The 45,860-nt window shown below is 66.6% G+C and carries 41 protein-coding genes, 1 tRNA gene and 3 pseudogenes; 25 read left to right on the top strand and 20 right to left on the bottom strand.

Features of this window, described 5'->3' with window-relative positions; genetic code table 11:
* Together ACFE7K_RS12575 and ACFE7K_RS12570 are read left to right on the top strand one after the other, a co-directional pair.
* Positions 1-1,190 (top strand): hypothetical protein (locus tag ACFE7K_RS12575; protein WP_375398538.1); only part of this gene is annotated, 1,190 nt, incomplete at its 5' end.
* 78 nt (positions 1,191-1,268) lie between these two features.
* Positions 1,269-1,436 carry a hypothetical protein gene (locus tag ACFE7K_RS12570; RefSeq protein ID WP_375398537.1) on the top strand — a complete coding sequence of 56 codons (168 nt, stop codon included), beginning with the start codon at positions 1,269-1,271 and terminating at the stop codon, positions 1,434-1,436.
* A 36-nt stretch (positions 1,437-1,472) separates the two neighbouring features.
* On the opposite strand, the gene ACFE7K_RS12565 is transcribed toward ACFE7K_RS12570, so the two are convergent.
* The gene (locus tag ACFE7K_RS12565) at positions 1,473-2,312 is read right to left on the bottom strand and encodes a phosphate/phosphite/phosphonate ABC transporter substrate-binding protein (RefSeq protein WP_375398536.1); all 840 of its coding nucleotides are present in this window, start codon (positions 2,310-2,312) and stop codon (positions 1,473-1,475) included.
* The gene (locus ACFE7K_RS12560; protein ID WP_375398535.1) at positions 2,293-3,174 is read right to left on the bottom strand and encodes a fatty acid desaturase; all 882 of its coding nucleotides are present in this window, start codon (positions 3,172-3,174) and stop codon (positions 2,293-2,295) included. Before ACFE7K_RS12560 ends, ACFE7K_RS12565 begins: the two co-directional genes overlap by 20 nt.
* Before the next feature lie 284 nt (positions 3,175-3,458).
* Here ACFE7K_RS12560 and ACFE7K_RS12555 point away from each other — a divergent pair, with 284 nt between their 5' ends.
* Entirely contained in the window at positions 3,459-4,808 is a 1,350-nt protein-coding gene (locus ACFE7K_RS12555; RefSeq protein WP_375398539.1) for an FAD/NAD(P)-binding protein, read from the top strand.
* Positions 4,809-4,947: 139 nt separating this feature from the next.
* On the opposite strand, the gene ACFE7K_RS12550 is transcribed toward ACFE7K_RS12555, so the two are convergent.
* The 6 genes from ACFE7K_RS12550 to ACFE7K_RS12525 form a co-directional block, all read right to left on the bottom strand.
* A complete protein-coding gene (locus tag ACFE7K_RS12550) occupies positions 4,948-5,229 on the bottom strand; it encodes a hypothetical protein (protein ID WP_375398534.1) in 282 nt (93 codons plus the stop codon).
* Entirely contained in the window at positions 5,226-5,981 is a 756-nt protein-coding gene (locus ACFE7K_RS12545; protein WP_375398533.1) for a gamma-glutamyl-gamma-aminobutyrate hydrolase family protein, read from the bottom strand. The genes ACFE7K_RS12550 and ACFE7K_RS12545 overlap by 4 nt, the downstream gene beginning before the upstream one ends.
* Before the next feature lie 29 nt (positions 5,982-6,010).
* Positions 6,011-6,994, bottom strand: coding sequence for a serine O-acetyltransferase EpsC (gene epsC, locus ACFE7K_RS12540; protein ID WP_375398532.1), 984 nt, complete (start codon positions 6,992-6,994; stop codon positions 6,011-6,013).
* A gap of 97 nt (positions 6,995-7,091) precedes the next feature.
* Positions 7,092-7,247, bottom strand: a complete 156-nt coding sequence (locus ACFE7K_RS12535; RefSeq protein WP_375398531.1) for a hypothetical protein — start codon at positions 7,245-7,247, stop codon at positions 7,092-7,094.
* A gap of 59 nt (positions 7,248-7,306) precedes the next feature.
* Positions 7,307-9,556, bottom strand: a complete 2,250-nt coding sequence (locus ACFE7K_RS12530; RefSeq protein ID WP_375398530.1) for a TonB-dependent receptor — start codon at positions 9,554-9,556, stop codon at positions 7,307-7,309.
* Positions 9,557-9,749: 193 nt separating this feature from the next.
* A complete protein-coding gene (locus tag ACFE7K_RS12525) occupies positions 9,750-10,892 on the bottom strand; it encodes an FAD-dependent monooxygenase (protein WP_375398529.1) in 1,143 nt (380 codons plus the stop codon).
* A gap of 105 nt (positions 10,893-10,997) precedes the next feature.
* Here ACFE7K_RS12525 and ACFE7K_RS12520 point away from each other — a divergent pair, with 105 nt between their 5' ends.
* Together ACFE7K_RS12520 and ACFE7K_RS12515 are read left to right on the top strand one after the other, a co-directional pair.
* Positions 10,998-11,609: a VOC family protein gene (locus tag ACFE7K_RS12520; RefSeq protein WP_375398528.1), complete on the top strand. Its 612-nt coding sequence runs from the start codon at positions 10,998-11,000 to the stop codon at positions 11,607-11,609.
* Positions 11,606-11,875 carry a hypothetical protein gene (locus ACFE7K_RS12515; RefSeq protein WP_375398527.1) on the top strand — a complete coding sequence of 90 codons (270 nt, stop codon included), beginning with the start codon at positions 11,606-11,608 and terminating at the stop codon, positions 11,873-11,875. Before ACFE7K_RS12520 ends, ACFE7K_RS12515 begins: the two co-directional genes overlap by 4 nt.
* A gap of 1 nt (position 11,876) precedes the next feature.
* Here ACFE7K_RS12515 and ACFE7K_RS12510 read toward each other — a convergent pair whose 3' ends face one another.
* The 4 genes and pseudogenes from ACFE7K_RS12510 to ACFE7K_RS12495 all read right to left on the bottom strand — a co-directional run bounded on the left by ACFE7K_RS12510 (position 11,877) and on the right by ACFE7K_RS12495 (position 16,557).
* Positions 11,877-12,635, bottom strand: coding sequence for a TetR/AcrR family transcriptional regulator (locus tag ACFE7K_RS12510; RefSeq protein WP_375398526.1), 759 nt, complete (start codon positions 12,633-12,635; stop codon positions 11,877-11,879).
* Positions 12,636-12,745: 110 nt separating this feature from the next.
* Positions 12,746-13,447: pseudogene (locus tag ACFE7K_RS12505) on the bottom strand (SDR family oxidoreductase).
* A 168-nt stretch (positions 13,448-13,615) separates the two neighbouring features.
* Positions 13,616-14,857, bottom strand: coding sequence for a hypothetical protein (locus ACFE7K_RS12500; RefSeq protein WP_375398525.1), 1,242 nt, complete (start codon positions 14,855-14,857; stop codon positions 13,616-13,618).
* A complete protein-coding gene (locus tag ACFE7K_RS12495) occupies positions 14,854-16,557 on the bottom strand; it encodes an AMP-binding protein (protein WP_375398524.1) in 1,704 nt (567 codons plus the stop codon). Before ACFE7K_RS12495 ends, ACFE7K_RS12500 begins: the two co-directional genes overlap by 4 nt.
* A 181-nt stretch (positions 16,558-16,738) precedes the next feature.
* On the opposite strand from ACFE7K_RS12495, the gene ACFE7K_RS12490 reads away from it, so the two are divergent.
* The gene (locus ACFE7K_RS12490; protein ID WP_375398523.1) at positions 16,739-17,773 is read left to right on the top strand and encodes a 5-methyltetrahydropteroyltriglutamate--homocysteine methyltransferase; all 1,035 of its coding nucleotides are present in this window, start codon (positions 16,739-16,741) and stop codon (positions 17,771-17,773) included.
* Between the two features lie 246 nt (positions 17,774-18,019).
* On the opposite strand, the gene ACFE7K_RS12485 is transcribed toward ACFE7K_RS12490, so the two are convergent.
* The gene (locus ACFE7K_RS12485; protein ID WP_375398522.1) at positions 18,020-19,960 is read right to left on the bottom strand and encodes a PAS domain-containing protein; all 1,941 of its coding nucleotides are present in this window, start codon (positions 19,958-19,960) and stop codon (positions 18,020-18,022) included.
* Between the two features lie 381 nt (positions 19,961-20,341).
* On the opposite strand from ACFE7K_RS12485, the pseudogene ACFE7K_RS12480 reads away from it, so the two are divergent.
* Together ACFE7K_RS12480 and ACFE7K_RS12475 are read left to right on the top strand one after the other, a co-directional pair.
* Positions 20,342-21,240 (top strand): annotated as a pseudogene (locus ACFE7K_RS12480) (FAD-dependent monooxygenase).
* A gap of 102 nt (positions 21,241-21,342) precedes the next feature.
* Positions 21,343-21,915, top strand: a complete 573-nt coding sequence (locus ACFE7K_RS12475; RefSeq protein WP_375398521.1) for a superoxide dismutase family protein — start codon at positions 21,343-21,345, stop codon at positions 21,913-21,915.
* Positions 21,916-21,958: 43 nt separating this feature from the next.
* Here ACFE7K_RS12475 and thpR read toward each other — a convergent pair whose 3' ends face one another.
* Positions 21,959-22,516 (bottom strand): RNA 2',3'-cyclic phosphodiesterase, encoded by a 558-nt coding sequence (gene thpR / locus ACFE7K_RS12470; protein ID WP_375398520.1) that lies wholly within the window; start codon positions 22,514-22,516, stop codon positions 21,959-21,961.
* A 118-nt stretch (positions 22,517-22,634) separates the two neighbouring features.
* On the opposite strand from thpR, the gene ACFE7K_RS12465 reads away from it, so the two are divergent.
* From ACFE7K_RS12465 to ACFE7K_RS12455, 3 genes are all read left to right on the top strand, one after another.
* Positions 22,635-23,372: a Bax inhibitor-1 family protein gene (locus ACFE7K_RS12465; RefSeq protein WP_375398519.1), complete on the top strand. Its 738-nt coding sequence runs from the start codon at positions 22,635-22,637 to the stop codon at positions 23,370-23,372.
* A 114-nt stretch (positions 23,373-23,486) separates the two neighbouring features.
* Positions 23,487-23,729, top strand: coding sequence for a hypothetical protein (locus ACFE7K_RS12460; RefSeq protein WP_375398518.1), 243 nt, complete (start codon positions 23,487-23,489; stop codon positions 23,727-23,729).
* A 240-nt stretch (positions 23,730-23,969) separates the two neighbouring features.
* Positions 23,970-24,524, top strand: a complete 555-nt coding sequence (locus ACFE7K_RS12455) for a hypothetical protein (RefSeq protein ID WP_375398517.1) — start codon at positions 23,970-23,972, stop codon at positions 24,522-24,524.
* A 17-nt stretch (positions 24,525-24,541) separates the two neighbouring features.
* Here the strand turns inward: ACFE7K_RS12455 and ACFE7K_RS12450 are convergent.
* Positions 24,542-24,617: transfer RNA gene (locus tag ACFE7K_RS12450), tRNA-Ala, on the bottom strand.
* A gap of 72 nt (positions 24,618-24,689) precedes the next feature.
* Positions 24,690-25,583: a M15 family metallopeptidase gene (locus ACFE7K_RS12445; protein ID WP_375398516.1), complete on the bottom strand. Its 894-nt coding sequence runs from the start codon at positions 25,581-25,583 to the stop codon at positions 24,690-24,692.
* Positions 25,584-25,612: 29 nt separating this feature from the next.
* On the opposite strand from ACFE7K_RS12445, the gene ACFE7K_RS12440 reads away from it, so the two are divergent.
* The 4 genes from ACFE7K_RS12440 (at position 25,613) to ACFE7K_RS12425 (ending at position 28,211) form a co-directional block, all read left to right on the top strand.
* Entirely contained in the window at positions 25,613-26,266 is a 654-nt protein-coding gene (locus ACFE7K_RS12440) for an RluA family pseudouridine synthase (protein ID WP_375398515.1), read from the top strand.
* Complete coding sequence (gene arfB / locus ACFE7K_RS12435) at positions 26,259-26,657, top strand: alternative ribosome rescue aminoacyl-tRNA hydrolase ArfB (RefSeq protein ID WP_375398514.1); 399 nt, start codon at positions 26,259-26,261, stop codon at positions 26,655-26,657. The genes ACFE7K_RS12440 and arfB overlap by 8 nt, the downstream gene beginning before the upstream one ends.
* Positions 26,658-26,661: 4 nt before the next feature.
* Complete coding sequence (locus tag ACFE7K_RS12430) at positions 26,662-27,147, top strand: GAF domain-containing protein (RefSeq protein WP_375398513.1); 486 nt, start codon at positions 26,662-26,664, stop codon at positions 27,145-27,147.
* Positions 27,148-27,476: 329 nt separating this feature from the next.
* A complete protein-coding gene (locus ACFE7K_RS12425; RefSeq protein ID WP_375398512.1) occupies positions 27,477-28,211 on the top strand; it encodes an RcnB family protein in 735 nt (244 codons plus the stop codon).
* A gap of 47 nt (positions 28,212-28,258) precedes the next feature.
* Here ACFE7K_RS12425 and ACFE7K_RS12420 read toward each other — a convergent pair whose 3' ends face one another.
* On the bottom strand, positions 28,259-28,714 hold the full coding sequence (locus ACFE7K_RS12420) for a universal stress protein (RefSeq protein WP_375398511.1): 456 nt from the start codon (positions 28,712-28,714) through the stop codon (positions 28,259-28,261).
* Positions 28,715-28,871: 157 nt separating this feature from the next.
* Between ACFE7K_RS12420 and ACFE7K_RS12415 the strand changes: the two genes are divergently transcribed.
* The 4 genes from ACFE7K_RS12415 to lepA all read left to right on the top strand — a co-directional run bounded on the left by ACFE7K_RS12415 (position 28,872) and on the right by lepA (position 33,700).
* Positions 28,872-30,188, top strand: coding sequence for a pyruvate dehydrogenase complex dihydrolipoamide acetyltransferase (locus ACFE7K_RS12415; protein ID WP_375398510.1), 1,317 nt, complete (start codon positions 28,872-28,874; stop codon positions 30,186-30,188).
* A gap of 4 nt (positions 30,189-30,192) precedes the next feature.
* Positions 30,193-30,405: a hypothetical protein gene (locus ACFE7K_RS12410; protein ID WP_375398509.1), complete on the top strand. Its 213-nt coding sequence runs from the start codon at positions 30,193-30,195 to the stop codon at positions 30,403-30,405.
* Between the two features lie 17 nt (positions 30,406-30,422).
* Positions 30,423-31,817, top strand: a complete 1,395-nt coding sequence (gene lpdA, locus ACFE7K_RS12405) for a dihydrolipoyl dehydrogenase (RefSeq protein ID WP_375398508.1) — start codon at positions 30,423-30,425, stop codon at positions 31,815-31,817.
* 74 nt (positions 31,818-31,891) lie between these two features.
* Positions 31,892-33,700: a translation elongation factor 4 gene (gene lepA / locus ACFE7K_RS12400; RefSeq protein WP_375398507.1), complete on the top strand. Its 1,809-nt coding sequence runs from the start codon at positions 31,892-31,894 to the stop codon at positions 33,698-33,700.
* Positions 33,701-33,845: 145 nt separating this feature from the next.
* Here the strand turns inward: lepA and ACFE7K_RS12395 are convergent, their stop codons facing one another.
* Positions 33,846-34,847, bottom strand: coding sequence for a hypothetical protein (locus ACFE7K_RS12395; RefSeq protein WP_375398506.1), 1,002 nt, complete (start codon positions 34,845-34,847; stop codon positions 33,846-33,848).
* Between the two features lie 158 nt (positions 34,848-35,005).
* Here ACFE7K_RS12395 and ACFE7K_RS12390 point away from each other — a divergent pair, with 158 nt between their 5' ends.
* The 6 genes from ACFE7K_RS12390 (at position 35,006) to ACFE7K_RS12365 (ending at position 42,302) form a co-directional block, all read left to right on the top strand.
* On the top strand, positions 35,006-35,680 hold the full coding sequence (locus tag ACFE7K_RS12390; protein ID WP_375398505.1) for a spermidine synthase: 675 nt from the start codon (positions 35,006-35,008) through the stop codon (positions 35,678-35,680).
* 142 nt (positions 35,681-35,822) lie between these two features.
* Positions 35,823-36,758, top strand: a complete 936-nt coding sequence (locus tag ACFE7K_RS12385) for a hypothetical protein (protein ID WP_375398504.1) — start codon at positions 35,823-35,825, stop codon at positions 36,756-36,758.
* Between the two features lie 31 nt (positions 36,759-36,789).
* A complete protein-coding gene (locus ACFE7K_RS12380; protein WP_375398503.1) occupies positions 36,790-40,143 on the top strand; it encodes a glycosyltransferase in 3,354 nt (1,117 codons plus the stop codon).
* A 73-nt stretch (positions 40,144-40,216) separates the two neighbouring features.
* Complete coding sequence (gene modA / locus ACFE7K_RS12375; RefSeq protein WP_375398502.1) at positions 40,217-40,993, top strand: molybdate ABC transporter substrate-binding protein; 777 nt, start codon at positions 40,217-40,219, stop codon at positions 40,991-40,993.
* A 33-nt stretch (positions 40,994-41,026) separates the two neighbouring features.
* A complete protein-coding gene (gene modB, locus ACFE7K_RS12370) occupies positions 41,027-41,704 on the top strand; it encodes a molybdate ABC transporter permease subunit (RefSeq protein WP_375398501.1) in 678 nt (225 codons plus the stop codon).
* Positions 41,694-42,302, top strand: coding sequence for an ATP-binding cassette domain-containing protein (locus ACFE7K_RS12365; protein ID WP_375398500.1), 609 nt, complete (start codon positions 41,694-41,696; stop codon positions 42,300-42,302). The genes modB and ACFE7K_RS12365 overlap by 11 nt, the downstream gene beginning before the upstream one ends.
* A 24-nt stretch (positions 42,303-42,326) precedes the next feature.
* Here ACFE7K_RS12365 and ACFE7K_RS12360 read toward each other — a convergent pair whose 3' ends face one another.
* Both ACFE7K_RS12360 and ACFE7K_RS12355 read right to left on the bottom strand, forming a co-directional pair.
* Complete coding sequence (locus ACFE7K_RS12360) at positions 42,327-43,379, bottom strand: OmpA family protein (RefSeq protein ID WP_375398499.1); 1,053 nt, start codon at positions 43,377-43,379, stop codon at positions 42,327-42,329.
* Positions 43,380-43,530: 151 nt separating this feature from the next.
* Positions 43,531-45,860 (bottom strand): annotated as a pseudogene (locus ACFE7K_RS12355) (DNA-directed RNA polymerase subunit beta'); the annotation flags it as partial.

Raw genomic sequence — 45,860 nt, 5'->3', positions numbered from 1 at the left:
ACCGCAAGCTCGACGTGCTCGTCCGCAATCTGTTCCGGCCGAGCTATGGCGGCAACCGCAACTTTACGCTCATGTACACGCTCGGCGATCTCATGGTCAGCGCCGACGACGACATGCGGCCTTATGCGCTGATCGAGGACAGTCCGGAGACGTTGGGCGAGCACGAGATCAGCCGGGGAAAGCTGATCCCGCGCGGTGCCAACGGCCACACGCGCAAGTCCTACGACATCCTCCAGTCGTTCCGCGACATCCTCGGCCGGACGGTTGCGGAGGCACCGGCGAACTATGCCCGTGGCGATCTGCTTCGCGACAGCGCGATGGACTTGGAATCGAACACCTCGCTGGGTCTCGCCCGCGAGAATTCGCTGTTCATCGAGAGCGGGCGGGTCGCGCGGAGCGCGGTCGTCAAGATGGCGCAGACGTTCCGCACCGGGACGAATGACATCGACGCGGTCGACTATGTCGACATGTTCCTCGACGACGAGGAGGAACTCGACGTCGAGGCGTTGAACGAGACCTATGTGCTCGTGAACTTCCGGCCCTGCGTCACCAACAAGAACTGGCGGATGGATTGCGGTGTCGCCGGTTACGACAACAGTACCGGGCTGCCGCCCTTCTTTCCGACGCGCCTCAGGTTCGAGGATTATGTCTACCGGCTGTGGATCCAGCAGCCGAACATCGCGGCGGCGCACGTCGATTCGGCGCAGACCCACATCAAGAACAACTATATGCGCAATCCGCTGCCCTCGGAGGTATTCAACGAGGCGATCTGCGGCCTGCTGAAGCGCAAGTTCCGCGAGAGCCTGCGCAAGACCGACGAACTCTCCATCGCCTTCGACTATGACGGCGCGGTCACGCTTCAGGATACCGAGGAGATGCTCGATTCCGCCCGGGCGCTGCACGCCCGCGTGCTCGCCGCGGTGGCGGCCGCCCGGACCGCGGAACGCCGCGAGGCGCTCGGTCATTTCGCGGTCAACCTGTCGCGCACCTTCTATGATTTCGAGCCCGATTTCTTTCAGCAGAACGTAAGCCGGCTGGTCGACGACGAGGTCGGGCTGATCCGGTCGGCGCTGGAAATCTGGCCGACCCTGCTCGAGATCGTCTATTTCAAGAAGAATTGCCGACAGCTTCCGATGCGTCGGGTACGCAACAGGGACCGCGCGGCGCGCGCTACGAAGGCGGCGGCCTGATGGCGAACGTCCTTCAGCCTCTTGGCGTCGGGCGGGCGACCTGCCCGGCTGCCGGCTCGCCGTCCTGAGCCGCGGCGAATGTCCGGGGCCGGCCTGTTCCTGCTTTTCCTGGCCATCCTGCTGGTCGCGGCGCGGCTTTGCCTGCGTGGCGACCAGCGGCCGTCCATCCCGCCGGACGACGATCCCACCACCGGCTTCCGCGATCCATCGCGGCCCGCCGAGCGACCGGATAGACATGCTGATTGACGATCGCGAAGCACTCGACCCCTGCTGGGCTGAGATCTACTGGAGCAGGGGATAGCCGGCGGCGATCGCCTCGATCTCAAGTGCGCGAAGCTGTGCGAAACGTTCCGCCCCGCCCGGAATGACGTCGGCGAGAAAAAGTGCCCTACGCGCATCGGCGAGCGCGGGATCGGCAATCACCGCGGCGAGCGCGCTGCGCAGCGCCGCGACCGTCTCGACACTGGTCGATCGCGCGGTGACGAAGGGCGGCGCGGCGGAGCCGGCCGTGACGGACAGGACGCGAAGCTCCGCTATGGCGTCGGGCTCGAAGCGGTGGAGCGCGGCGTGGGTGACCGCGTCGATCGCCGCGACGTCGGCCTCGCCGCAATTGACCGCGTCGATGCTGGCACGGTGCGACCCCGTCTCGACGACCGCGTCGAAGAACCGGCCGTCCTTGGCGAGCGGGGCGACAGCGGCGCGCAACAAATTGTGGCCGGTGTTCGAATGGCGTGCGTTGATCGCCGCGCGGCGTCCGCGATACGCCGCCAGGTCCACTTCGCGATCGTCACGCCGGGTCACGATATGGCTCACATGCCGGCCATCGGCGCAGTCGGGCGCCTCATAGACGGGTATGCCGATCACCCGCAGCGCAAGCCCGGGGTCGCTCACCAGGGGATATCCGCAGGTCTGCCCGAACAGCAGATGCGGGTCGCGCCAGATCGCCTCGACGGCGCGCGACCGATCGAGTGCGGCTGGTGCAGCGATGCCATGCGCGACCAGATGGCGCGCCATTTCCGTCCATAGCCGGTCGTTCGCGGACTGCTGTGCCGGATGATCGTACATCCCGAGCGAGGCAACCCCTTTCCTCACGCCCGGCCCGTCATGCCCTGCCGCCCTCATGAGCGGGATGGACGAGAACGTGGTGGCGGCGCAAGGCAAACCGCCGGACGATCTCGCCATAGCCGCGATAGGCCCGCTCGCCATCGCCGGTCAGCCGCGCCTGATGGTCACGGTGATAGGCCGGCAAGCGATACCAGGCGAGGTCGGGCCGGTCATGGTGGGCGGCGTGCAGGTTGTTGTTTAGATAAAGCAGGCCGAGCAGGCCCCCGCGCTCGACCGTCGCCGCCCGTCCCGCCACGCAAAAGTCCGCCCGGTGTTCGGCGAACGAGCGCAGCAGGGTCAGCGCCATGCCGGGATAGACGAACAGCATAAGATAGCGGCCCAGCCCGAAATGCCTCCATTCAAGCCACCCGAAGATCAGGGCCATCGCCGCGAGATGCGGCAGCCAGTCGCGTGCCAGCGCGCGCGGCGCGCGGCCTGCCCGCCTTAGCTCGTCCACCAGGAACGACACGATCGCGATCGGCGGCCCCAGCAGCAGCCGTCCGACCAAGCTGGCCTGCGCCCGCGCGGCGACTGCGGCGATCCCGGAAGCGCGCGCGATATAGCGCGATTCGGGATCCAGCGCCGGATCGGTGACCGAAGGACTAAGATGATGCGCAAGGTGGCTTCGCCGATAGATCGCATAAGGCAGCCAGAGCGAAAGCGGCGGGAAGCCAATCACCGTGTTGAGCAACCGCGAGCGGCAAGGGTGGCCGTGGATCGTCTCGTGCTGGAGCGAGCCGTGCCAGGCGATCAGCCACGCGCCGATCACCGCCAGCAGCGGACCAGGGATCGCGGCGTGCCAGAAGGTGGCCGCAAGCCAGCCGCCATAGATCGCCGCCGCCACGAGGAGCGTCGGCATCTCTCCAGGCTTCAGCGACATTGGCCTTCTCCCGCAGCATCAATATATCTATTGAAATGATGGGAATTGAACGGCCGCAAATCTATCGAGGCGATAAGCTGGGCTTTTCCGCGATTTGCGGCAGGCCTAGGGAAGGGCGACGAGCGGCAGAAATGGCTCGCCACGGCGCCGTTGCTGGTCGGTGCGTGAGGGATCGGACGAAGGAACATGATGGCCATGGCAAGCGCCGCCGATCCCCGGGATCGCACAGCCGAACGGGACACCAGGGTTGTGCCGGCCATGCCCGTTGCCGCAAGGGGGCCTGCTTGATCGAGCATGTGGCGATCGTCGGCGCGGGGTTTTCCGGTTCGCTCGCGGCGATCAACCTCGTCCGTCATGACGGACCGCGCGCGACCCTGATCGACCGTCAAGCCGACGCTGGAACTGGGCTTGCCTATGGCGCGGCGCATCCCGCCCATCTGCTGAACGTGCGGGCGTCGAACATGAGTGCCTTTCCCGACGATCCGGATCATTTCGTGCGCTGGCTGGACGAGCAGGGAATGGGCGCGGCGGCGCAAGCCTTCGTGCCCCGGCTGATCTATGGCGACTATCTCCGCTCGCTGCTCGACCGTGCAACAGCCGACTCGCCGGGGCGTCTCACCGTGGTCAGGGGTGAAGTGGTCGATGTGGTCGAGGAAGAAGGCGTGCGTGTCCTGCTGGCGGACAATAGCCAGGTCGACGCCGATGCCGCCATCTTGGCGGTCGGCAATCTACCCCCGCACGCTCCTGACGGGGTCGATGCCGACATTCTTCCGGCGGAACGCTATGCCGGCAATTGCTGGGACCCTGGTGCGACCGATGGGCTCGGCCCGGAGGACATCGTGCTGATCCTGGGTACGGGGCTGACCATGGTGGATGTCGCGCTGCTGCTTGACGCCAAGGGGTTTGCGGGGCGGATGATCGCCCTGTCGCGGCGCGGCTTGTTGCCGCATGCGCATACCGGGCCGGGCGCGCCTTGGATTTCCATCCGGGACCGTCCGGTGACGACCCTCTCCGATCTGGTGCGGCGCCTGCGGACACGAAGCGAGGTGATCGGATGGCGCAGCGTGATCGACGAATTGCGGCCGTTCACGCAGGATATGTGGCGGGCTGCGTCCGCGCAGGAGCGCGCCCGCTTCATCCGGCATCTGCGGCCCTGGTGGGACATTCACCGCCACCGGCTCGCCCCCCAAGTGGCGGAACGGATCGCCGCGCTTCAGGCGAGCGGCCGGCTTCGGATCGTCGCCGGCAAGACCGGCGCCGCGGTGGAGCGTCCTGACGGCGTAGCGCTGGCCTGGCGTCCGCGCGGCCGTGAAAACTGGCGGACTCTCGTTGTTCAGCGGATCATCAACTGTACCGGGCCGCAGGGTGATCTGGGCCGCGCGAACGAGCTGGTTCTGCGCAGGTTGGTCGAGCGTGGGACCATCCGTCCTGACGCGGGGCGGCTCGGCATCGACGTGGATGCGCAGATGCGCACGATCGGCGCCGAAGGACGCGCCAGCGACCGGTTGTTCGCGCTCGGTCCGATGACGCGGGGGGCCTTTTGGGAAATCGTCGCCGTGCCGGACATCCGCACCCAGGCCTGGACGCTGGCGCGGCGGTTTGCCAACGCCGATTGGGTAGCGGAAGGCTTGTAGCGCGTGAGCAACCCATCGCGCGATCAGGTCCCGCGTTTCACCGCTATCGAAAAAGGGCCCGGCAGCCAGGCCGCCGAGCCGGAGTTTACGCCTGGGAGCTTACCATGCGTGTCTCGTCCCCGCCGTCGGCGGGAAAGCTTTACTGGCCGTTGTCGAGCGCGCCGGACGTGTTCTCCGGCGCAGTGTCGTTTTCGACCAGCGGTTCGGTGCCGGTGAGATTGCCGTCCAGTCCGCTCGTGTCGTTCGCCCCTATGTCGTTGGCCACGATGTCGTTCGTCGTAACGTCGCTGACCGCGACGTTGTTCGCCGCATCGTCGGTCTTCGCGCAGGCCGAGGTTATCAGCAGCGCTGCGGTCAGTGCGGGCAATGCCAGTTTGATCTTCTTCATGCGTATTCCTTCTTCATGGGTGAACCAGATCATCGCATCGCCAGGGAAGTCGACGCGCGGAGCGAACCGCCCAGCAGGGCGAAAAAGGCGCGGCTCTCGGCCGAGCGCTCGACGTCCCACTCGGGATGCCATTGCACCGCCAGCACATCGGCCCCGCAGGGATGCGCCCGGATTGCCTCGACCAGTCCGTCATCGGGAGCGACCGCCTCGATCGACAGGCCGGCGCCGAGCCGGTCGATGCCCTGAGTGTGCACCGAATTGACCGACATGCGCCGCCGCCCCGTCGCGCGGGACAGCAGCCCGCCGTCGTTCAGTTCGACATCGTGGCGATGCCCGAACAGATCATCGAAACAGCCGTCCCACGATCCGCGATGATGCCGGTCCCGGCATGCGTCGGCAGAAAGAGTACCGCCGAACAGCACGTTGATTTCCTGAAGGCCGCGACAGATGCCGAACACCGGCTTGCCCGCCTCGATCATCCGCCCGGCGAGCGCGAGCGCGACCTCGTCACGCTCCGGGTCGGTATCCTGGCCGGCGGGGAGCGGCGCCCCGCCATATCGCTGCGGCGCGACGTTGGAGCGCGATCCGGTGAGCAGCAGACCATCGAGCATTGCCGCAAGCGCGGCGATATCGACCGCATCGACGACTGCGGGAACGAGCACCACCGTCGCATCCGAAAAGCGCGACAAGGGGGCCACGAACCGCGTCGCGACCGCCTGAACCGGACGCCCCACTGCCTCGTTGCAGCACAGGACGCCGACAATGGGACGGGCAGGGGAACGCACGGGCGCGCGCTCCGGCGGGCGTACCGCATTCACGCCGAGGCCGCCCGCAGCAACACGTCGCGCAGGTTCAGGCCCGCCTCGCGATCGAGCCGCAGCGCCTCGGGCTGGACCAGGACGCTGTCCTCGGGCACGTCCGACAACAGCCAGACATTGCCGCCGATGGTCGATCGCGCGCCGATCGTGACGCGGCCGAGGATCGTCGCGCCGGCATAGATCACCACGTCGTCGCCGACGATCGGGTGGCGCGCATGGCGTTCGCGCACGTCATCGTGCGTCGCGCCGACCGGGCTGCGCGCGCCAAGCGTGACGTGCTGGTACAGCCGCACGCGCGCGCCCACGATCGCCGTTTCGCCGATCACCACCCCGGTGCCGTGGTCGATGAAGAAGCGCTCGCCGATCGTCGCGCCCGGGTGGATGTCGATACCCGTGCGCTCGTTGGCGATTTCGGAGATCAGCCGCGCGATGATCGGCGCGCCGAGATCGTGCAGTTCGTGCGCGATGCGGTGATGCAGGCTGGCGACCGCCCCCGGATAGCATACCAGGATCTCGTCAACGCTGCGTGCCGCCGGATCGCCGAGGAACGCTGCCTCGACATCGCTGTCCACCAGCCGTCTGATGTCGCTCAACGTCGTCGTGAACAGCCGTATCATGGTCGCGGCCTGATCCGGATCGAAGGGTCCGGCCTCGCGTTGCCAATAATCAAGCTCATGGCCGATCTCGCGTTCGAGGTCGGTCAGCGCGGCGAGCAGCTTGGCGGCGACAAAGCCGTCTTCCTCGGCGGGCATGCCCCGGAATTGCCCCAGCCGGCGCGGATAGAGCGCCGCGGCCAGCAAGGCGACGACCTGCTCCAGCGCGCGCCGTGATGGAAAGCTGGCCGCGTCACCCGACTGCCCCTGCCGCGTCCGCCAGTCATCGCGCGCCGTGCGCAGCTCGGCAAGCGCGTCGCTTACCGAATATGTTCCTGCGCGGACGTCCCCAGCGTCGCGGTTGATCTCCGACTGATGCGTGGTCATCTCTGCCTCCGGCCACGAGCATATCCCATCATCATGGTGTGAATTGATAGAAATGCTTCGGCCGAGCTAAGCAGCCCTTTGCGGATAATATTTCTGGTCACCACAGCACCGTGGGTTCCACCATGATGGCGATATTGCTGCCTACGGGAATCGCACCCGGTGTTTCAGCCGTGAGAGCCGCACCGCGCCCCCTTTCCGAGATAAGCCGGATGTGGAAGCGCGCGATCGAGGACGCCGGGCTGCCGGCGGCCACGATCGTCGAGAGGTGTTTTGATTAAGCAACGCCAATGAGTGGCAAGCGACGGATTCTCTTTATCGCAAGTTGATCTTTGCCGTCAGTCCGAACGTGCGGGGAGCCTGACCATAGGATGTCGGGTAGCCGATCGCCTGGCTCGATGCATTGAAGATGATGCGTTCATCGAGCAGGTTCCGTCCCCAAATCGAGATTGTGTAGCGCTTGTCCGGGGACGTCCATGCCAGCGAGCTGCTGAGAAGGCCATAATCAGGTTGCCGGAGGAAATTGTCTGCTTCGATAAAATAATCTCCATTGTAGGACCCGGTGACGTTGAGATGCAGCGTGCCGAAGCCAAATGCGCGCTCATAATCGCCGGAAAGCGATGCGACGAAGTTTTGCGCCTGGGGAATGCGCCTGCCCGATGCGTCGATCGCTATCAGCGTTGCGCCGCCGTCGGCCCGCGGAATGCTCCCGACCGCGTTCCTGTAGTTGGTGAACTGTGCGTGAAGCAGCTCGAGACCGCCCGACAGGCTGAGTTCGGATGTCAGGCGGGCGTTGAAGTCGACATCCACGCCATATAGCTCGGCCCGGGCGCCGTTCACGATGCTCTGCGTGATGCCGACGAACTGCGTGATCTGGAGGTTGCTGTAATTATAATAGAATCCGCCGACATTGAAGCGCAGACGCCGGTCGAAAAGTTCTGTTTTCAGCCCCGCTTCATAGGCGTCGAGCCGTTCCGGCAGATAGGACGGATTGGATGGATTCAAGATGTTGAATCCGCCGCTCTTGATACCGCGATTGTAGGAAATATAGCCGAGCACGTCCGGACCGAATTGATGATCGAGCGCGAAACGCCAGGTCGGCTTCTTGATGGTCAGCGCCGGTGGGGTGAACGGTGCGTTGATCACCGTTCCGTTATAGCGGGTGCTGCGGATCAAGCCGTCGCGCAACTCCCGTTTCTCGTACGTCCACCTGGCGCCCACCGTGAACTTGGTGCCCTTGAGGAATTCAATCCCAACCTGGCCGAAGGGCGCAATGGACTCCGTGGTTTCGGCGGCGAACGTATCCGTCTGGCGATTGACCGTGGGCGGCGCCACCGTCGCGCGGTAGAACGGGGCGAAGAAGTTTCGCTGAATCTGATTGGACAGACGATTATGATAATAGAATATCCCGGCGGTCCAGGTGAAGCGATCACTGTTCCGGGAGACTAGCTGGATTTCCTGCGTGAAATCCCGATTGGGCTGATTGCCCGGATCGACACGGACGTAGAATACCGGAATGCCGACCGGGGCGTCGTCGAACAGATAGCTGGACGATCCCGTGCGATACGACGTGATCGAAACGAGCTTTGCAAAGTCGAAATCGTGATCGATCTCGACGCTCGCCCCGCCGCCCTTGAACGCCGTATAGGGATCGATCGGTGAGTAGGTGTCGAACTTGCTGGGCAATGCGCCCACGGGCAGGATCAGCGTCGTGCCTCCATAGGGCACGAAGGTGAACGCGCGTTCGCGGCGGTTCATATAGTCGCCGATGATCGTGACGTTGGTGTTCGCGCCCACGTCCCACCGGAGCTTCCCGCGCACCGAGAGCGAGCGCTGGAGCTTGAACGTGTCGTTACCGGTGGTGAGGTTGGTCCCATAGCCGTCGCCCTGATGGGCGTAATCGATCGAGAAGCTGGCGGCGAGGCCGTCGGAGAGGCCTCCCGACAGGAAGGCGCCGACTCGCAGCGTCGCGTAATTGTCGATGCCGGCGCGCGCTTCGAACTCGGGCGTCGACGAGGGCGTGCGCGTCGTGATCTGGATGACGCCGCCGGTTGCGTTGCGACCGAACAATGTGCCTTGCGGCCCCTTGAGCACGGCGATCTGATCGACGTCGGGCAATTCCCGGAGGCCCTCGCGCTGCTGCGGGATATAGACGCCGTCGATATAGAGCGCGACAGGGTTCTCGACGACATTGCTCGACGTGCCGATACCCCGCAGATAAGGCTGGAAGGCCCCCGAAACGTTGCGCGAATTATAGCCCGGTGCGACCGTGGTCAGGGTCGCCAGGCTGGTAACGCCGGCGCTGGTGAGCTGGGCGCCGCTCACCGCGGTGATCACGATCGGGACTTTTTGCAGGTTTTCCGACCGGCGCTGCGCGGTCACGACAATGTCTCCGAGCCCTGCATCGGCGGACGATACTTCCGGTGCCGTCGCGGGTGGGGGAGGGGGCGGGGTCTGAACCTGCTGCTCCCTTGCACTCGGCTGCGTAGCGACGCTGTCCTGCGCAGCGGCGCGTGCGGGAAGCAGGGCAGATGTGGCTAAAGTGATTGCCGATGCGGCGGCCATAAGTCCGAATTTGCGCGAACTCATCATTGTTCCTCCCCAATATTAGATCGAGCATTGTGCTCCAACCTGACGTATGCGCGTCCTTTCTCACTCGTGTAGATCAGTGCATGACTCATACGAAATGAGGGCATTACTAACGTGATGCTGAAGCGGCGCCGTAATCCAGCGACACTGCGCTGAATTCCTGCACGGCCTAGATAGCGGCAAGCAGTTCGTGCCTCTCAGCTAGAGCGGCGAACTCAGGATCAATCCTTCTCAACCGCGCATCGCTGACGCGGCCGGTCCGCTTCATGTAATTGTACGCAAAAGCAGGCGGATCGAGGTCCATCCGCTCGTCCACCGTCTCGTACCAGAGGATGCTCTTCATCGCGGCGTCCTGGAACTCGTCCGCGCCGGAGCGCCGGTTCCGTTCGAAGGTCGCCAGCGTCAGCGGAATGTCGCCGCCGCATGCCGCCAGCGCCTCGGCCAGTGCGATCGCGTCCTGCATCCCGACCCGCGTGCCCGACCCGATCGACGGGTGCACCGTCTTCAGCGCATCGCCGATCAGCACGACGTTATCGTGGTGCCAGTGGCGGCTGGTCACGAATTCCGGGTTGAACCAGCCCGAGCGGTTGCCGACCAGCGGCGCGCCCTCCAGGAAAGGCTCGAACACACGGGCGCAAAAGGCCCGGCTGTCCTCCTCGCTCGCCGCGTCCAGCCCCGCCGACGCCCAGGTCTCGGGGCTGCATTCGATCACGAAGGTGCCAAGCTCCGGGGAGAAGCGATAGCTGTGCGCGATGAAGGTGCCGTGCGGTGTCGACTGGAAGATCAGCCCGACCGAATCGAGCCGCTTGGGCGTGGCGTACCACACCCATTTGTTGCGGCGCGGCTCCTTCACGGCCTGGAAATGCGTGTTGAGCGCGTCGCGGATCGCGCTGTTCACCCCATCGGCGCCCACGATCAGGTCATAGTCGCCGAGCGCCGCCGGATCGGTCACCCGCCGTTCGAACTGGATCGATACGCCGGCGTCGAGCGCGTTCCGCTGCATCGCCTGCAACAGCCGGACGCGGCTGATGCCCATGAAGCCGTTGCCCTTCAGCGCGATCGGCACGCCCTTGTGGACGAGCGTGATGCGGTCCTGGAACTCGGCAATGGCGCTGATCGCGGTCTTCAGCCCGGGATCGACGGCGGCGAGGATGTCGAGCGCGACGTCGGCAAGCACGACGCCGAAGCCGTAGGTGGCGTCCGACGGGTTCTGCTCGAACACGTCGATGCGATGTGCCGGGTCGGCCTGCTTTGCCAGCTTGGCGAACAGCAGCCCCGCCGGTCCGCCACCAACCACCGCGATTCGCGCCATTCCTGCTCCCCGAGCCTGCGAGTATTTCGTCACGCTAGTCGATATATTGACGCTGGCGTGGAAGTTTGGCAAGCTGGTTTTCAAGTTCGACTGGAGACCGGGACGATGCTCGACACTGGCATGACGCCCACATTGACGCTCAACGGCGTCGATCACACCGCCCGCCCGACCTGGAAGCTGCGCGAGACGGTGGAATTCTACCGCGACAAATTGGGGCTACCGCTCGTCCACGCCATCACCGCCAAAGGCTGGGGGCGCGAAAACGAGGAGCACGCCGACTTCATCCATTTCTTCTTCGATGCGGGAAATGGCAGCACGATCGCCTTCTTCCATTATATCGGCACGACCCAGCCGCCGGAGTTCGTGGTCCCGCGCGGCTACATGGCCATGGCGAACCATACCGCCTGGAGCGTCGAGACCGAGGACGAGCTGCTCGCCTGGCAAGCCAGGCTGGAGGCGGCCGGCATTCAGGTCAGCCAGTCGATCAAGCATGAGGTCCTGGAATCGGTCTATTTCCGCGACCCCAATTTCTATCCGCTGGAGATCACGCGGCCGCTGCGCGCGCTGGAGCGTATCGACGGCACCGATGCCGAGATCACCATCGCCGCCGCGCTGGAACTGGCCGATACGGGTGAGTGGACGAACATCGAACAGCTCTGGCGGATCAAGGCAGGCCACGTCGCGCAGCATCAGCGTGACGAAGCACCCCTTGCGTGAGCGGGTTCTATGTTCTCGACGTACCGGAATTCGCCCCGGTCGTCGACGCGGCGGGCGCCCTCGATCGCTGTCGGGTTCATCCGGCGCGGGCCGGCTATATCTTCGTTGAGTTCGATGGCGAGATCGAGATCGCGCGTGCGGCTACCGGGCTTGGCGCGGCGGTCTGGTTCGGCTGCCTGACCGGCGGGCTGGATGGCAAGATCGTGCGGTTCGACGCATCACATATCAGGCTCGCCCCGACCAACGAGCCCGTGCTGCCGGTCTGACCTATGCGGGGATTTCGGCCGACATCGCCTCGATCAGCGCCAGATTGTCGCGAATCTCTCCCGCCAGGCTGGCGATCGTCGCCCCGCTTTTGATCGGCCCGGCGCGATGAAGCGAGGCGCACGCATTGCCGGCGATCATCTCCGCGACCGTATCGAGCGTCGGTCCATGGCCGGGCTGGAACCACCACGCCGTCCACATCGCCATGCCGACGATCGAGAGCGCGGTGACGCGGCTGTCCACGGCGCGCGCCTCGCCCGCAAGGACCGCCGCGTCGACCAGCGCGATCAACTCGGCCAGGATCTGGCGTTTCGCCGCGGCATGGACCTTGGCGATAGCCGGCGGCAATTCGGCCTCGCTGCGATCCATCAGCCGGAAATGCGTTTGCGGGTCGGCGACCCAAAGGACCAGCCGGCGAACGACTTCGCGGATCGCCGCGGTCGGCGGCAGGCCGGTCTCCCCAACCTCGCGGAGCATGGTCGCGATCGGCAGCGTCACGCCGCGGATCAGTTCTGCCAGCAGCGCTTCCTTGTTGGGGTAATAATAATAGATTGACGATCGGCTGAGGCCGACCGCGTCCGCCACGTCCTTGAGGCTGGTCGCCGCAAACCCGCGCGCGGCGAACAGAGCGGCAGCCTTGTCGAGCACCTCCTCGGCCAGCAGCTCGCGCCGCGCGCTGGACGACGGTTCGGTCGCTGTTGCTGTCCCGGCAGCGGATGGCGCGGCCGAAGCCGGCGTCCTGCGGTGTCGCGTGCCCGTCAAACCATGTCACTCGTCACCCCGCATGAGGATCGCGTATTATGTGTCGGTGCACGCCCGGCGCAATGCGGAAAAACACCAGGCGGCGACCGCTGCCGCGCAATTGCTCGCGGTTATCCCTGCGCGGTCGGACGGATGACGATGCTCCCGACATCGACGTCTTCCGGCTGCTCGATCGCGAATGCTATGCCGCGCGCGATCGCATCCGGCGATATGGCCACGCCGTCCAGCTGCTTCTCCATCGCCGCCTTCGTCGCTTCGTCGGTCATCGAACTGGTGAAGTCGGTGGCGATCATTCCGGGCGAAATCTCGGTGACGCGCAGATCCGGGCCCGCTTCCTGGCGCAATGCCTCGGTAATGGTGCGAACCGCGTTCTTGGTGGCCGCGTGGACACCCATGGCCGGCACGATCTTGAGCCCCGCCGTGGAGACGATATTGATGACATGGCCGCTCTTCTGTCTCGCAAAGATGGGCAGCGTCGCGGCGATGCCATAGAGGACGCCCTTGATGTTGACGTCGATCATCGCTTCCCAATCTTCGACCCGCAGCGCATCGAAGCGCGAGATCGGGCCGATTCACGCATTGTTGACGAGAACGTCGACGCGGCCGTGACGCGCGCAGGCGAGTGCCACCAGCGCTTCGACATCCCCGCGCTTCGTGACGTCGGTCCGCCCATAGATCGCCCTGCCGCCGGCCGCCTCGATTTCCGCCGCGACCGACGCGATCTGCGCTTCCCGACGCCCACCCCAGCACGACGCCGGCTCCCCGCGACGCCAGCAGGCGCGCGGTCGCGCGGCCGATGCCGCTTCCCGCACCGGTAATGACGACGACCTTGTCTTCGATGCTCATGGCAATGTCCGTCGGGTCCGTTTGAAAGACATGTCAATACGCACCACCTGGAAGCAGGGGGTCGCAAACCACGGTCGCCGCGCTCATGGGCGGCCGTCACGCTCGCGCGTCGGACCGCACGTTATCGCGAGCCGCTACTTACCTACCCGCGGGAATCGCTCCCTCAGCCAGTCGCAGATCGCCTGCCCCGCCAGCGATCGGCCGGGCTCTTCCCCCTCAGCCAGCGGCTGGCCGTGATGGTCGCCGCGGAAGCGGTGACGGGTGCGGTCGCTCGCGGGGATCGCGGTGAAGATGCGCTCGACGTCCGCCGGAAAGACCACTTGGTCGCCGCTATATTCGATCAGCAGCAGCGGCTGTTCGATCGCGGCCGCCGTCTCGAACAGATTGGCGCGCGAGGTCAGCCCCGACCAGGTCGATAGCCACGCTTCGGGCGTGCAGAAGCGCGCGAAGCCGACCACGCCGAAATTAGTCGCGTAGGGGTCGCGGCTCCAGATCGAGCCGACTGCGCGGTCGGACGGGTCGAGCGACAGGTCCCAACAGCGCAGATCGGCGTCGGTGCGCCAGATCGTCATCGCATTGGTATGCGCGCCGCGGATACGATCCGCGCGGTCGCCGCCCTGCTTTCCCCGCGCGCGCGCCGCGAGCCGGTCGGCGATGAGCGCGCGGGCGGTCTCGTCGAGCCGCGCGACGCGCGCGCGCTGGGCGCCGCGGAAGCGCTCGACGAACGCGGCGGCATAGCTTGCGCCGCCGGGGGCATAGCCGTTCGCCGGATCGAGGAAGTCGAGCGCTGGGTCGATCCCGAGCGGATCCTGCTCGTCGGTCACCGAGGGGTCGATGCAGTTCAGCAGAACGACGCCCTGCCCCGGATGCGGCGACACCAGCACGATCCCGTCGGCCTGGGGCATTCCCAATTCGCGAAGGCCGGTAACACGGCCGCCCGGCGTCCGCTCGATTCTGGTCTCGGGCGCGAGCAAGGACTGCTGGTTATAGAAGCCGTAGAGGCTCGCCCCCCCCGAATTGCCGATCAGCACGATCCGGCCGAAGCGCTCGTTCAGGAACGACAGCCCAGCCGCGACGTCGAGCAAGGTGATCTCGTGTTCGAGCCGGAGGTCAGATCCCACTGCGCGCGAGGTTTGCGTGAAGACCGCATAGCCCGCGGCGAGCAGCTCGGGCACCAGGTAATGCGTCGCCAGGAACTCACGCGGGTGCATGATGCACGCAACGACGTCAGACGGTCCGGCGGTATACAGGAAACCGTTGACTGCCGCGCCGTCCGCGGTCCGCAAGGGGTGGACGGTGACCTGCGCACCATCGGGCAGCCCGCCCATCGTCCAACCTGCATTCCGGAAGCCGGCAGTTGCCTCCTGCTCCCTCATGCGTCCTGCCTCGTCTCGGCCGCGATCGCCGCCGCCACCATTTCGCGCAATCTGCCCTTGTCGGCCTTGCCGACCTTGGTCAGCGGAAACACGTCGATCGCCTCGATGCGTTCGGGCAATTTGTACTTGGCGATGCCGAGCCCGAGCAGGAAGTCGCCGAGCGACGCCACCGTCACGCAGTCGCGCCCCGCCTGCGGGATCACGTAAGCGCAGACCTTCTCGCCATAAACCGGGTCGGGCATCGCGACGACGCGGACGTCGGCGACATGGGGGTGGCGCGCTACCAGCGTCTCGATCTCCTCGGCGCCGATCTTCTCGCCGCCGCGGTTGATATTGTCCTTGATGCGCCCCTCGAACGAATAGCAGACGATGCCGTCGATATCATGCGCGCGCATCAGGTCGCCCGAGCGCAGGAAGCCGGTCGCGGTGAAGCTCGCCGCGGTCGCTTGTTCGTCGCCGACATAGCAGGTCAGCGTGCTGGGGCCCCGGAAGCACAACTCGCCGATCTCGCCGAAGGCCACCTCCGCGTCCTCGCCCGGCACCAGCAGCCTCACCTCGTCACCGGGCGAGATCGGGTAGCCGATCGTGCGGTGGCGGATCGCGGGCGGATCGTGCGGCGACGCAGCGAACACCATGCCTTCGGTCATGCCGAACATCTGCCCCACCGGCAGTCCGACATGCCGCTCCACCGCCTCGGCGCTGGTCAGCGCGAAGAATTGCCGCAGTGAGCCGATGTCGTGGCGATGGAGGTCGTCGATCTCGAGCAACCTCGCCGCGACCGGGCCGATGCTGCCGGTGAAGGTGACGCGGTGACGGGCGATCAGCGCCAGCATCTCGCGGATGTCCAGCCGGGATTGCAGCACCAGCGTCCGGCGGTCGAGCGTCACCGGCAGGACCGCGAACATCGTCCCGGCATTGTGCACCAGCGGCAGCCCCCACAGCGTGACGTCCTGGTCGGTCAGGCCGTAGCGCTGCGACAGGTGCCGCACCGCGCCGAGATACTCGCCGTGCATCCTGGGGATGATCTTGGGCAGGTTGGTCGATCCGCCGGAAAGCTGGAAAACCGCGACATCCAGCGCGTTGGGCGCGACATCTGCCGTCCGCCACCGCGCCTGCTCGATCGAATACGCCTGCGCTGCCGCGGCGAGCGACACGCAGCCGTCGCGCTCGCCCCGGATGACGACGACATGGTCGAGCGCGTCGCAGGAGGCCGCCAGATCCTGCGCGAAGCCGGCCTGGTCAAAGCTCGGGTTGCAGTCCGCCTGGACGAAGATCGCGCGCGCCCCGGTCGCTTGCGCGAAATGCTCCATTTCGACGCTGCGATATTGCGGCAGCGTGCAGACCGGGATGACGCCCGCCTTCATGCAGCCGTGGAAGGCGGTGAAATACTCCCGCGTCGTGCCCAGCTGGAAGAGTATCCGGTCGCCGGGACGCAGGCCCAGGTCGAGCAGCGCCGCCGCGACCGATTCGCTTTCCGCATCCAGCCGGGCGTAAGTGACGACACCGTCCTGGTCGATCACCGCGGCGGCGTCGGGCCGCTCGCAAGCCGCCTGGCGCAGCGTGTCGGCGATGGTCAGGTTCAGCCAGTCGCCACGCGCGATATGCGACCGCGCCTCCACGCTCGACCGATAGCGCACGCCGGCAATCGGATAATGCGGTCCGACACTATCGCTGAGCTGCGCTGACTGGGGCTGCATCATTCCTCATCGGCATCGTGTCGGATCTGCCCCCTGAACGGGCGTCCACCTGTTCGTCCAATTTTCCACTTTACCGTCGATAACGTCAAGTCGCTTGTCATTGTTCATCGACGGCAATATCGATCCATCGACACATCTGTCGAACGGCGCGAGCCATGCGCGACAGGGGATAGAGGGAAATGCCTTGAACACCATCTTGCCGACCACGCTGGTGGGGTCGTACGCGATGCCCGAATGGCTGATCGACCGGGCGCGCCTGGCCGACCGTTTTCCGCCTCGCGTCCGCGCGCAGGAACTCTGGCGGGTGCCCGCCGAGCGCCTGGAGGAGGCGCAGGACGACGCGACGTTGATGGCGATCCATGAGCAGGAGCGCGCCGGCCTCGACATCATCACCGACGGCGAGATGCGGCGCGAGAGCTATTCGAACCGTTTCGCGACCGCGCTTGAGGGGGTCGACATGGACAATCACGGCACCGCACTCGACCGCAGCGGGCATCCCAATCCGGTGCCGCGCGTCGTCGGCCGTATCCGCCGCACGCGCCCCGTCCAGGTGCGCGACATCGAGTTCCTGCGCCGCCACACTGACAAGCCGATCAAGATCACCGTGCCCGGCGCCTTCACGATGGCGCAGCAGGCGCAGAACGACTTCTACCCGACCCTTCGCGAGATGGCGCTCGACTATGCCGCCGCGGTCAACGACGAGATCCGCGACCTGTTCGCCGCCGGCGCCGACATCGTCCAGATCGACGAGCCCTATATGCAGGCCCGGCCCGAGCAGGCGCGCGAATTCGGGGTCGAGGTGGTCGACCGCGCGCTCGACGGCATCGTCGGCGAGACCGCGCTCCACATCTGCTTCGGCTATGCCGCGATCATCCATGGCGATCGGCCGAAGGGTTATGACTTCCTGCCCGAACTGGCTGCTTGCGCGGTCCACCAGGTCTCGGTCGAGACCGCCCAGCCGCATCTCGATCCCGCGGAACTCGCGCCGCTGCGCGACAAGCGGATCATGGTCGGCGTCATCGACCTCAACGATCCGACGGTCGAGACGCCCGAGGTCGTGGCCGACCGCATCCGCCGCGCGATGACGCAGGTGCCGGTCGAACGGATCGTCGTCGCCCCCGATTGCGGCCTGAAATATTTGCCGCGCGACACCGCCTTCGGCAAGATGAAGGCGATGGTCGACGGCGCGGCGATCGTCCGCGGCGAGCTCAGGGCCTGAATCGGGCGCGATGACATCCAAATTCGTATTCCGGACGAATATCCGATGAAAACGGAAGGTCGCTGCCAAACCACGCTAAATCATTTTTGATTTTGTTGGTGAACCTACGGGAAACGCGAACGCAATCTGCTCCTCGGTGTACCTCGCTTCTTCACGGCATGCTCCTTACTCACGGTGGATCACAATGCCGGAAAGCTCGCGTTCAAACTGGCTGAGAAAACAGGGAGGACGTCATCAAACACCAATCTAACGTTCAGCGGCGGGCATGAGCAACGGAACGAGAGCGCCGACGCATTTCGACAGCTCGCTTTGCTTGAAGGGCTTGCCCAGCCGGGCAAGTTCGGGGGCGACTTCCGCGACGTCGGCATAACCTGACAGCAGCAGGACGGGCAGGGTGGGTCGACGATCACGCACGATCCGCGCGAGCTCGGCACCGGACATTCCGGGCATCAGATGATCGGTGATCAGCAGAGCGAAGGTGTCGCCCCGATCGAGAATGGCGAGAGCCTGTTTCGCGGATTCGGCCTCGACGACATGGAAGCCGAGCTCCTCCAGCATATCGGCCGTGCTGCTCCGGACGATATCCTCGTCGTCCACAAGCAGGATATTGCCCCGACCGCGAACGCCGGCCGTCGCTTCAGGCTGGCCGGCGACCTCATCGGGGGCCTGCTCGCACTCCAGCAGCCAAAGGTCGATGCGCGTGCCCTTGCCGGGTGCGCTTTCGATATGCAGGCCGCCGCCGAGCTGGGCCGCAAGCCCATGTACCATCGACAGCCCGAGGCCCGTGCCCTTGCCGACGCCCTTGGTCGAATAGAAGGGCTCCACGGCACGTGTCCGGGTTTCCGTGTCCATGCCCACGCCGGTGTCCGCAATGCTGAGCCGGACATAATGCCCCGGAGCAAGCTGCGACGGGTGGCCCGGGCCCACCCGATCGGGCGCGACCGTGATGGTGAGCGTGCCGCCGTCCGGCATCGCGTCGCAGGCATTCACGCTGAGATTGAGGATTGCCATTTCGAGCTGGTGCGGATCCGCTTTTGCGCAGATCGCGGTTTCGTCGATCCGGACATCCAGCCTGATCTTGGGGCCGGAGGTCGATGCGACCAGTTCCGCCATGTTCCTGACGAGCGCGCCGACATCGACGGCGGTCGAGCGCAGCGGCTGACGCCGGGCAAACGCCAGCAACCTCTGCACGAGCGTCCGCGCGCGATCGGCGGCCAGCAGCCCGCCGCCGATCATGCGACGTTCGCGCTCGCCGCCTAGCGCGCTGCGCTGGAGCATGTCCAGCGCACCGATGATCGGGGTGAGGAGGTTGTTGAAGTCGTGCGCGACCCCGCCGGTCAATTGCCCCATCGCCTCGAGCTTCTGCGATTGCCGCAATGCCTCTTCGGCGTGGCGACGCTCGGTCGTCTCCACGGCTTCGGGCACGATTGCGATGACCTTGCCGGCTTCGTTGCGCATCGGCCGCATCGCGAAATCGAACCAGCGCCAGCCGCCGACGGGAAGATCGATCAGGATCTCCTGCCGCATCAATTCGCCCTCCGCGACCCGCCCGACCGCGTCGCGCACCATGTCGGGCATGCCGGGCGTCGCCGCGAACCAGGGGGTATCCCAGAACGGTCGACCGACGATGGCTTCCAGCGGCTGCCCGATTGCCGCCAGCGAAGTCGCGTTTGAGTCGACCAGGATACCGTTCCTGGTCAGCAGCCCCTGGAAGCTGAAGCTCGTTTCGAAGATCGTCCGCAGCCGTGCGCGCTGTTCGACGAGTTCCGTCGTCTGCTCGGCGACCCGGTGTTCGAGCGTGTCGCGCGCGGACTCGGCGCGCAGGCGCTCGCTGACGTCTACCGCCTGATGATAGGCGCCGATGATCTGACCGGCATCGTCGCGCAACGGCGTATAGGTAATCTCCCAATAGGGCTTGCCGAGCACCGGATTGCCGAAATCCTCGACGACGCTGAAGGTCTCGCCCGCCAGCGCACGCGCCATCAGCGCGCGCATCACCGGGCCCTGTTCGGGCACGAACAGGTCCGGAAACACATCGCCGATCCTGGTGTAATAGCCGTTCACGCGGAAAAATTCGTCGTTATGCGCTTGATTGAAGGCGATCAGCCGAAACTGCGTGTCAAAGACGCAGATCGCGAACTTGTTCGAGAGGCCGATCTTCCTCCAGAGTTCCTCGTCACCCGTCAACGCGTTCCTCCGATGCCGAGCCATGGCGGTTGGCTATGAGCCAAACGATTTAATGACCTGATGATCCGCCTTGCATCCGACAGACACATATTTCGGTAAAGCCGAGCGCCAAAGTCAGGTATACTACCGCGCCGGCTGCTTTGGGATCAGCAAGTTCTCTGGGCAGCTTCACTGCCGACGACGTCCTCGCAACGGGAAAAGCTCGGGTTTAAGCTGACGCTCACGCCTCAAGGGGCCCAGTGACGGCGTGGCGCTGTGCGGCTCCGCCGCGCCGGGTCAGACCTTCTCGATCAGCATTGCGGCGCCCTGGCCCACGTCTGCGATCCCGCGCAGCCGATCTCGATCATTTTCCTTGGTCCCGACCATCACCGGTTCAGCTTCATGCTCGGTGCCGATGAAGATCCCGAGATCGAGCACCAGCCGGACAGGGTCTGGAAGCGCGTCTCCAACTATCTTCAGCCCTCGCAGGCCGAGCTGATCAGGGCCGCGACCTATACCTTCCGCTCGCTGGTCGCCAGGGACTGGCGCCTGGGGCGCATCGTCCTCGCCGGTGACGCCGCGCATCAATGCCGCCGTTTCTTGGGCAGGGCATGTGTTCCGGCATTCGCGACGCGCTAAACCTGTCGTGGAAGTTCGACATGATCCTGGCGGAAAAGCGGACAGCGGACATTCTCGACACCTATCAAAGCGAACGAGAGGATCACGTGCGCGCCGTTATTGTCAAAGGTATCGAACTCGGCCGTGTTCAAACGATGCGCGATCCCGACGCGGCGGCGATACGTGATGCCGATCTCATCGCCAAACGCCTGGCGCGCACCAGGCCCGAGAAGATCCGGTTTCCGTCGCTGGGCGATGGCGAGTTCGGGAGCGGCAGCGGCGCGCAAACTCTCATGATCCAGGGGTTCGGCCGCAACCTCGGGCGACGGGATCGCTTCGATGCCCTGTTCGGCTATGGACCGATGGTCCTCGCTCGCCCCGGCGCCGCGGAGCTTATCGATCGCCAAAGGCGCGACGCTCTTGACCGGGCTGGCATCCGGCTGATTATGATCGATGCCCCTGACGGCGCCGACAGCTTCCTGGACGAAGATGGCGTGTACGAGGGGTGGTTCGTCGAACAGGGCTGCAGCGTCGCTGCGGTGCGGCCCGACTTCCATGTTTGGGGGACCGCGCCCGCCGACAGATTGGCGATAGGTAATCTGGTGCGCGATTTCATCGCGTTCGTAACGGCCGAAAGCGAAACCAGACCACAGAGAACGCAACGTCATGCGATAGGAATCTAGGGCGCCGGATCGCAGGGGAGCGACCTCCCGCTGCAAGGGCAGGGATCGCCTGAGACGAACGGCCGTTGCCCTGAATGCTCCGCGCTTGCGGAACGCGCCGCCATGGCCGATGATCGGCGCCACGCGATTGGCAGGAGCGACGGCATGCGGACGATCGGGATAGCGGTGGTGCTGGCGGTAGCGGTGGCGGGCTGTGCGCCGTCAACGCCCAGGACGGGTACGCCGATTGCGGGGGGCCGGGTGGCAAGCGCCATATTGATGACGCCGGCCGGCCGGCCGGCCGGCCGCGCGACTATCCGCGAGGTTGCCGGCGGTCTGCGCGTCACGATCGACGCGCGCGGTCTGCCCCCCGGCCTTCATGGCGCGCACCTGCACACGATCGGCCAGTGCCTGCCCCCCGACTTTGCGAGCGCCGGCGGTCATTGGAACCCGATGGGGATGAAGCACGGGTCGATGAACCCGCAGGGACCGCATGCCGGCGACCTGCCCAACCTGATGGTCGGTGCCGACGGGCGCGGCACGCTGGCGATCAACCTGGCCGGCGCCAGCTTCGATTCGCTGATCGACGCCGACGGCGCGGCGATGGTGATCCATGCCGACCCGGACGACCTGATGACCGATCCCAGCGGCAATAGCGGCCGCCGCATCGTCTGCGGCGTGCTGAAGGCGCTTTAGGATTTCGGGTACAGACCCGCTCCTACGGAATGGGTTGGCTTGATTACGGGCCTGATTTTTCCACCAATCGCCAGCGTTCAACGGGTTCGTAGCTCGCGCCCGAACGGCCCAGGTGGCTTTCGAACAGCGTGAGATGGTCGAGCGTGAACGGATCGCTCGTCAGGGCGGCGGTGTCGGCCCGCCACCGTGCGATCTCCGCAACGTCGCCGGCGCGTCGCGCGATCCGCGCCAAGGTGATGTGCGGCAGATAGGCGCGGCGGTCGGGCGGCAAGCCGGCGCGGACCACCGCCTGATCCACCTTGTGGTGCAATGCCGCCAGGGCGCCGTGCGGCGTGACCCCCGCCCACAAGGTGTCGGCACGGCCGTCCTTGGCAAAGGTGCCGGTGCCAGACAGGGCGATGCACGGCGCCGCGCCGTGAACCTGGCCCAATAGGGCGGCCACGTCCTCGGCCACGGGCCGCTCGACTTCGCCGATATAGCGCAGCGTCAGGTGAAGCTGGTCGTCGTCCTGCCAGCGCGCCGGCGCGACGCCGTTCATCACCGTGCCGAGCAAGGCGCGGATGGCCAGGGGCGGGCGCAGGGCGACGAACAGGCGATGCATTGTCGTCCGCTTAACCGATTTGCCGGTCGCGCGCTGTCGTGTTTCGCTTGAATAAGGCGGACGAACCCACGATATTCGGAAACATCCGGTCATGTTGATCGGGCAAAGGAGCTTTTCGATGGCCAATTGGTCCGATCCCCGGCCGAATGCCGCGCCGTTCGCTACGGCCGCCGTGACGCGCACCAGCGCGTACGACGCGGGTCTTCGTTCATATATGCTCGGCGTCTACAACTACATGGCATCGGGCATCCTGCTGACGGGCATCGTCGCACTCGGCTTCGCCATGAGCGGCCTGGCCGCGCAGGTCTTCGTCGGCGGCGGCATCCTGAAATGGATCATCACGCTTGCGCCGCTGGGCTTCGTCTTCGCGATGAGCTTCGGGCAGCAGCGGATGAGCTTCTCGACGCTGCAGGCGCTGTTCTGGGGCTTCGCGATAGTCATGGGCCTGTCGCTGTCGACGATCTTTCTGGTCTATTCGCCGCTGGCGATCGGCCAGGCGTTCTTCGCCAGCGCCGCGGGCTTTGCGGCGCTCAGCATGTATGGCTATGTCACCAAGCGTGATCTGACCGCACTCGGCAGCTTCCTGATCGTCGGGCTGGTCGGCCTGATCGTCGCCAGCATCGTCAACCTGTTCGTCCAGTCTGGTCCGCTCGGCATGGTGATCAGCGCGGTCGGCGTGCTGATCTTCGCCGGACTGACGGCATATGATACGCAGCGCACGAAGAGTATGTACCAATATGTCGCGGGTACTCCCGATGAAGGCCGCGCCAAGGTGATGTCGGCGCTGTCGCTGTACCTCGACTTCATCAACATGTTCCTGTTCATCCTTCGCCTGTTCGGCAGCAGCCGAAACTAGGCGATCGATTTGCGGCAAGCGGGCCCGGTGGAGCGATCCGCCGGGCTTTTTTTGCTGGAACCGCGGTCGTCGCCCGCACGTTTTTACGGTCAAGGCAGATCTACAGGAGACGGTATGGCAGACGACAAGCTGATCGACCTGGAAGACGAGGGTCCGTCGTCCGATGCCGGCCGTGACGAGTCGATCGCGAAACGGCTGGAAAGGGATCCGGACAACAAGGATGCCCGGCTGGACGCATCGCTTGATGAATCGATGGATGCGTCCGATCCGCCGTCGGCGACCCAGCCGATCCACGGCAACGACCCGCCGAAGTCGTCGGGGTTCGACGAGGATGCGGAACGCCGGCGCGACGCCTGAATTTCTTGCCGTTCAGGATCGGCACCCGGCACGCAGGAGCGTGTCGGGTGTCATATGTCATGCGTTGCCGAAATCCCTCAATCCACCCGCGATGTGACGCCGGGACTCGGCTCGTCGCAAAGCTTGTTGCGTTGCAGCAGCGTTTGTGATGGCTTGCTGAATGTCGGACGACAGCGCGTTAAGCATGGCGTTAACCATCTGGGCGCATGATCGATATGTGGTTGTTGCGGGGTGGAGACGATGGCATCCAAGAACAGACCGGCGGAAGGCGCGATGACGCTGGCCGAGATCAAGGAATTTGCGGGCTTCGCCTCGTCGACGCAGCGTTATGTCCGGCGATCGCTGGACATCGGCCTGGAGCGTGAGGATGCGATGTCGCGCTGGTCGCGGGACGTGATCGAGGCGGCCAGCATCCGTGCCCAGGCGCGCGTCTATGAGCGGCTGGGCGACATTCGCGGGACGATCCCCGACGACAGCGGACTGGACGCGATAGAGGGCTTCATGGCGCCGCTGATCACCGTCACCGCCTTCGATCTCGGCCAGGGCAGGCTGACCACCTTTTCGGCCTATCGCTTTCTCTACGAACGATTGGTCGGGGCGGGCGTGCGGCCATGGCTGCCGGGCGCGTTCTGCGCGGCGGCGGCATTGCCGCATCTCCATCCCGAGTTGCGCCGCAAGCTGCTCCAGTCGATCAGCGAGGCCGCGGCGACCGCGTCCGGCTGGTCGAACCGCCAGCCGAGCTTCTTTCCGGCCTGGGTCGAAAAGGTCGACACGGGCGCGTCGCTGCCGAATTGACCGCCGGGTTCGGGAGCTGGTGGAGCTGAGGGGAATCGAACCCCTGACCTCTGCAGTGCGATTGCAGCGCTCTCCCATCTGAGCTACAGCCCCGCTCCTTCCCGGTCACCCGGGAGCGGTCGCCTTTAGCGGCGAACCGGGCGCTGCGCAACATGACCGTTATCGTCATTTTTCGCGGCCCAACCACCCAGATCGGCGGCCGCCGCCCCCTGCATAAACCTCAATGCGGCCAACCCACCCCCCCCCCCCAGGATTAGGCGACGGTACCGGCGCGGGTTGTCCCAGCGCGTTCAGCCAGATCGGAGGGAGGTGGATTTCCGGTATGCCCGGAGCCGCCGGAAAGTTGGCCCGGGCAAAGGCGAACAGGGAACGCGCGCGCGTCGCCCCCGGCGTGTCGGGCGTCGCACCGACCCAGCGCCAATGCCACGGCTCGTACATCATGCCCTGGACGTTGCCGTTGGGGAACGACAGTTCAAATCCGAATTCGGCGGCATGCGCCAGCAGCCAGCGCCCCGCCGGCAGATCAGCGATGCAATCGTTCAGCACGTTGCGGCAGGCAGCCGTCAACGGCCCGACCGCGATGTCCAGCGCAAAGCCGGTGGCGTGCTCGCTATAGCCGGGCGGCGCCGATGACCGCGCCCGCTCGGCCGCGTCCCGGCACGCGCGGCCCGGACCGATCTTGCTGCAGAAGATCGTCCGCTGATAGCTGATGCTGCGAAAGCACGACAGACCGCGGAACGCCCCCGCAAAGCCGGCGACCCGGGCGGCGGCGACCAGCCGGACGATATCGGCGGCCGGCTCGCGCTGCATGAGACAGGGCTTGCCGATGCCGAAGGGGATGACCGGCACCAGCTCGCCGGCGGGGGCTTCGGCATAGGGGATGTGGCCCAGGAGGCGGCCGTCGGCCCCGGGGGTGACGGCCTGGCCCGAGCATAATTGCACTGGCGCCAGCGCGAGCGCCGCGGCCGGCAGGACAACGGCCAGCCACGCGCCGAGCTGCATCGCCATCCTTGCCAATTGCCGCATCGCCCGCTCCTGCCAGCCAGTGTCCACTGGCATGAGCGCACGGGGAGTGGCAAGGGGCTGGCATGCTGGCCGATCGTGTCCTGTTCCTCGATGGCGAGGCGTTGGTAATCGACAAGCCGGCGGGGCTGGCGGTCGATCCGCCACGCGATGGCGGGATCAGCCTCGACAACCACCTTGACAGCCTGACGCTGGGGTTCAAGCGCTGGCCCATGGCGGTCCACCGGCTGGATCGCGATACGTCCGGCTGCCTGCTCCTGTCGCGCAACCCGAAGGCGCATGCAAGGTTACAGCAGGCGTTCGAGGTGAACCTGGTCGAGAAGCGCTATCTGGCGGTGTTGGAGGGCGTGCCGGCCGAAAGCGATGGCGTGGTCGACCTGGCGCTGGCCAAAATGTCCAGTCGGGAGGCCGGCTGGCGGATGGTCGGCGATCTCCGCGGCAAGACGGCGCGTACCGCGTGGCGGGTATTGCGGACTGACGGCGGCCGGGCGCTGGTCGAGTTCCGGCCAACGACCGGGCGCACGCACCAGATCCGCGTTCATGCCGCGGCCGCGCTGGGCGCCGCGGTGGTCGGCGATCCTATCTATGGCCGCGCCGATCCGCAGGGGATGCTGCTCCATGCGGCCGACCTGGTCGTCCCGCGCGCCGGCAAGCCGCCGGTGGCAGCCACCGCCCCGCTGCCTGATCGCTTCGTCCAAGCGGGCTTCGGCCATGGCTGAGCTGGAGGAAGCGATCGTCGAGGAACGCTTTCTCGCCGCGACCGGCCCCGGCGGGCAGAACGTCAACAAGGTGGCGACCGCTGTCCAATTGCGGATCGACGTGTTCCGACTGGGGCTGGCGCCATTCGCCTATAAGCGGCTGAAGGAACTGGCCGGTAGCCGAATGACCGCCGCCGGCGAATTACTCATCACCGCCCGGCGGTTCCGGACGCAGGATGCCAACCGTACCGATGCGCGTGCCCGGGTGGCTGCGTTGATCGCCGCGGCACATGTCCGGGCGCCGAAACGCGTCAAGACCAGGCCGAGCAAGGCTGCCCGGGCCCGGCGGATCGACGAGAAGAAGGGCCGCGGGGCGATCAAAGCCGGGCGCGGACGGATAATCGAGGAGTAGCCGCATGTACCAGTTCGACGTCGCCCCAGGGTTGAAGATGGAAGTGTATCGCGACCTGCTGGCCGCGGTCGATGCGATCACCACCGACGAGCCCGACGCTATCGCCAACATGGCCAATGTCGCGGCGTTGCTGTGGCAGTATCTGCCCGACCTCAACTGGGCGGGCTTCTACCGGATGGTGGGGGACGGGCTGGTGCTGGGACCCTTTCAGGGTAAGCCTGCCTGCATCCGGATCCCGCTGGGCGCGGGCGTGTGCGGCACGGCGGCGGCACGTGGTGAGACGCAACTAGTCGCCGACGTCCACGCCTTTGCGGGGCACATCGCGTGCGACGCGGCGAGCGCGTCCGAGCTGGTCGTGCCGCTGGTCGCCGACAAGTGCGTATTTGGCGTGATCGACCTCGACAGCCCGACGCAGGGCCGGTTCGACGCGGAGGATGCCGCCGGGGTCGAGGCGATCGCGCGGTTGCTGGTGAACCGACTGGCCGGCTGATCCAGAACGGGACTCGGGCAAAACTGGCGGAAATCCGCGAAATTTGGTACGCATTCCGTTAAGTATCCGGCAGCCGGCGAGCAGGACAGCGGGACAGACAGGGAGTATTTACCATGCGCAGCCCAGTATTTGCGGCAATCGCAGTCGCGTTGTCTCTCGGTGCGGGCAGCGCTGATGCGCAACGACTCGGACAGCGTAACGGTCCGCCGCCTCTTCCGCCGCAGTCGATGCCCATGCCGGCGCCGATGCCCGGGTCGCCCCCGCCCGCGCCGCGGCCGATGCCCGGGCCTATGACGAGCGGTTGGCGGGGCGGTCCGGCACCGCGCCCAATGCCCGCGCCGCCACCCGGCGGCTGGCGTGGCGGCGGCTATGGCGGCGCGAACGGCGGCTGGTCGGGCGGCGATGCCGGCGGGCCGGCGACCGGCGCGAGCAATGGGCGCTGGGGTGGCCGGATCGGTGGTTATTGGTATGGCGGCGCGCAGGCGCCGGGCGGTTGGCAGGCCTATCGGCCGCTCACTCGCGGCCGCACCTTGCCGCGCTACTGGCTGGCGCCCGGCTTCTACGTCGGCGACTATTCGATCTACGGGCTGACCACGCCGCCGCCCGGCTATTACTGGTCGCGTTATTATGACGACGCCGTGCTGATCGATCGAAACGGCCGGGTCTATGACAGCGTCGGCGGTCTTGATTGGGACGGCTATGGCGACGACTCTGCCTATGGCGGCGGCTATGCCGAGGGTGCCGGGCAGGACGGCTATCCGGGCTATGGCGCATCATACGGTCGTCCGGGTGGGTATCCGGCGCCGCTGCCGCCAGTCGCTTATCGCTCGTCTACCTATACCACGACCAGCGGCAACGGAGGCTATGTCGCCGGCGGTTATTACTTCCCGCCGACCACGACTGTTGTCGTGACCGTCCCGTCGCCGGTCGTGACCACCACGACCACCACCGAGTTCATCACCGAAACCGCCTATGTCGCGCGGCGCAAGACCTATCGCGCGCCGGTCAAGCGCAAGTGGCGGCCCGCGGTGCGGCGGTGTACCTGCACCTGCGCCTGCCGCTGATCCGGCACAGGAGAACCGGGTAGCGGGGGGCGGTGCCGGTACTCGGCTCAACTCAGCCGATCGATCGCCTCGCTTACCAGGCTGCCGGGGATGATCATCACCGGCACGGTCAGTTTGCCGGCATCGGCGCCGGTGAAATGGGCGACCAGCGGGCCCGGCGCGCCGCTGGCGGCTGCACCGAGCACCAGCGCCGCAATATCGGGATTGCCGGCGATGATCTCGCGGACGATCTTCGGGCCGTCACCCTGGCGCACGGTGATCGCCGGAGTCACGCCCGATCCGCCGAACAGCGCGCCGGCGGCACCCGCGACAAGCGCCGCGGCATGCTGGCGCTGTTCGGCCTCGATCGTCGCCTGGACGCCGCCAAAGGCGATGAATTCCTGTGGCTCGATCAGCGACAGGATCTCGACCCCCCCGCCGGTCTTTATCGCCCGGCGTGCGGCAAAGCGCAGTGCGACCTCCGCTTCCGGGGTTTCGTCGACCACCACCAAATAGCTCCGCATCGCGCCGGCCCTGAGTTGTTTTCAGTTGCGCCGAAGCGGTAGCGGCCTGGTGTCACGGTGTCACCGGGTCGATGACCCCGGTAAGCGCAATACGGCGGTCTTGACCTCGGGGAATGGCGGGGCAAAGGAGCAAGGACGACTGCGCCCTGGAGCCACCATGCCGATCGAGATCAAGATGCCTGCGCTGTCGCCGACGATGGAAGAAGGCACGCTGGCCAGATGGCTGGTCGAGGAGGGCGATGCGGTGAAGTCCGGCGATATCCTGGCCGAGATCGAAACCGACAAGGCGACGATGGAGTTCGAGGCGGTCGACGAGGGCATGGTCGGCAAGCTCATGGTGTCGGCGGGCACCGACGGCGTGAAGGTCGGTAGGGTCATCGCGATCCTGAACGGTGAGGACGAGCAATCGACGCCTCCGGCGAAGGCCGAGGTCACCGCCAAGCCCGAAGAGAAGGTTGTCGCGGAAACGATGGCGGCGAACGCGGAGGCGCCTGCGCGGCGTCCAGCCGCGCCGCTTGCTCCTGCCGCGGCGGCGGGTAATCGCGTGAAGGCGTCGCCGCTGGCGCGCCGGATTGCCGCAGAAAAGGCGATCGACTTGGCCTCGGTGGTCGGGTCGGGACCGAACGGAAGAATCGTCAAGGCTGATTTGGCCGCCGAACGGCCTGCGGCCCCTGCTGCTCCTGCACCGACACCTGCCGCGGTTCCTTCACCGACTCCGGTCCCGGCGCCAGCCGCTGCTCCTGCGCCGCCGCCGGCGCAGGCCAGATCGGTGCCGATCCCCAACGTCCCCCACGAGGCAGCCAAGCTGTCCAACGTCCGCAAGACGATCGCGCGCCGGCTGACCGAATCGAAGCAAACCGTCCCGCACATCTATCTGACGGTCGACATCCGGATTGATGCGCTGCTCAAGCTGCGCGGCGACCTCAACCAGGGGTTGACGGCGCGGGGGGTGAAGCTGTCGGTCAACGACCTCATCATCAAGGCGCTGGGCGTCACCTTGGTCCAGGTGCCCAAGTGCAACGTGATGTTCACCCCGGACCAACTGATCAGCTTCAGCCGCGCGGACATTTCGGTGGCGGTGTCGACGCCTTCGGGCCTGATCACGCCGATCGTCGCCGATGCCGCCAACAAGGGCGTCGCTGCGATCAGCACCGAGATGAAGGATCTGGCCGCGCGCGCGCGCGACAACCGACTGGTGCCCGACGAGTATATGGGCGGCACCGCTACCCTGTCGAACATGGGCATGTTCGGGATCAAGCAGTTCGAGGCGGTGATCAACCCGCCCCAGGCGATGATCATGGCGATCGGCGCGGGCGAGAAGCGACCCTATGTGGCCGACGACGCGCTGGGCACGGCAACGGTGATGACCGCGACCGGCAGCTTTGATCACCGCGCGATCGACGGCGCCGACGGCGCCCAGTTGATGCAGGCGTTTAAGGCGCTGATCGAGGCGCCGCTGGCGATGCTGGCCTGACGCGATGCGCTGGGGGCGAACCGTGGCGGAAATTCTCCACATCATCGCCGCGCTGGTGACCACCACGGCGATTACCTCCGTGGCGGCATGGGGCTATCCAGTCGGCGCCAAGACGATCTGGGACGTCGGCTTCGTCAGCATGGCGTTCGTCCTGGGCATGGGCATAAAGCCGTTGCGCGAGGCGTGGGCGGCGGACGCGCAAGGTGCTGCGACCTAGCGGCAAATGGGAAGAAGATGACAGAGACCTATGACCTTGCGATCCTGGGTTCGGGGCCGGGCGGCTATGTCGCGGCGATCCGCGGGGCGCAGCTTGGGCTGAAGACCGTCATCGTCGAGCGCGAGCGGCTGGGTGGCATCTGCCTCAACTGGGGGTGCATACCTACCAAGGCGCTGCTGCGCACGTCGGAGGTCTATCATTACCTTACCCATGCCAAGGACTATGGGCTGACCGCCGACAATGTCGGGTTCGACCTGGAAGCGGTGGTCGGGCGCAGCCGCACGGTCGCCGGGCAGCTCAACAATGGCGTCAAGATGCTGATGAAGAAGCACAAGGTGACCGTGGTCGAAGGTGTCGGCAAACTCACCGCCGCCGACACTCTCGTGGTGCAGCGGGGCGACCGGAGCCTCGAGCTGAAGGCCAAGCACATCATCGTCGCGACCGGCGCTCGCGCTCGCGACCTGCCGTTCGCGCAGGCCGACGGCAAGCGCATCTGGACCTATCGCCACGCCATGGTGCCGACCGAGATGCCGGCTAAGCTTCTGGTCGTCGGATCGGGGGCGATCGGCGTGGAGTTCGCCAGTTTCTACAATGACATGGGCGCCGATGTTACGATCGTCGAGATGCTCCCGCGCATCCTGCCGGTGGAAGACGAGGAAGTCTCTGCCTTCATGGACAAGTCGCTAAAGAAGCAGCAGATCAAGGTGCTGGTCGGGACCGGGATCGAGGAGCTGGAGACGACCGGCGAGGGCGTCATGGCGACGATCAGGGCACCCGACGGCACGGTTGCCAGCGACACGTTCAGCCACGTCATCGTCGCGATCGGCATCGTGCCCAATACGGAAGAGATCGGGCTGGAGGCGCTCGGCATCGCGACCGAGCGCGGGCACATCAAGGTCGATGGCTATGCGCGAACCAATGTACCGGGCGTGTACGCGATCGGCGACGTCACTGGCGCGCCCTGGCTGGCGCACAAGGCGAGCCACGAAGGCGTCGTTTGCGTCGAGGCGATCGCCGGGCTGGCGCCGCATCCTTTCATCACCTGGAACATCCCGGGCTGCACCTATTCGCGCCCGCAGGTCGCCTCGGTGGGGCTGACTGAAGCCAAGGCCAGGGAGGTGGGGCACGAGGTGCGGGTCGGCCGGTTCCCGTTCATCGGCAACGGCAAGGCGATCGCGCTGGGCGAGGCGGAAGGCTTCGTAAAGACGGTGTTCGACGCCGGCACCGGCGAATTGCTCGGAGCGCACATGGTCGGTGCCGAGGTGACCGAGCTGATCCAGGGCTACGTAATCGCCCGCGAGCTCGAGACGACCGAGGCCGAGTTAATGGAGACGGTGTTCGCCCATCCTACGCTGAGCGAAATGATGCACGAAAGCGTGCTGGGCGCCTATGGACGTGCGATCCACATCTGAAGCCTCCCACCGTCGCCCGGGCTGAGCACCGGGCCCCTTCGCACCGACCGCGCGCCCTGCTAACGCGGCGCACCATGGCGACACCCCTCGACAAGATACGTAACTTCTCGATCATCGCGCATATCGACCACGGCAAGTCGACGCTCGCCGATCGCCTGATCCAGGCGACCGGGGGCCTGACCGACCGCGAGATGTCGGAGCAGGTGCTCGATACCATGGACATCGAAAAGGAGCGCGGGATCACGATCAAGGCGCAGACCGTGCGCTTGAGCTATGCGGCGTCGGACGGCGAGACCTATACGCTCAACCTGATGGACACGCCGGGCCATGTCGACTTCGCCTATGAGGTCTCGCGCAGCCTGGCGGCGTGCGAGGGCGCGCTGCTGGTGGTCGATGCCGCGCAAGGGGTCGAGGCGCAGACGCTGGCCAACGTCTACCAGTCGATCGAGCACGACCATGAGATCGTCCCCGTCATCAACAAGATCGACCTGCCCGCCGCCGAACCGGAAAAGGTCCGCGCCGAGATCGAGGACGTGATCGGGCTTGATGCGTCGGAGGCGGTGCTGGCCTCGGCCAAATCAGGGATCGGCATTCCCGATATCCTGGAAGCGATCGTCAGGAAGATCCCGCCCCCCAGGGGCGACGCCGCCGCACCGCTGAAGGCGATGCTGGTCGACAGCTGGTACGATCCGTATCTGGGCGTCGTCATCCTGGTGCGCGTCATCGACGGCGTGCTGAAGAAGGGACAGCAGGTCACCTTCATGCAGGCGGGCACGCAGCATCTGGTCGACCGGGTCGGCTGCTTCCGCCCCAAGATCGAGCAATTGACCGATCTGGGGCCGGGCGAGATCGGCTTCATCACCGCGCAGATCAAGGACGTCGCGCAGGCGCGTGTCGGCGACACGCTGACCGACACCAGGCGTCCCGCGGCGACCGCGCTGTCGGGGTTCAAGGAGGTGCAGCCGGTCGTGTTCTGCGGCCTGTTTCCGGTCGATGCCAACGACTTCGAGAAGCTTCGTGAGAGTATCTCCAAGCTTCGTCTCAACGATGCGAGCTTCAGTTTCGAGATGGAGACCAGCGCCGCGCTCGGGTTCGGTTTCCGCTGCGGGTTCCTGGGCCTGCTCCATCTTGAGATCATCCAGGAGCGGCTGACGCGCGAATACGATCTCGATCTGATCACCACCGCGCCGTCGGTGGTGTACGAGATCGAACTGACCCATGACGGCGGGCATCTGGAACTCCACAACCTCGCCGACATGCCCGACCCCAACCGTATCGAAAGCATCGCCGAGCCGTGGATCGAGGCGACGATCTATGTCCCCGACGATTATCTCGGCTCGATCCTCAAGCTGTGCCAGGACCGCCGCGGCATCCAGCAGAACCTGACCTATGTCGGCGGGCGCGCGCAGGCGACCTACGAATTGCCGCTCAACGAAGTGGTGTTCGACTTTTACGACCGGCTGAAGAGCATCAGCCGGGGCTATGCCAGCTTCGACTATCACCAGATCGGCTATCGTACGGGCGACCTCGTCAAGATGAGCATCCTGGTCAACAACGAGGCGGTCGACGCGCTGTCGATGATCGTCCACCGCGGCACTGCCGAAAGCCGGGGCCGGGGGATGTGCGAGCGGCTGAAGGACCTGATCCCCCGCCATTTGTTCAAGATCCCGATCCAGGCGGCGATCGGTGGCAAGGTGATCGCGCGCGAGACGATCGCCGCGCTGAGGAAGGACGTTACCGCCAAATGCTATGGCGGCGACGCAACAAGAAAGCGCAAGCTGCTGGACAAGCAGAAGGAAGGCAAGAAGCGGATGCGCGAATATGGAAGCGTGAGCATCCCCCAGGAGGCGTTCATCGCCGCGCTCAGGATGGGAGAGGAGTAGAGTCGCCCGACGACGAACGATTCAATACGAATGGATATACGGTATGCATAGGATGCCGGCAATCGCCCCGGCCGGCCGGCTTGCTCAGGCGCCTGATGCGGTCATGATGCCTGACGCCGACGACATCGGGCATTCCCGCCGGCCGTCAGTTCTCCTCCTGCCACCTCTGCCACCCTTCTTCGGTCGCGGCGGCCTCCCATTTCCGCTGTGCCAGCGCCATCGTCGCCTCGGCCTCGCGGCGGGCATTGGTGCGCTCGCCCATCGTTGCGCCGCCCCAGGTCGAGAGCGACGGCAGGCTGTCGGGAAAGGCGAGCGGGGGGCGGGGCGGGTCGCCTGCTTCGGCCCATTGCGCGCGGCGCAGCGTGTCGAGTTCGGCGCTGAGCGGCGAGGCGTAGATTTCCTCGGGCGCGGCGCCGGCGCGCTTGGGCGGGCGTACCGACCAGTGCGCGATCAGGTCCTGGCTGCAACCGCCAAGGTCAAGGATCAGCTCGATATGCGTGAGCTGGCGCAGCGTGAAGTCGGCCGCGACGATCTCGCCTGACAGGCGGTGCCGGCGTTCGGCGGCGACCTTGGCGGCATAGCGTTCGAGCAACCGCCCAAGCCAGGTCACCATATCGGCTTCCGCCTCGGCGCCGTCGTCCGTTGCCTTGTTCGCCTCGCGCTCGCGGCAGACCGGGCAATTTTCGGCCGCTTCGCGTTCGATCGTGGCACGGTTGCGGGTGCCGTGCGCCAGGCCGGGGCCCCCATAGCGATCGGCCAGATGGTGGCGCAGGATGAACATCAGCAGCCGGTCGTTGAACCAGCGCTTTTCGCCGACCTGCTCGCCGCGCCAATAGACCGGCACGGGCACGCCCTGCAGCGCGCGGTCGACCGCGATGTCGGCGATATGCTGGACGCCGTAATCCAGCGCGGCCGACCAGGCGGCGCGGAATTCGTCGGCGCCGGGCTGGCGCCGCAGATAATAAGCGCCTTCGGGGCTCATGTTGATTCGCGTCGCCGCGGCGCGGACCGAGCCGGTATCCGCGAGCGCCTCGATGAAGGCGCGTTGGCGCTCGGCCGTCCAGCCGTCATGGCGGTGCTTGCGGGGGACGGGGGCGAAGGCGGGGATGACGATCTCGTCGCAGGGCATGGGCTGACGGTTCTGCATGACCGAGCAAATAACCATACCGGTTCGTGTAGGAAAGCGGGTTTGATGGCGCGCCGCACGCGCCGTTGCCGGGGCGGGCGGGGTGCGATAGCGCGGGGCGGGATGGCGTACGTTGATCACCGGACCGGCCGCGGCGCCGGCTTTGCGCGGCGACGCGCGTGATCCCGCGCGAACTGATCGATGTCGCGCCCGTGCCCGGCGGCGGCGAGGAGCTTCGGCTGTTCCGGCGGGGTGGCGATTTCATGATCGTGCTCGACCGCAACGAGCTGATGAACAGCCGGATGAGCGGATCGGAGAAAGCATTGGCGGTGCTCACGCTGGAACGCCTCGACCGCCGCGCCGCGCCGCATCTGCTGATCGGCGGCTATGGCATGGGGTTCACGCTGCGCGCGGCGCTGGCCGGGCTGGGGCCGAAGGCCAGGGTGACGGTCGCCGAGCTGGTGCCGCAGATCATCGACTGGGCGCGCGGGCCGATGGCGGCGATGACGGCCGATTGCTTGGCCGATCTGCGCGTCGCGATCGTGTTTGATGACGTCATGGCGCCGATCGAGGCGGGTCATGGCGCCTATGACGCCATCCTGCTCGACGTCGACAACGGGCCCCACGGCCTGACACGGGCGAACAACGGCCGGCTCTATTCGGCGCGCGGGCTGGCCGCGGCCGGCCGGGCGCTCGCCCCGGGCGGCATCCTGGCGATATGGTCGGCGGCGCCCGATCCGCGTTTTGTCTGCCGGCTGGGCGACGCCGGCTTCGCGGTCGAGGAAATCGTCGTCCACGCCCGAGGCAACGGCAAGGGCCCGCGCCACGTCATCTGGCTGGCGACGGGGCCCTAAGGGATTTGGGACGGGTTCCCGCTTGCCGGGCATTGCGAACCGGCCTAGCGCGCAGGCGGTCCGTCAGGACCCCTGAGGTCGCGTCAAACCCGATGTTTCGTTTCATCCATCCGCCGGTCCCGACCCACGATGTGGCGCGCCGATGAACGGCGGCGTGGTCGCGACAAAGCCGTCAGGCGGCCATTGGCCCGATGCGACGATTGTGCGACCGGCGCCGCGCTGGGTACGCTTCGCCGCCCCGGTCCTGTCGGTCGCGATCATCGTCGCGGTGGCGCAAACGCTTGGGCACCACGACCTGGCCGCGATGGTCCGGTTGATGCCGGCATCGCCGCTGTTCTGGATCGGTATCGCCGTCACCCTGTCGTTGCAGCCGGTTGCCGACTTCCTGATCTTTCGCCTGTTGTGGCCGTTGCCGCCCGCCGCCCTGGCCGCCTTGTTCCGCAAGACGGCGAGCAACGAACTGCTGTTCGGCTATTCGGGCGAGCTGCAATTCTATCTCTGGGCGCGCCGCCATGCCGCGCTCATCACCTCGCCATTTGCCGGGGTGCGCGATGTCTCGGTATTGTCGGCGCTGGTCGGCAACGCATTCACGCTGGCACTGCTGGTCGCGGCCTATCCGATGCTGGCCGACATCCGGCTCGGCGCGCTGGCCGCGCCTTTATTGTGGTCGGCGGTCGTGCTGATCGGATCGTCGCTGGTGGTAATGGTGCTGCGGCGTCATCTGTTCGGCGTGTCGCCCGGGCAGTTCCGGGCGATCGCGGCGATCCACCTGCTGCGGGCGGTCATGGCGACGGCGATGATCGGCGCATTGTGGTATCTGGTGCTGCCCGAGGTCGCGATCGGCTGGTGGGTGTTGCTGTCGGCGGCACGGATGTTCGTCGGGCGGCTGCCGTTCCTGCCCAACAAGGACCTGGTATTTGCCGGGCTGGCCACGAGCCTGGTCAGCGCCGACCGTCACATCGTGGAGGCGATCGCGCTGGTCGCCGGCGTCCTGTTCGCGGGCCAGGTGGTGATCGGCTTCACCTTTGCCTTGGCCGACCTGATCGGGACGATCATCGCGCGCGGGCGACCGGCGTGAGGCGGATCGGCGAGCGCGGACGGGAATGCGGATGAGCGTCGCCGGCAATCCGATCTTCTACGATGCGTCGGGACGGCGGCGGCGGGGGTTTGCCATCGCCCTCATCGCCTTCGTCGCTCTGGTCATCGTGTCGGCGGCGGCGTTCGCGCTGTCGATCGGGATCGTGCCCGCCCAGCCGCTGCTGCCGGTCGATGCCGAGCAGGCCAGCTTCCGCAAGCTCGCCCCGCCGCGTGACACGCTGTTGAAGCGGACCGGGCGCACGGTCGACTGGTATGCGCGGCGCATGACCGGGGAGATCGGCGGCAAGGGGGCAAGGGGGGGCAGCGGCGCGCCGCTGGCCATCGCCTTCCACGTGCCATGGGACCAGAGCAGCGCGGCGTCGCTCCAGCGGCATATCGACGAGCTCGACTGGGTCATCCCCGGCTGGGTGTCGGTGACCGGCCCCCGCCACGCGATCACCGTCTTTCGCGATGTCGCGGGCCGCGCGATCCTGAACAAGGCGACGCGCCGGCCGCTGATCCTGCCGATGATCCAGAACGCGATCCAGGGTGTGTGGGATGGGCCCGGCATGGCGGCGATGCTGCACGATCCGGCATTGCGCCGGCAGTTCCTCGACCGGCTCGAGCCATGGCTGGCGCGCAACCAGGCGGGCGGGGCGTTCTTTGACTTCGAGGAGCTGCCGCCGGGCGCCCAGGCCGATTACCGGACGTTCCTGGCCGAGGCGAATGCACGGTTTGATCGCCACGGCTGGCTGATCGCGATCGCCGCGCCCGTCGGCGATGCCAGCTGGAACCTGCCGGCCTATGCCCGGATCGTCGATCGCCTGTTCCTGATGAGCTATGACGAAAACGAGATCAGCGGCGATGCCGGCCCGATCGCGTCGCAGCAATGGTTCGCGCGATCGGTCGCGATCGCCGCGCGCGGTGTACCGCGCGACAAGCTGGTCGTGGCGATCGGCAATTACGGCTATGACTGGCATGACGGCGGCGGCGATCCGGTGACCGTCGAGGAAGCGTGGCAGGCCGCGCGCGATTCGGACGCGATGCCGATGTTCGACCGCGCCAGCGGCAATTCCGGCTTCGCCTATGCGGAAGGGGCCAGCAGGCACGTCGTGTGGCTGCTCGACGCGGCGTCGGCGTACAACCAGATCGGCTTCCTGCGCCGCGCCGGGATCGGGGGCATTGCGCTGTGGCGGCTGGGGTCGGAGGATCCGGGCCTGTGGTCGATCTTCGGCCGGTCGCATGCCCGCCTGCCGCCGGCGTTGGCGATCAACGCGATTCCCGCCGGCACCGACGTCGACATCGAGGGGGCGGGCGAGATCCTGAAGATCGCCGCCGTGCCGACCACCGGCGAGCGGATCGTGACCGCCGGCCCGGGCGGCATCACCGACGTCCGCTTCACCCGGTTGCCCACGCCCTATGTCATCAACCGCACGGGCTATCGCGCGCGGGCGGTCGCGTTGACCTTCGACGACGGCCCCGACCCGGCCTGGACGCCGCGCATCCTCGACATCCTGAAGGAGCAGCGCGTGCCCGCGACCTTCTTCATCGTCGGCGAGAATGCGCTGACCGAGCGCGGCCTGCTGATGCGCATGATCGATGAGGGGCACGAGGTCGGCAGCCACACCTATACCCATCCCAACCTGGCCGGCGCGTCGCTGACCGATACCGATTTCGAACTGAACGCGACGCAGCGATTGTTCCAGGCGTTCACCGGGCGATCGCTCCGGCTGTTCCGCGCGCCCTATTTCGGGGACGCCGAGCCGACCACCGCCGATGAAATCGGTCCGGCGCTGCGCGCGCAGGACCGCGGCTACATCTCGGTCGGCCTCCACGTCGATCCCGGCGACTGGCGGCGACCGGGCGTACAGGAGATCATCGACCGCACGGTCGCCGAGGTGCTCGCCGCCACGCCGGAGCGGACCGGCAACATCGTCCTGCTCCACGATGCGGGCGGCGATCGGTCACAGACCGTCGCGGCGTTGCCGGAGATCATCCGCCAGCTGCGCGCGCGCGGTTACCGCTTCGTGCCGGTGTCGGCGCTGGCCGGACTGTCGCGCAACACCGTGATGCCGCCGATCTCGGCCAGCGACCGCACCGCCGCCCGCATCGACCTGTTCCTGTTCGGCGCGCTAGGCGCGATCGTCACCGGGCTGGGCTGGCTATTCTTCTTCGCGATCTCGATCGGCATTGCCCGCGCGGTCGTGCTGTCGGCATTGGCGCTGATCCAGGCCCGGCGCGAGAGCCGGATGACGTTCCCGCCGATCGATCCGGACCGCTTCGTCACGGTGATGATCCCCGCCTTCAACGAGGAGGCGGTGATCGAGCGGTCGGTGCGCGGCGTGCTGGCATCGACCCAGGTCGCGATCGAGGTCATCGTGATCGACGACGGATCGAAGGACCGGACCAGCGCGGTCGTCCGCGCCGCTTTCGCCGACGATCCGCGCGTCCGCCTGGTGACGCTGGAGAATGGCGGCAAGGCGCGCGCGCTCAACCGCGCGCTGGCGCTGGCCAGGGGCGAGATCGTCATCGCGCTGGACGCCGATACCCAGTTCGAGCCGGCGACGATCGCGCGGCTGACGCGATGGTTCGACGATCCGGGGCTGGGCGCGGTCGCCGGCAATGCCAAGGTCGGCAACCGCGTCAACCTTGTCAGCCGGTGGCAGGCGCTGGAATATGTCACCGCGCAGAACCTCGAGCGGCGCGCGCTGGCCAGTCTCCAGGCGATGACGGTGGTGCCCGGCGCGGTCGGCGCGTGGCGGCTGGCGGCAATCCGGTCGGTCGGCGGCTATCCGGACGATACGCTTGCCGAGGACCAGGACCTGACCATCGCCATCCAGCGCGCGGGATGGCGCGTGACCTATGACCAATATGCCGTCGCCTGGACCGAAAGCCCGGAGAGCTTTGGTGGATTGGCCAAGCAGCGTTTCCGCTGGGCTTATGGCACGCTGCAATGCCTGTGGAAGCACGGCCGGATCATCCTGACCGGACGCCCCGCCGGGCTGGCGCGCATCGGCCTGCCCCAGGCGATCGTGTTCCAGATCATGCTGGCAGCGATCAGCCCGGTGATCGACCTGGCACTGGTCGTCAGCTTCGTGACGACCTGGCTCGCGGTCGAGGCGCATGGCTGGGAACAGACCCAGGGCAGCATCGAGAAGATGCTGACCTATTGGCTGGTGTTCACGACGATCGACGTGCTGTCGGCGGTGGTCGCCTTTGCCCTGGAACGGCGCGAGAAATGGCGTCTGTTGTGGCTGCTCGTGCCCCAGCGGATCGGGTATCGCCAGGTGATGTATTATGTCGTGCTGAAGGCGATTGCCCAGGCGCTGCGCGGGCCGCTGGTCGGCTGGGGCAAGCTCCAGCGGACGGGCCGCGTGCGGGTATGAGGGCGGCGGCGCAATAACGCCTCGCGCACGTTTTGCCGGTGGCGAGCGGCAAGGGGCGCTATATGCTGCACATATGGCATCCATATTCTTCGCACGTCGCGTCTTTCTGGCCGGGCTGGCCGCAATGGCGCTGGGCGCCGCGCCGACGCCGGCGGCCCCGGTGGTCCTGGCCGCCGCCAGCCTGCAGGAATCGATGACCGCCGCCGCCCGGGCCTGGGCGGCGAAGGGGCATGCGCGGCCGACGATCTCGTTTGCCGCCTCGTCGGCTCTCGCTCGGCAGATCGAGGCGGGCGCGCCGGCCGACCTGTTCGCCTCGGCCGACGAGGAATGGATGGACGCGCTGGCCGCCCAGGGGCTGATCGTTGGTGCCAGCCGCGCCGATTTCGTGGCCAACCGGCTGGTCGTGGTCGAGCCGGCGGGCGGCCGGTCGCGTATCCCGTTGCGGCCGGCGGCGGCGCTCGGTCATATGCTCGGCGCCGGGCCGCTGGCGATGGCCGACCCCGACAGCGTGCCCGCAGGCCGCTATGGCAAGGCGGCGCTTGAGAAGCTGGGGGCCTGGCCGCTGGTGGCCGCGCGGGTGGTGCGCGCGGAGAATGTCCGTGCCGCGCTGGCGCTGGTCGAGCGCGGGGCGGCGCGGTTCGGCATCGTCTATGCGACCGACGCCCGCGCGTCGGCCAAGGTGCGCGTGGCCGGCGTGTTCCCGGCCTGGACCCATCCGCCAATCCGATATCCGATCGCGCTGCTTAAGACCGCGTCGAGCCCGGAGGCGGAGGACTTCCGCCGCTTCGTCCTGTCGCGCGAGGGGCGCGCGATATTTGCGCGGTACGGCTTTTCGGTGCCTGGACGGTGAGGAACGGTTCTTGAGCCGCATCATCGGACGGCGATGCTGACCGCCGAGGAATGGGGCGTCGTCGCGCTGTCATTGCAGGTCGGGCTGGTAGCCACGCTGACCGCGCTCCCGGTCGCGTTCGCGCTGGCATGGATGCTGGCGCGCGCGCGCCTGCCGGGCAAGATCCTGATCGAGGCGATCATCTACCTCCCGCTGGTGGTTCCACCGGTGGTCACCGGCTGGATCCTGCTGCTCGCCTTTGCCCCGGCGGGGCCGCTGGGGTGGCTGGGCGGCGGCGTGCTGTTTCGCTGGACGGGCGCGGCGATCGCGGCCGGTGTGATGGCGCTGCCGCTGATGGTGCGGGCGATGCGGCTGTCGATCGAGGCGGTCGACCGGCGGCTGGAGGGTGCCGCCCGGACCCTGGGAGCAGGGCGGTGTCGGGTGTTCCGCACGGTTACGCTGCCGCTCAGCATGCCCGGCATACTGGCCGGCGCGGTGCTGGGCTTCGCCCGGTCGCTCGGGGAGTTCGGCGCGACGATCACCTTCGTCGCCAACGTGCCGGGACAGACGCAGACATTGCCGCTGGCAATCCATGCTGCGCTCCAGCGGCCCGACGGCGACGCGATCGCGCTCCGGCTGTCGGCGCTGTCGGTCGCGGTCGCGCTGGCCGCGCTGGTCGGCTCCGAACTGCTGGCGCGGCGCATGCGTGCGGGGATGGTCCATGGCGTTTGACATCGACGTGGTGAAACGGCTGGGCGAGCGCGAGATCGCGCTGCGGCTCGCGGCGGTGGAGGGGCTGACCGTCCTGTTCGGCCCCTCCGGGGTCGGCAAGACCAGCGTGCTGAACATGGTCGCGGGGCTGCTCCGGCCGGATCGCGGGCGGATCCAGGCAGGCGGCGTCACGCTGTTCGACGCGGCAAGCGGCATCGACCTTCCGGTGGAGCGGCGTCGCGCCGGCTATGTATTCCAAGAAACGCGTCTGTTCCCGCACCTGCGCGTTGTCGGCAACCTTTGCTACGGCGCGGTCAAGGGGGCGGCGGTCGGCCGCGTGGCGGCGATGCTGGACATCGTGCCCCTGCTGCCGCGCTGGCCGCGGACCTTGTCCGGGGGCGAGGCCAGGCGCGTGGCGATCGGGCGGGCCCTGTTGAGCGATCCCGCCTTCCTGCTGCTCGACGAGCCCACCGCGTCGCTGGACCGCGCGCGCGCCGACCAGGTCGAACGCGCGATCCTCGACATCCGCGATGGGCTGGGGCTGCCGATCCTGATGGTCACCCACGACCGCGCCGAAGCCGACCGGCTGGCGACACGGGTCGTCGAGATGGTGCGGTGAGCCGCGGCCGCGGATAAAGCCCGCTTAACGCTTGACCAGTTCGACGCGGCGGTTTTTCGCCTTGCCCTCGTCGGTCGCATTGTCGGCGACGGGCCTGGTCGCGCCAAAGCCCCTGGCCTGGACCCGGTCGGGGCTGATCCCGGCGGCGATCAGCGCCCCCATCACCGAATTGGCGCGCCCGAGTGACAGCGCCTGGTTGTGGTCAGGCGATCCCGCATTGTCGGTGTGCCCCTCGATCGTCAGCTTCAGCTTGGGATCGCTGGTCATCAGCTTGACGATCTCCGCGATCAGCGGCTGGTTCTCGGGCCGGATCGCGGCCTTGTCGGTGTCGAAGGTGAAATAGAGCGCGACATGGCCCTGGCTGTCGAGGTTGCTCTTCATCTCGGCGGCTGGGATCATCCTGACCTTCACCTCAAGCGGCTTGGTCTCGACGATCGTCAGCCAGTAATTCTTGCTGTTGTCCTCCCACGGATGATAGACCTCGACCCAGATCTGGCGGGTGGGGGTGCGCACCATGTACACGCCCATCTCGTCCTCGCCGAGTTCATATTGGCCGCGGAACCGCGCGGCCTGGAATTTCAGCTTGCGGTCTTCCATCGGCTTGCCGGTGCCTTCGTAGACGGTGACCCCGCCCATGTCCTTGACCAGCTTCTCATAGCTCTTCTGGACCTGGAAGAACGAGGCGCTCGATCCCAGGCCGCCGGTGATCATCGTCCGCCCCTCGACCGGGATCAGCTTGGTCCCGTCGAAGAAGTCGGTGCGGTCATAGCCGACATCCTCCAGGTATTTCTTGTTCTCGCGGCCGGCGATGTTGACCGTGTCGAACTTCTCGTAACCGTCCATCATGCCGAAATAGGGCCACGCCCCGGCGGGTTCGGTGCCGGGCGGCGCGGATGCCGGATCGAACCCGGCGATTGTCGGCGTCGCGGCGGTGGCGGTCGCGGCCGGGGAGGGCGGGGCGCCGGCGGGGACGACGCCGTTGGTCGTCACACTGTTGGCGACGAGCGTCTCCTCGGTCGACTTGGAACATGCGGCCAGCACCGCGACGGCGGCCACCAGCGACAGCTTCAATTTCATCACGCACCCCCCCTAGAATCAATGTCGTCCGGTCGATAGCCGGACGGCCATCGCGCGAAAAGACGATAGAACGGCATCCGCGGCAACGAAAAACCGCCGCCCGGTAAATCCCGGACGGCGGTTCTTTGGTTCAACTTGCCTGATCCGCAGGTTATTCGGCGGGGTTCAGATAATCGCCCGCATCGGCATCTGTCCCGTGGCCGCTCGCGGCGACGTCGGCCAGCGGATCGTCGCCGGTGCCGCCGGCATCGCGCGCCGACCGCGCGAGTTCGGCGGCATGCTCCTCGGCGGCCGAATCGGGCGCCACCAGCGCCGCCGCCAGCGCGCGCTGCTGGACCCGGAGCGCGGCGTCGCGGCTGGACGCCGCCACGCGCAGCCGGTTCATGCCCGCGCCGGTTCCCGCCGGGATCAGCCGGCCGACGATGACATTCTCCTTCAGCCCCATCAGCGTGTCCTGCTTGCCCTGGACCGCCGCCTCGGTGAGGACGCGGGTGGTCTCCTGGAACGACGCCGCCGAGATGAAGCTGCGGGTCTGCAGCGACGCCTTGGTGATGCCGAGCAGCACGGGCTTGCCCTGCGCCGGCTGCTGCTTGGGCGCCAGCTTCTCGTTGATGGCGTCCATCTCGTCGCGGTCGACCTGCTCGCCGGCCAGCAGGGTGGTGTCGCCGCCGTCGGTGATCTCGACCTTCTGCAGCATCTGGCGGACGATCACCTCGATATGCTTGTCGTTGATCTTCACGCCCTGGAGGCGATAGACCTCCTGGATTTCCGACACGAGATATTCGGCGAGCGGCTCGATCCCGAGCACCTCGAGGATGTCGTGCGGATCCGGCGAGCCGCCGATCAGATTATCGCCGCGCTTGACGTAATCGCCTTCCTGGACGTCGATATGCTTTGACTTGGGGATCAGATATTCGACGACCTCGCCGCCATCCTCGGGCTGGATGCCGATCTTGCGCTTGGCCTTGTAATCCTTGCCGAACACGACCCGGCCGGAGACCTTAGCGATGATCGCATTCTCCTTGGGACGGCGCGCCTCGAACAGCTCGGCGACACGCGGCAGGCCGCCGGTAATGTCGCGGGTCTTGGCCGATTCGCGCGCCACGCGGGCGAGGACGTCGCCGGCCTGGACGGTGGCATTGTCCTCGACCGACAGCACCGCGCCGGACGCCAGCATGTAGCGCGCGGCCTCGCCCGACGACGTGTCGAGCAGGGTCAGGCGCGGGCGCAGATCCTCCTTGGACTTGGTCGTCGCGCGATATTCGACGACCACGCGCTGGGCGATGCCGGTGGCTTCGTCGGTCTGCTCGGTCAGCGTCTTGCCTTCGAGCAGGTCCTGATACTTCACCGTACCGCCGGTTTCGGTGATCAGCGGCATGGTGAACGGGTCCCATTCGGCCATGCGGTCGCCCTTGGTCACGACATGGCCGTCATCGAACATGACGTACGCGCCATAGGGGATGCGGTGCACCGCCAGTTCGCGGCCGTCCATGTCGACGATGGCGATCTCGCCCGAGCGGCTGAGCACGACGCGGCGCCCGCGCTGGTCGACGATCAGGCGCAAGTCGCGGAACTCGACCTTGCCGTCCGACGTCGCCTCCAGGTTCGACTGCTCGTTGAGCTGTGCGGCACCGCCGATGTGGAACGTCCGCATCGTCAGCTGCGTGCCGGGCTCGCCGATCGACTGCGCCGCGATCACGCCGACCGCCTCGCCGATATTGACGGGGGTGCCCCGCGCCAGGTCACGGCCATAGCATTTGCCGCACACGCCGATCTTGGCCTCGCACACCAGCGGGCTGCGGATCTTCATGCCCTGCACGCCGATCGCCTCGATCTGCGCGATCATCGCCTCGTCGAGCAGCGTACCCGAGGGGATGACGACCTTGGCGGTCTTGACGTCGACCACGTCCTCGGCGGTGGTGCGGCCCAGGATCCGCTCGCCGAGCGAGGCGATGGTCGATCCGCCCTGGACGATCGCGCGCATTTCCAGCGCGCGCTCGGTGCCGCAATCCTCCTCCATGACGACGCAATCCTGCGACACGTCGACCAGGCGGCGGGTTAGATAGCCCGAGTTGGCGGTCTTCAACGCCGTATCCGCCAGGCCCTTGCGCGCGCCGTGGGTGGAGTTGAAATATTCGAGAACGGTCAGCCCTTCCTTGAAGTTCGAGATGATCGGCGTTTCGATGATCTCGCCCGACGGCTTGGCCATGAGGCCGCGCATGCCGGCGAGCTGCTTGATCTGCGCCTGCGAGCCGCGGGCGCCCGAATGCGCCATCATGTAGATCGAGTTGATCGGCTTCTCGCGGCCCTTCATCGAGCCGTCCTCATATTTCTTGACCGCCTTGATCTCGTTCATCATCGCGTTGGCGACCTGGTCGCCGCACCGCGACCAGGCGTCGATCACCTTGTTGTATTTTTCCTGCTGGGTGATCAGGCCGTCCTGATATTGCTGCTCGAAATCCTTCACCTGGTCGCGCGTCT

Origin of the sequence: uncultured Sphingomonas sp. (assembly GCF_964244265.1) — a bacterium.
Lineage (GTDB): Bacteria > Pseudomonadota > Alphaproteobacteria > Sphingomonadales > Sphingomonadaceae > Sphingomonas.
The sequence above is the reverse complement of the archived record's forward strand: the minus strand, read 5'-3'. Positions and strand labels throughout refer to the sequence as shown.

Bases quoted from the DNA above. Each gene is read 5' to 3' on its own strand.
- ACFE7K_RS12570 (WP_375398537.1), top strand. From the start codon at position 1,269: ATGTCCGGGGCCGGCCTGTTCCTGCTTTTCCTGGCCATCCTGCTGGTC.
- ACFE7K_RS12565 (WP_375398536.1), bottom strand. From the start codon at position 2,312: ATGAGGGCGGCAGGGCATGACGGGCCGGGCGTGAGGAAAGGGGTTGCC.
- ACFE7K_RS12560 (WP_375398535.1), bottom strand. From the start codon at position 3,174: ATGTCGCTGAAGCCTGGAGAGATGCCGACGCTCCTCGTGGCGGCGGCG.
- ACFE7K_RS12550 (WP_375398534.1), bottom strand. From the start codon at position 5,229: ATGATCTGGTTCACCCATGAAGAAGGAATACGCATGAAGAAGATCAAA.
- epsC (WP_375398532.1), bottom strand. From the start codon at position 6,994: ATGACCACGCATCAGTCGGAGATCAACCGCGACGCTGGGGACGTCCGC.
- ACFE7K_RS12530 (WP_375398530.1), bottom strand. From the start codon at position 9,556: ATGGCCGCCGCATCGGCAATCACTTTAGCCACATCTGCCCTGCTTCCC.
- ACFE7K_RS12525 (WP_375398529.1), bottom strand. From the start codon at position 10,892: ATGGCGCGAATCGCGGTGGTTGGTGGCGGACCGGCGGGGCTGCTGTTC.
- ACFE7K_RS12520 (WP_375398528.1), top strand. From the start codon at position 10,998: ATGCTCGACACTGGCATGACGCCCACATTGACGCTCAACGGCGTCGAT.
- ACFE7K_RS12500 (WP_375398525.1), bottom strand. From the start codon at position 14,857: ATGAGGGAGCAGGAGGCAACTGCCGGCTTCCGGAATGCAGGTTGGACG.
- ACFE7K_RS12495 (WP_375398524.1), bottom strand. From the start codon at position 16,557: ATGATGCAGCCCCAGTCAGCGCAGCTCAGCGATAGTGTCGGACCGCAT.
- ACFE7K_RS12475 (WP_375398521.1), top strand. From the start codon at position 21,343: ATGGCCGATGATCGGCGCCACGCGATTGGCAGGAGCGACGGCATGCGG.
- thpR (WP_375398520.1), bottom strand. From the start codon at position 22,516: ATGCATCGCCTGTTCGTCGCCCTGCGCCCGCCCCTGGCCATCCGCGCC.
- ACFE7K_RS12465 (WP_375398519.1), top strand. From the start codon at position 22,635: ATGGCCAATTGGTCCGATCCCCGGCCGAATGCCGCGCCGTTCGCTACG.
- ACFE7K_RS12460 (WP_375398518.1), top strand. From the start codon at position 23,487: ATGGCAGACGACAAGCTGATCGACCTGGAAGACGAGGGTCCGTCGTCC.
- ACFE7K_RS12455 (WP_375398517.1), top strand. From the start codon at position 23,970: ATGGCATCCAAGAACAGACCGGCGGAAGGCGCGATGACGCTGGCCGAG.
- ACFE7K_RS12445 (WP_375398516.1), bottom strand. From the start codon at position 25,583: ATGCCAGTGGACACTGGCTGGCAGGAGCGGGCGATGCGGCAATTGGCA.
- ACFE7K_RS12440 (WP_375398515.1), top strand. From the start codon at position 25,613: ATGCTGGCCGATCGTGTCCTGTTCCTCGATGGCGAGGCGTTGGTAATC.
- arfB (WP_375398514.1), top strand. From the start codon at position 26,259: ATGGCTGAGCTGGAGGAAGCGATCGTCGAGGAACGCTTTCTCGCCGCG.
- ACFE7K_RS12430 (WP_375398513.1), top strand. From the start codon at position 26,662: ATGTACCAGTTCGACGTCGCCCCAGGGTTGAAGATGGAAGTGTATCGC.
- ACFE7K_RS12425 (WP_375398512.1), top strand. From the start codon at position 27,477: ATGCCCGCGCCGCCACCCGGCGGCTGGCGTGGCGGCGGCTATGGCGGC.
- ACFE7K_RS12420 (WP_375398511.1), bottom strand. From the start codon at position 28,714: ATGCGGAGCTATTTGGTGGTGGTCGACGAAACCCCGGAAGCGGAGGTC.
- ACFE7K_RS12415 (WP_375398510.1), top strand. From the start codon at position 28,872: ATGCCGATCGAGATCAAGATGCCTGCGCTGTCGCCGACGATGGAAGAA.
- ACFE7K_RS12410 (WP_375398509.1), top strand. From the start codon at position 30,193: ATGCGCTGGGGGCGAACCGTGGCGGAAATTCTCCACATCATCGCCGCG.
- lpdA (WP_375398508.1), top strand. From the start codon at position 30,423: ATGACAGAGACCTATGACCTTGCGATCCTGGGTTCGGGGCCGGGCGGC.
- lepA (WP_375398507.1), top strand. From the start codon at position 31,892: ATGGCGACACCCCTCGACAAGATACGTAACTTCTCGATCATCGCGCAT.
- ACFE7K_RS12395 (WP_375398506.1), bottom strand. From the start codon at position 34,847: ATGCAGAACCGTCAGCCCATGCCCTGCGACGAGATCGTCATCCCCGCC.
- ACFE7K_RS12385 (WP_375398504.1), top strand. From the start codon at position 35,823: ATGAACGGCGGCGTGGTCGCGACAAAGCCGTCAGGCGGCCATTGGCCC.
- ACFE7K_RS12380 (WP_375398503.1), top strand. From the start codon at position 36,790: ATGAGCGTCGCCGGCAATCCGATCTTCTACGATGCGTCGGGACGGCGG.
- modA (WP_375398502.1), top strand. From the start codon at position 40,217: ATGGCATCCATATTCTTCGCACGTCGCGTCTTTCTGGCCGGGCTGGCC.
- modB (WP_375398501.1), top strand. From the start codon at position 41,027: ATGCTGACCGCCGAGGAATGGGGCGTCGTCGCGCTGTCATTGCAGGTC.
- ACFE7K_RS12365 (WP_375398500.1), top strand. From the start codon at position 41,694: ATGGCGTTTGACATCGACGTGGTGAAACGGCTGGGCGAGCGCGAGATC.
- ACFE7K_RS12360 (WP_375398499.1), bottom strand. From the start codon at position 43,379: ATGAAATTGAAGCTGTCGCTGGTGGCCGCCGTCGCGGTGCTGGCCGCA.